At 72.6% G+C, this 55,140-nt stretch carries 52 protein-coding genes, 1 tRNA gene and 1 pseudogene (1 of these 54 running past the window's edge); 22 read left to right on the top strand and 32 right to left on the bottom strand.

The window, feature by feature from the left end:
* Positions 1-273: 273 nt before the first annotated feature.
* Positions 274-2,877: an ATP-dependent chaperone ClpB gene (gene clpB, locus ACH4F6_RS22010; RefSeq protein WP_397961970.1), complete on the bottom strand. Its 2,604-nt coding sequence runs from the start codon at positions 2,875-2,877 to the stop codon at positions 274-276.
* A gap of 119 nt (positions 2,878-2,996) precedes the next feature.
* On the opposite strand from clpB, the gene ACH4F6_RS22015 reads away from it, so the two are divergent.
* Positions 2,997-3,410 carry a pyridoxamine 5'-phosphate oxidase family protein gene (locus ACH4F6_RS22015; protein WP_397961971.1) on the top strand — a complete coding sequence of 138 codons (414 nt, stop codon included), beginning with the start codon at positions 2,997-2,999 and terminating at the stop codon, positions 3,408-3,410.
* A gap of 270 nt (positions 3,411-3,680) precedes the next feature.
* On the opposite strand, the gene ACH4F6_RS22020 is transcribed toward ACH4F6_RS22015, so the two are convergent.
* Positions 3,681-4,019, bottom strand: a complete 339-nt coding sequence (locus tag ACH4F6_RS22020) for a hypothetical protein (RefSeq protein ID WP_397961972.1) — start codon at positions 4,017-4,019, stop codon at positions 3,681-3,683.
* A 5-nt stretch (positions 4,020-4,024) separates the two neighbouring features.
* Positions 4,025-4,228: a hypothetical protein gene (locus tag ACH4F6_RS22025; protein WP_397961973.1), complete on the bottom strand. Its 204-nt coding sequence runs from the start codon at positions 4,226-4,228 to the stop codon at positions 4,025-4,027.
* An 86-nt stretch (positions 4,229-4,314) separates the two neighbouring features.
* Here ACH4F6_RS22025 and ACH4F6_RS22030 point away from each other — a divergent pair, with 86 nt between their 5' ends.
* Complete coding sequence (locus tag ACH4F6_RS22030) at positions 4,315-5,328, top strand: helix-turn-helix transcriptional regulator (RefSeq protein ID WP_397961974.1); 1,014 nt, start codon at positions 4,315-4,317, stop codon at positions 5,326-5,328.
* Between the two features lie 239 nt (positions 5,329-5,567).
* On the top strand, positions 5,568-6,551 hold the full coding sequence (locus ACH4F6_RS22035; protein WP_397961975.1) for a LuxR C-terminal-related transcriptional regulator: 984 nt from the start codon (positions 5,568-5,570) through the stop codon (positions 6,549-6,551).
* Here ACH4F6_RS22035 and ACH4F6_RS22040 read toward each other — a convergent pair.
* On the bottom strand, positions 6,514-7,551 hold the full coding sequence (locus ACH4F6_RS22040) for a LuxR C-terminal-related transcriptional regulator (RefSeq protein ID WP_397961976.1): 1,038 nt from the start codon (positions 7,549-7,551) through the stop codon (positions 6,514-6,516). The genes ACH4F6_RS22035 and ACH4F6_RS22040 overlap by 38 nt on opposite strands.
* Before the next feature lie 229 nt (positions 7,552-7,780).
* Positions 7,781-8,893, bottom strand: coding sequence for a sugar ABC transporter substrate-binding protein (locus tag ACH4F6_RS22045; RefSeq protein WP_397961977.1), 1,113 nt, complete (start codon positions 8,891-8,893; stop codon positions 7,781-7,783).
* Positions 8,894-9,721: 828 nt separating this feature from the next.
* Here ACH4F6_RS22045 and ACH4F6_RS22050 point away from each other — a divergent pair.
* Entirely contained in the window at positions 9,722-10,078 is a 357-nt protein-coding gene (locus ACH4F6_RS22050; RefSeq protein ID WP_397961978.1) for a hypothetical protein, read from the top strand.
* A 175-nt stretch (positions 10,079-10,253) separates the two neighbouring features.
* The gene (locus ACH4F6_RS22055) at positions 10,254-12,668 is read left to right on the top strand and encodes a PA14 domain-containing protein (RefSeq protein ID WP_397961979.1); all 2,415 of its coding nucleotides are present in this window, start codon (positions 10,254-10,256) and stop codon (positions 12,666-12,668) included.
* A gap of 110 nt (positions 12,669-12,778) precedes the next feature.
* On the opposite strand, the gene ACH4F6_RS22060 is transcribed toward ACH4F6_RS22055, so the two are convergent.
* The 5 genes from ACH4F6_RS22060 to ACH4F6_RS22080 all read right to left on the bottom strand — a co-directional run bounded on the left by ACH4F6_RS22060 (position 12,779) and on the right by ACH4F6_RS22080 (position 18,184).
* Positions 12,779-13,246: a heat shock protein transcriptional repressor HspR gene (locus ACH4F6_RS22060; protein WP_397961980.1), complete on the bottom strand. Its 468-nt coding sequence runs from the start codon at positions 13,244-13,246 to the stop codon at positions 12,779-12,781.
* A 5-nt stretch (positions 13,247-13,251) separates the two neighbouring features.
* Positions 13,252-14,427 (bottom strand): molecular chaperone DnaJ, encoded by a 1,176-nt coding sequence (gene dnaJ / locus ACH4F6_RS22065; protein ID WP_397961981.1) that lies wholly within the window; start codon positions 14,425-14,427, stop codon positions 13,252-13,254.
* A gap of 33 nt (positions 14,428-14,460) precedes the next feature.
* Complete coding sequence (grpE, locus tag ACH4F6_RS22070) at positions 14,461-15,120, bottom strand: nucleotide exchange factor GrpE (RefSeq protein ID WP_397961982.1); 660 nt, start codon at positions 15,118-15,120, stop codon at positions 14,461-14,463.
* Positions 15,117-16,964: a molecular chaperone DnaK gene (dnaK, locus tag ACH4F6_RS22075; protein ID WP_397961983.1), complete on the bottom strand. Its 1,848-nt coding sequence runs from the start codon at positions 16,962-16,964 to the stop codon at positions 15,117-15,119. The genes grpE and dnaK overlap by 4 nt, the downstream gene beginning before the upstream one ends.
* Positions 16,965-17,059: 95 nt before the next feature.
* Complete coding sequence (locus ACH4F6_RS22080; protein WP_397961984.1) at positions 17,060-18,184, bottom strand: MraY family glycosyltransferase; 1,125 nt, start codon at positions 18,182-18,184, stop codon at positions 17,060-17,062.
* Between the two features lie 420 nt (positions 18,185-18,604).
* On the opposite strand from ACH4F6_RS22080, the gene ACH4F6_RS22085 reads away from it, so the two are divergent.
* A complete protein-coding gene (locus ACH4F6_RS22085; protein WP_397961985.1) occupies positions 18,605-20,896 on the top strand; it encodes a (Fe-S)-binding protein in 2,292 nt (763 codons plus the stop codon).
* 172 nt (positions 20,897-21,068) lie between these two features.
* Positions 21,069-22,097, top strand: a complete 1,029-nt coding sequence (locus ACH4F6_RS22090; protein WP_397961986.1) for a Yip1 family protein — start codon at positions 21,069-21,071, stop codon at positions 22,095-22,097.
* Between the two features lie 186 nt (positions 22,098-22,283).
* Here the strand turns inward: ACH4F6_RS22090 and ACH4F6_RS22095 are convergent.
* A pseudogene (locus ACH4F6_RS22095) lies at positions 22,284-22,481 on the bottom strand (ketosteroid isomerase); the annotation flags it as partial.
* A gap of 330 nt (positions 22,482-22,811) precedes the next feature.
* Between ACH4F6_RS22095 and ACH4F6_RS22100 the strand changes: the two are divergent.
* Positions 22,812-23,405 (top strand): hypothetical protein, encoded by a 594-nt coding sequence (locus ACH4F6_RS22100; protein ID WP_397961987.1) that lies wholly within the window; start codon positions 22,812-22,814, stop codon positions 23,403-23,405.
* Positions 23,406-23,512: 107 nt separating this feature from the next.
* Here ACH4F6_RS22100 and ACH4F6_RS22105 read toward each other — a convergent pair whose 3' ends face one another.
* Positions 23,513-24,022, bottom strand: coding sequence for a phosphoribosyltransferase (locus ACH4F6_RS22105; RefSeq protein WP_397961988.1), 510 nt, complete (start codon positions 24,020-24,022; stop codon positions 23,513-23,515).
* A 2-nt stretch (positions 24,023-24,024) separates the two neighbouring features.
* Complete coding sequence (dcd, locus tag ACH4F6_RS22110; RefSeq protein ID WP_397961989.1) at positions 24,025-24,600, bottom strand: dCTP deaminase; 576 nt, start codon at positions 24,598-24,600, stop codon at positions 24,025-24,027.
* A gap of 559 nt (positions 24,601-25,159) precedes the next feature.
* Between dcd and ACH4F6_RS22115 the strand changes: the two genes are divergently transcribed.
* Positions 25,160-25,233 (top strand) — tRNA-Gly (locus ACH4F6_RS22115).
* Positions 25,234-25,398: 165 nt separating this feature from the next.
* Here the strand turns inward: ACH4F6_RS22115 and ACH4F6_RS22120 are convergent.
* The 4 genes from ACH4F6_RS22120 to ACH4F6_RS22135 form a co-directional block, all read right to left on the bottom strand.
* Positions 25,399-26,064 (bottom strand): nitroreductase, encoded by a 666-nt coding sequence (locus ACH4F6_RS22120; RefSeq protein WP_397961990.1) that lies wholly within the window; start codon positions 26,062-26,064, stop codon positions 25,399-25,401.
* A gap of 110 nt (positions 26,065-26,174) precedes the next feature.
* Positions 26,175-27,521, bottom strand: coding sequence for a DUF3500 domain-containing protein (locus tag ACH4F6_RS22125; RefSeq protein WP_397961991.1), 1,347 nt, complete (start codon positions 27,519-27,521; stop codon positions 26,175-26,177).
* A 519-nt stretch (positions 27,522-28,040) separates the two neighbouring features.
* The gene (locus ACH4F6_RS22130; RefSeq protein ID WP_397961992.1) at positions 28,041-29,576 is read right to left on the bottom strand and encodes a sensor histidine kinase; all 1,536 of its coding nucleotides are present in this window, start codon (positions 29,574-29,576) and stop codon (positions 28,041-28,043) included.
* Entirely contained in the window at positions 29,573-30,298 is a 726-nt protein-coding gene (locus ACH4F6_RS22135; RefSeq protein WP_397961993.1) for a response regulator transcription factor, read from the bottom strand. The genes ACH4F6_RS22130 and ACH4F6_RS22135 overlap by 4 nt, the downstream gene beginning before the upstream one ends.
* A 393-nt stretch (positions 30,299-30,691) precedes the next feature.
* Between ACH4F6_RS22135 and ACH4F6_RS22140 the strand changes: the two genes are divergently transcribed.
* A complete protein-coding gene (locus ACH4F6_RS22140) occupies positions 30,692-30,895 on the top strand; it encodes a cold-shock protein (protein ID WP_030648194.1) in 204 nt (67 codons plus the stop codon).
* 429 nt (positions 30,896-31,324) lie between these two features.
* On the opposite strand, the gene ACH4F6_RS22145 is transcribed toward ACH4F6_RS22140, so the two are convergent.
* A complete protein-coding gene (locus tag ACH4F6_RS22145; RefSeq protein WP_397961994.1) occupies positions 31,325-31,699 on the bottom strand; it encodes a hypothetical protein in 375 nt (124 codons plus the stop codon).
* A 614-nt stretch (positions 31,700-32,313) separates the two neighbouring features.
* On the opposite strand from ACH4F6_RS22145, the gene ACH4F6_RS22150 reads away from it, so the two are divergent.
* Complete coding sequence (locus tag ACH4F6_RS22150; RefSeq protein WP_397961995.1) at positions 32,314-32,664, top strand: MerR family transcriptional regulator; 351 nt, start codon at positions 32,314-32,316, stop codon at positions 32,662-32,664.
* Between the two features lie 488 nt (positions 32,665-33,152).
* Here ACH4F6_RS22150 and ACH4F6_RS22155 read toward each other — a convergent pair whose 3' ends face one another.
* Positions 33,153-33,326: a CsbD family protein gene (locus ACH4F6_RS22155; RefSeq protein WP_397961996.1), complete on the bottom strand. Its 174-nt coding sequence runs from the start codon at positions 33,324-33,326 to the stop codon at positions 33,153-33,155.
* Positions 33,327-33,464: 138 nt separating this feature from the next.
* On the opposite strand from ACH4F6_RS22155, the gene ACH4F6_RS22160 reads away from it, so the two are divergent.
* The gene (locus ACH4F6_RS22160; protein WP_397961997.1) at positions 33,465-33,635 is read left to right on the top strand and encodes a hydrophobic protein; all 171 of its coding nucleotides are present in this window, start codon (positions 33,465-33,467) and stop codon (positions 33,633-33,635) included.
* Between the two features lie 693 nt (positions 33,636-34,328).
* On the opposite strand, the gene ACH4F6_RS22165 is transcribed toward ACH4F6_RS22160, so the two are convergent.
* Positions 34,329-34,766 (bottom strand): ATP-binding protein, encoded by a 438-nt coding sequence (locus ACH4F6_RS22165; RefSeq protein ID WP_397961998.1) that lies wholly within the window; start codon positions 34,764-34,766, stop codon positions 34,329-34,331.
* A gap of 381 nt (positions 34,767-35,147) precedes the next feature.
* On the opposite strand from ACH4F6_RS22165, the gene ACH4F6_RS22170 reads away from it, so the two are divergent.
* Positions 35,148-35,993, top strand: a complete 846-nt coding sequence (locus tag ACH4F6_RS22170) for an RNA polymerase sigma factor SigF (RefSeq protein ID WP_397961999.1) — start codon at positions 35,148-35,150, stop codon at positions 35,991-35,993.
* A 70-nt stretch (positions 35,994-36,063) separates the two neighbouring features.
* Here ACH4F6_RS22170 and ACH4F6_RS22175 read toward each other — a convergent pair whose 3' ends face one another.
* The 4 genes from ACH4F6_RS22175 to ACH4F6_RS22190 all read right to left on the bottom strand — a co-directional run bounded on the left by ACH4F6_RS22175 (position 36,064) and on the right by ACH4F6_RS22190 (position 39,313).
* A complete protein-coding gene (locus ACH4F6_RS22175; protein WP_397962000.1) occupies positions 36,064-36,507 on the bottom strand; it encodes an ATP-binding protein in 444 nt (147 codons plus the stop codon).
* Between the two features lie 306 nt (positions 36,508-36,813).
* A complete protein-coding gene (locus tag ACH4F6_RS22180) occupies positions 36,814-37,632 on the bottom strand; it encodes an ABC transporter permease (RefSeq protein ID WP_397962001.1) in 819 nt (272 codons plus the stop codon).
* On the bottom strand, positions 37,629-38,609 hold the full coding sequence (locus ACH4F6_RS22185) for an ATP-binding cassette domain-containing protein (RefSeq protein WP_397962002.1): 981 nt from the start codon (positions 38,607-38,609) through the stop codon (positions 37,629-37,631). The genes ACH4F6_RS22180 and ACH4F6_RS22185 overlap by 4 nt, the downstream gene beginning before the upstream one ends.
* Before the next feature lie 32 nt (positions 38,610-38,641).
* Positions 38,642-39,313 (bottom strand): DUF4097 family beta strand repeat-containing protein, encoded by a 672-nt coding sequence (locus ACH4F6_RS22190; protein ID WP_397962003.1) that lies wholly within the window; start codon positions 39,311-39,313, stop codon positions 38,642-38,644.
* Positions 39,314-39,574: 261 nt separating this feature from the next.
* Between ACH4F6_RS22190 and ACH4F6_RS22195 the strand changes: the two genes are divergently transcribed.
* Positions 39,575-40,330, top strand: a complete 756-nt coding sequence (locus tag ACH4F6_RS22195) for a helix-turn-helix domain-containing protein (RefSeq protein WP_397962004.1) — start codon at positions 39,575-39,577, stop codon at positions 40,328-40,330.
* On the opposite strand, the gene ACH4F6_RS22200 is transcribed toward ACH4F6_RS22195, so the two are convergent.
* Positions 40,323-41,657 (bottom strand): phosphatase PAP2 family protein, encoded by a 1,335-nt coding sequence (locus ACH4F6_RS22200; RefSeq protein WP_397962005.1) that lies wholly within the window; start codon positions 41,655-41,657, stop codon positions 40,323-40,325. The genes ACH4F6_RS22195 and ACH4F6_RS22200 overlap by 8 nt on opposite strands.
* 363 nt (positions 41,658-42,020) lie before the next feature.
* Between ACH4F6_RS22200 and ACH4F6_RS22205 the strand changes: the two genes are divergently transcribed.
* Positions 42,021-42,308: a DUF4190 domain-containing protein gene (locus ACH4F6_RS22205; protein WP_397962006.1), complete on the top strand. Its 288-nt coding sequence runs from the start codon at positions 42,021-42,023 to the stop codon at positions 42,306-42,308.
* Positions 42,309-42,611: 303 nt separating this feature from the next.
* Here the strand turns inward: ACH4F6_RS22205 and ACH4F6_RS22210 are convergent, their stop codons facing one another.
* The 4 genes from ACH4F6_RS22210 to ACH4F6_RS22225 form a co-directional block, all read right to left on the bottom strand.
* Positions 42,612-43,820, bottom strand: a complete 1,209-nt coding sequence (locus ACH4F6_RS22210) for an NAD(P)/FAD-dependent oxidoreductase (protein ID WP_397962007.1) — start codon at positions 43,818-43,820, stop codon at positions 42,612-42,614.
* Between the two features lie 93 nt (positions 43,821-43,913).
* Entirely contained in the window at positions 43,914-44,861 is a 948-nt protein-coding gene (sigJ, locus tag ACH4F6_RS22215; RefSeq protein WP_397962008.1) for an RNA polymerase sigma factor SigJ, read from the bottom strand.
* Between the two features lie 63 nt (positions 44,862-44,924).
* Complete coding sequence (locus ACH4F6_RS22220) at positions 44,925-45,776, bottom strand: polysaccharide deacetylase family protein (protein ID WP_397962009.1); 852 nt, start codon at positions 45,774-45,776, stop codon at positions 44,925-44,927.
* Positions 45,777-46,086: 310 nt separating this feature from the next.
* The gene (locus tag ACH4F6_RS22225) at positions 46,087-47,208 is read right to left on the bottom strand and encodes a sulfite oxidase (RefSeq protein ID WP_397962010.1); all 1,122 of its coding nucleotides are present in this window, start codon (positions 47,206-47,208) and stop codon (positions 46,087-46,089) included.
* A gap of 204 nt (positions 47,209-47,412) precedes the next feature.
* Here ACH4F6_RS22225 and ACH4F6_RS22230 point away from each other — a divergent pair, with 204 nt between their 5' ends.
* Positions 47,413-47,733, top strand: a complete 321-nt coding sequence (locus ACH4F6_RS22230; protein WP_397962011.1) for a GYD domain-containing protein — start codon at positions 47,413-47,415, stop codon at positions 47,731-47,733.
* Between the two features lie 152 nt (positions 47,734-47,885).
* Positions 47,886-48,437 carry a tellurite resistance TerB family protein gene (locus ACH4F6_RS22235; protein ID WP_397962012.1) on the top strand — a complete coding sequence of 184 codons (552 nt, stop codon included), beginning with the start codon at positions 47,886-47,888 and terminating at the stop codon, positions 48,435-48,437.
* A 10-nt stretch (positions 48,438-48,447) separates the two neighbouring features.
* Here ACH4F6_RS22235 and ACH4F6_RS22240 read toward each other — a convergent pair whose 3' ends face one another.
* Positions 48,448-49,251: a DUF3566 domain-containing protein gene (locus ACH4F6_RS22240; RefSeq protein ID WP_397962013.1), complete on the bottom strand. Its 804-nt coding sequence runs from the start codon at positions 49,249-49,251 to the stop codon at positions 48,448-48,450.
* Between the two features lie 648 nt (positions 49,252-49,899).
* On the opposite strand from ACH4F6_RS22240, the gene ACH4F6_RS22245 reads away from it, so the two are divergent.
* Both ACH4F6_RS22245 and ACH4F6_RS22250 read left to right on the top strand, forming a co-directional pair.
* Positions 49,900-50,448 (top strand): DUF4396 domain-containing protein, encoded by a 549-nt coding sequence (locus ACH4F6_RS22245; protein ID WP_397962014.1) that lies wholly within the window; start codon positions 49,900-49,902, stop codon positions 50,446-50,448.
* Between the two features lie 90 nt (positions 50,449-50,538).
* Entirely contained in the window at positions 50,539-51,540 is a 1,002-nt protein-coding gene (locus ACH4F6_RS22250) for an NAD-dependent epimerase/dehydratase family protein (RefSeq protein WP_397962015.1), read from the top strand.
* A 30-nt stretch (positions 51,541-51,570) separates the two neighbouring features.
* On the opposite strand, the gene ACH4F6_RS22255 is transcribed toward ACH4F6_RS22250, so the two are convergent.
* Positions 51,571-52,683, bottom strand: coding sequence for a sensor histidine kinase (locus ACH4F6_RS22255; RefSeq protein WP_397962016.1), 1,113 nt, complete (start codon positions 52,681-52,683; stop codon positions 51,571-51,573).
* A 2-nt stretch (positions 52,684-52,685) separates the two neighbouring features.
* Positions 52,686-53,414 (bottom strand): response regulator transcription factor, encoded by a 729-nt coding sequence (locus ACH4F6_RS22260; protein WP_397962017.1) that lies wholly within the window; start codon positions 53,412-53,414, stop codon positions 52,686-52,688.
* Between the two features lie 115 nt (positions 53,415-53,529).
* Between ACH4F6_RS22260 and ACH4F6_RS22265 the strand changes: the two genes are divergently transcribed.
* The 3 genes in view from ACH4F6_RS22265 to ACH4F6_RS22275 are tightly spaced (each overlapping or abutting the next) and all read left to right on the top strand, a layout consistent with a single transcriptional unit that may run on beyond the window.
* Positions 53,530-54,234, top strand: a complete 705-nt coding sequence (locus ACH4F6_RS22265) for a glycosyltransferase family 2 protein (RefSeq protein WP_397962018.1) — start codon at positions 53,530-53,532, stop codon at positions 54,232-54,234.
* Positions 54,231-54,848, top strand: coding sequence for a DUF2064 domain-containing protein (locus ACH4F6_RS22270; RefSeq protein WP_397962019.1), 618 nt, complete (start codon positions 54,231-54,233; stop codon positions 54,846-54,848). Before ACH4F6_RS22265 ends, ACH4F6_RS22270 begins: the two co-directional genes overlap by 4 nt.
* Positions 54,845-55,140 carry the beginning of a methyltransferase domain-containing protein gene (locus ACH4F6_RS22275; RefSeq protein ID WP_397962020.1) on the top strand. It continues 460 nt past the right edge of the window, so 296 of the gene's 756 nt are visible here — the first part of the coding sequence; it begins with the start codon at positions 54,845-54,847; the stop codon falls past the right edge of the window. The genes ACH4F6_RS22270 and ACH4F6_RS22275 overlap by 4 nt, the downstream gene beginning before the upstream one ends.

Consider the following 55,140-nt stretch of genomic DNA (forward strand, 5'->3'; position numbering starts at 1 on the left):
GCACGGAACCGGAGCCCGCACCGCCCCGAAGCCGGGCCCCAGGGCACGGAACCGGAGCCCGCACCGCCCCGAAGCCGGGCCCCAGGACACGGAACCGGAGCCCGCACCGCCCCGAAGCCGGGCCCCAGGACACGGAACCGGAGCCCGCACCGCCCCGAAGCCGGGCCCCAGGGCACGGAACCGGAGCCCGCACCGACCCGGGGCACGGGAAAGGCGGGCGGCGGCGGGGTGTCCGTTCCCGCCGCCGCCCGCCTCCGGATCCGTTCGCGGCCGTCAGAGCGTCTTCCCGGCTCCCGCCGCCGGCCCCACGATCAGCCCGTCCCCGAACACGGCCACCCGGACCGTGTCCCCGTCCTTGACCTCGCCGGCCAGGATCTCCTTGGCGAGCCGGTCGCCGATGGCCGTCTGGACCAGCCGGCGCAGCGGACGCGCGCCGTACGCCGGGTCGTTGCCCTCGTCCGCGAGCCAGAGCAGCGCCTCGTCGGTGACGTCGAGGGTCAGCCGCCGCTCGGCCAGCCGCCTGGCGAGCCGGTCGATCTGGAGCCGGGCGATCCGGCTCAGCTCGTCCTTCGTCAGGGCCGAGAAGACGACCAGGTCGTCGAGGCGGTTGAGGAACTCCGGCTTGAAGGAGGCCCGCACCACCTCCAGCACCTGCTCCCTCTTCTCCTCCTCCGTCGAGAGCGGGTCCACCAGGAACTGGCTGCCCAGGTTCGACGTCAGCACCAGGATCGTGTTGCGGAAGTCGACCGTGCGGCCCTGTCCGTCCGTCAGCCGTCCGTCGTCCAGCACCTGGAGCAGGATGTCGAAGACCTCCGGGTGCGCCTTCTCCACCTCGTCGAGGAGCACGACGCTGTACGGCCGCCGCCGCACCGCCTCCGTCAGCTGGCCGCCCTCCTCGTAGCCGACGTAGCCGGGCGGCGCGCCGACCAGCCGGGCCACGCTGTGCTTCTCGCCGTACTCCGACATGTCGATGCGGACCATCGCCCGCTCGTCGTCGAAGAGGAAGTCGGCGAGCGCCTTGGCCAGTTCGGTCTTGCCGACACCGGTCGGCCCGAGGAACAGGAAGGACCCGGTCGGGCGGTCGGGGTCGGCGATCCCGGCGCGCGAGCGCCGTACGGCGTCGCTCACCGCGCGGACGGCCTCGCCCTGCCCGATGAGCCGCTTGCCCAGCTCCTCCTCCATCCGCAGCAGCTTCTGCGTCTCGCCCTCCATCAGGCGGCCCGCCGGGATCCCGGTCCAGGAGGCGACGACGTCGGCGATGTCGTCGGGTCCGACCTCCTCCTTGACCATGGTGTCCCGGGCCACCTCCTCCTCGGCCTCGGACGCCGCCTCGAGGTCCCGCTCCAGCGCCGGGATCTCGCCGTACAGCAGCTTGCTGGCGGTGTCGAAGTCGCCGTCGCGCTGGGCGCGTTCGGCCTGGCCGCGCAGTTCGTCGAGCTTCTCCTTCAGCTCGCCGACCCGGTTGAGGGACTGCTTCTCCTTCTCCCAGCGGGCGTTGAGGCCGCGCAGCTCCTCCTCCTTGTCGGCGAGGTCGCGGCGCAGCTTCTCCAGCCGCTCCCGGGACGCGGCGTCGGTCTCCTTGTCGAGCGCCAGCTCCTCCATCTTCAGCCGGTCGACGGCGCGCTGGAGCTCGTCGATCTCGACGGGGGACGAGTCGATCTCCATGCGCAGCCGGGAGGCGGACTCGTCGACGAGGTCGATGGCCTTGTCCGGCAGGAAGCGGGAGGTGATGTACCGGTCGGACAGGGTCGCGGCCGCGACGAGCGCGCTGTCCGCGATCTGCACCTTGTGGTGGGCCTCGTACCGGCCCTTGAGGCCGCGCAGGATCGCGATGGTGTCCTCGACGGTCGGCTCGGCGACCAGCACCTGCTGGAAACGCCGCTCCAGGGCCGGGTCCTTCTCGATCCGCTCGCGGTACTCGTCGAGCGTCGTCGCGCCGACCATGCGCAGCTCGCCCCGGGCGAGCATGGGCTTGAGCATGTTGCCGGCGTCCATGGCGGAGTCGCCGCCGGCGCCGGCGCCCACCACCGTGTGCAGCTCGTCGATGAAGGTGATGATCTGGCCGTCGGAGTCCTTGATCTCGGCGAGGACGGTCTTCAGCCGCTCCTCGAACTCGCCCCGGTACTTGGCGCCCGCGACCATCGCGCCCAGGTCCAGCGCGACCAGCCGCTTGTCCCGGAGCGACTCGGGCACGTCGCCCTTCACGATCCGCTGGGCGAGCCCCTCCACGACGGCGGTCTTGCCGACGCCGGGCTCGCCGATGAGCACGGGGTTGTTCTTCGTGCGGCGGCTCAGCACCTGCACGACCCGCCGGATCTCCTGGTCCCGCCCGATGACCGGGTCGAGCTTGCCCTCCCGGGCGGCGGCGGTGAAGTCGGTGCCGAACTTCTCCAGCGCCTTGTACTGCCCCTCGGGGTCGGCGGTGGTCACCCGGCGCCCGCCGCGCGCCTCGTGGAAGGCGTCGGCCAGCTTCTTCGGGGTGGCTCCCTGGCGGGTGAGCACCTCACCGGCCTGACCGCCCTTGGCGGCGATGCCGATGAGCAGGTGCTCCGTCGACAGGTACTCGTCGCCCAGCTCCTTCGCGCGCGCCTGCGCGTCGGCGATCACGGCCAGCAGCTCGCGGTTGGGCTGCGGGGGCGCGACGGTGGACCCGGTCACGCTGGGCAGCGAGCCGAGCACCTTCTCGGCGCCGGCCCGCACGGCGGCCTGGTCGGCGTCGACGGCGGCGAGCAGATCGACGATGTTCTCGTTGTCCTGCCCCTGGAGCAGCGCGAGGAGCAGATGGCCTGGGGTGAGATCGGGGTGTCCCTCGGACACGGCCCGGTTGCCGGCGGCCTGGATCGCTTCCCGGCTCCGGTTGGTCAGCTCGGCGTCCACGTTCGCTGTCTCCTCCTTGCGTCAGCCGTCTCCACTACTGACTCCGTCAGCGTACACAAAGTTGAGTCTATTCCGCTCAAGGTGGCGCACGGAAGCCGCCGAGCGGTTAGGTTCCGACCATGGCCGCATACCCCCAGGACCCGGGCGCTCCCGACGCGCCGTACCTCGCCTTCTGGCGCGAACGGCACCTGTGCACGCTGACCACGCCCCGCCCGGACGGTTCTCCGCACGTGGTGCCCGTCGGCGTCACCTACGACCCGGGGGCCCGGCTGGCCCGGGTGATCGCCGACAAGGCCAGCGCGAAGGTGAGGAACGTGCGGGCGGCGGGCGCCGAGGGCGCCCGGACGGCGGTCTGCCAGGTGGACGGCCGCCGCTGGGCCACCCTGGAGGGCCGCGCCTTCGTGCGCACGGAACCGGACCGCGTCGCGGAGGCGGAGCGCCGCTACGAGGAGCGCTACGGCCGGGCCCCGCGCCCGAACCCCTCGCGCGTGGTGATCGAGATCGAACTGACCCGGGCGATGGGCCGGGGCTGACCCGGACGACGGGCCGATGAACCGGGGCTGACCCGGACGGCGGGCCGATGAACCGGGGCCGACCCGGACGGCGGGCCGGAGCCCCGGGAGGCGACGCGGCCCGGCATATCCCGGGTGACCGGATCCACACCGGCCTCTTCCGGCCACCGGGCGAGCCACCCGTACCCGACATGTCCGCACGAAATGCAGCGGCGTCACCGTGTTCAGGTCACGGTGACGCCGCTGCGGGGGGAAGCACCTGAGGCGATCTGTTACGACGGGGGAATCGCGTCAGGCACTGCGGGGGGTGGCTGAAATGGTCCTGGGGGCCGGCGGGCTCGCCGACTCCGCCAGCTGGTGGTCGCGCTGATCGAGGTTCACGAAGATCATTCCGTACCGGATGGCACACCGTACGGGCTGCGGCGCCCCGCGAGGCCGCCGCAGGCACCGGTAGGCCCTTACGTCGTCGTCCTCGTCCCGCGTCACGACCACCGGCTCCCCGAACACGGTCACCATCAACGAGTCGCCGCTGTGGGGGATGGCGGTGACCAGGTCGATGAAGTGCCAGCCGGAGCGGTAGGCGGTGGCCATCTCGCGGCGGAACGAACGGTCGTCAGGTGGTGTGGTCATCCCGATCAGTCCCACCTGCTGTCAAAGGGGACGGCCTGCGTGTCCTCGACGGCGGCCGCCACGGTCACGGCCCGAGCACCACTCGTCTCGTGCGCGTCGCTCTTCGCTTCGGAGAGGCCGACCAGGGTTCCGACGGCCACAACGGCGGAGAAGGCGGCGACAAGCACCGAGCGAAGCATTCTCTTACGCATAGTCGGCTTCGTCCTCACTTGAAGGTCCCCTCTTCCCCCGTCGAGTAAGACGATGGCTCATTCAGGCACGTCATGGCCACACGATCGGTGCATCATGTTCCTGCATGTTCAGGACCCTGGGGGGTGGAGATTTGGCAACAAATGGGACTAAGGCGGCACATCCCCATGCGGTGACCGAGTTGTGTGAGGAGGGACGCCGCCTCTACGCGAACGCCCTGCGCAACGGCCGCATCCAGCGGGCCGACGTCGAGCCCGCTCCCTGCCTGATGGAGTTCGCCCTGCTCCACCCCGACCCCGACGACGCGACCTGGCTGCGCCCGGTGCCCCCGTCCGTCGCCCTGGCCCAGCGCCTGCACCCCATCGAACGCGAGATCACCGAGAGCCGGCGGCGGTCCATCGCGCTCACCGAGGTCTTCGAACCCTTCATGGCCCTCAGCGCCCAGGAGACCGCCCCCACCCACTCGATCACCGTGCTGGAGGGCCTCGACCGCATCAACGCCGCGCTCGACCTCGCCACCGCCCAGTGCCGGACGGAGATGCTCACCGTCCAGCCCAGCGGCCGCCGCAGCCCCGAGAACCGCCTCCTGGAGGCGCTGGAGCGCGACAAGCCGCTGATCGAGCGCGGGGTGCGCATCCGCACCCTCTACCAGCACACGGCCCGCTACAGCCCCGACCGGCTGGCCTACGTGGACCAGTTCACCGACGGCAAGGTCGAGTACCGCACCATCGACGAGCTCGTCGAGCGCCTGATCATCTGCGACGAGAGCGTGGCGTTCATCCCCATCCGCGACGACCGGCAGGTCGCCCTCGAGCTGCGGCACCCGGGCCTCGTCCGCTACCTGACCAAGGTCTTCGAGTTCATGTGGGGCCGCGCGGTGCCGCTGCGCGCGGGCACCCCCTACGAGACCGACCCCGACGGCATCACCGACATCCAGCACTCCATCGCCAAGCTCCTCGTCGAGGGACACGTCGACGAGGCCATCGCCCGCCGCCTGGGGATGAACGTGCGCACCTGCCGCGCCCACATCGCCAAGCTCGCCACCGCCCTGGGCAGCGGCAGCCGCGCCCAGCTCGGCTACCTCATCGCCCAGTCCGGACTCCTGGACCGCGAGCACTGACCCGCCCGGCCGGCCCGGCGGAACCGCCCCGCACAGGCCGCCGGCGCCACCTGGACGGCCCCGCGGCGCCCGCTCGCCGTCCCGGGGCGCCGGCACCCCCGACGGGCCGTCAGGGCCGCACCCGGCGGGCCGCCGCCGTCCCGTGCCGGAGGCGGCGCGCTCCCCGCCCGCCCCCGCACCGCACCCCCCGCACCGCCCCCCACCGAACCAGGGACCCCCACACCCGAGGAGAACCACGCGTGACTGCGGCAGCGCACGACCATGGACCGGAGGAGCCCTGCGAGGCCGCCCTGGAGCTCTATGCGCGCGCCCTGCGGTCGGGCCACGTCCCGGCGCAGGAGGCGGAGTCCCACCCCTGCCTGGTCGACACCGGGCTGCTGCGGCCGGACCGCGACGACCCCCGCCGGCTGCGCCCCCTGGCCCCGGCCCTCGCCCTGCCCCGGCTGCTGCGCTCCATCGCCGACGACATCGCCCGCCGGCGCCGGCAGGAGACCCGGCTGACGGAGGCGTTCGAACCGCTGCTCGCGCTCGCCGTCCCGGGCGCCGAGCCGGCGGACGGCGGCGAACTCCGCCTGATCAGCGGACTGGGCCGGATCAACCAGGTCATCACCCGGACGATGACCCGGGCCTCCGGCGAGGTCCTCACCGTCCAGCCGCACGCGAGCCACGTGGGCCCGCCCCCGGAGGTGCACGCCGAGGCCCTCGAACGCGACCAGGCCTTCCTCGACCGCGGCGGCCGCATCCGCACCCTCTACCAGCACACCACCCGCCACATCCCCACCGTCCAGGCCCGCTACGAACGGCTGCACGGGGACGTGGAGGCCCGCACCCTGGACGAGATCACCGAGCGCCTCGTCGTCGTCGACCGCGCGGTCGCCTTCATCCCCGCCAGCAAGGACCGCACCCTGGCCCTGGAGGTCCGCCACCCGGCCCTGATCGACTACTTCGCCACCGCCTTCGACCGCCTCTGGCGGCTGGCGACCCCGATGTACCCCGAGTCCGTCCGCACCCCCAGCCTCAACGGCGTCACCCCCCGCCAGCGCGCGATCGCCGCGCTCCTCGTGGAGGGCCACACCGACACCGTCATCGCCGACCGGCTCGGCATGAACGTGCGCACCGCCCGCGTCCACATCGCCAAACTGGCCGCCACCCTCGGCAGCGAGAGCCGCGCCCAACTCGGTTACCTCATCGGGCGGTCCGGGATCCTGGACCGGGAACGATGACGGGAGCGGCCGGCCCCGGCACCGGACCGTCCAGCCCCACCTGGGCGATCCGCACGCCCAACTGCGTACGGCTGGCCGCGCCCAGCGTCTCCGACAGGCGGGCGATGTGGGCCCGGCAGGTGCGGACGCTGATGCCCAGCCGCTCCGCGATCACCGCGTCCTGGTGCCCCTCCGCCAGCAGCGCCGCGATGGACTGCTCCCGGTGCGAGATGCCCTCGATCCGGGTGTCGGGCAGCGGCGCGGTCAGCGGGATCGCCAGCCGCCACAGGCGCTCGAAGACGGTGACCAGGTAGGCGATCAGGGCCGGGTGCCGCAGCTCCAGCGCCATCGTGCGGTCGGCGTTCGCGGGGATGAAGGCGACCGTGCGGTCGAAGAGCATCAGCCGGTCGACGACCTCGTCCAGGGTGCGCGCCTCGACCGTGTCGCCCATCAGCTCCAGGTAGTTGAGCAGGCCCTGACCGTGCCGGGCCACGTGGTTGTACAGGTCCCGCATGCGCACGCCCCGGCCGCGCAGCGCCAGCGCCCGGTGCAGTCCCTCGGACAGTTCGTGCTCGCGCCGGATGCCGCCGGGCTGGACCGTCAGCACCTCGGTCCGGCACGCCTCCGTCGCCTGGTCCAGCGCCGCCTGGATGCGGGACGCGCCGTCCAGGACGCGGATCGCCGCGCCCTCACCGGCCGCCGCGGCCGGCGCCGGCCCGCCCAGGCCCGCGTACCACTCGAAGGCGGCCACCGCCGAGCCCATCCGCCGCTGGCTCGCGCTGACCTCGTCGTACAGTCCGCGCAGCAGCCGGGTCATGACCTCCTGCGGGGAGGTCGGCACCAGCCACTCCATGTCGTCGGGGTCGGGGTGGAGCAGGGCCAGCTCCAGCAGACAGGGCACCGGCTCGGCGTCCCGGCGCGGCACCCGGCCCCGCCGTACGGCCCGGGAATACACGCGATCCCCGGCCTCGCACAGTCGGTCGGCACCGTGAGGATGCTCCTCCGTCCCGTGCCCGGCCATCGCCCATCCCACCCCCGCCGTCCGCCGCTTCGCAGCGCCACTATGCGCGGCCCCCGACCGGCTCCGCAACACGGCTCCCCACTCCGGTGCCGTGGAAAACCGCCCGTACGTACGGCTTTCTCCCGGCCTCCGCCCGCCGCGCTGCAACAAGCTGGGGGTCGGCCGCACGGCGCGGCGGGCACGAAGAAGGGGACACGCGCCGCGTGTCCCCCTCCCGTCGCCGTCGGCGTCAGTTCAGCTTGATGGCCTGGCAGGCGGCCTGGTACTTGGCGGTGCAGATGTCGGACACCTCGTAGATGCCGTCCGCGACCACGGTGCTCTCGATGTTGCTCTTCGTCAGCGCGACCACGGTGATCAGCTGGGCCGGGATGCCCTTGTTCGTGGGGCTGTCGACCGTGTCGCGGGTGAGGGCGTCGAACTGGATGTCGCGGCCCTGGACCTTGGCGACGGCCATCTCCGCCGCGGCCTCGGCCATCTGCGGGTAGGACTTGTACACGCTCATGTACTGCTCGCCGCTGATGATCCGCTGCACCGCCACCAGCTCCGCGTCCTGGCCGGTGATGGGGGGCAGGTCGTCGCCGCTGACGCCCGCGGCCTCCAGGGCCTTGATGACGGCGCCGGCCATGCCGTCGTTGGCGGCGTAGACGGCCGCGATGTTGTTCTTGCCGATCTTCTCGATCGCCTCGGTCATCTCCTCCTGGGCGATCTCGGGCTTCCACCCCGGGGTGTCGTAGGAGGCGGCGATCGTCACCCGGTCGTTGAGCTCCGAGAGCGCGCCGTCCTTGAACTGCTTGGCGTTCGGGTCGGTGGTCGAGCCGTTGATCATGACGATCTTGTCGGAGGTGTCGGCGGAGCCGATCGCCTCCACCAGGGTGCGGCCCTGCACCTCGCCGACCAGCTCGTTGTCGAAGGAGATGTACGCGTCGATCGGGCCCTCGGCGAGGCGGTCGTAGGCGATGACCGGGATGCCCGCGTCCTTGGCCTTCTGCACCGTGTCCGCGATGGCCTTGGCGTCGACGGCGTCCAGCAGGATCAGGTCGACCTTCTCGTCGATCATCCGCTGCATCTGGGTCACCTGGGTGTCCGCGTCGGCGTCCGCGTTGGCGTACTCCGTCTTGCCCTTGTTGGCGGTGAGGGAGGCGACCTTGGCCTTGATGATGGGGTAGTCGAACTCGTCGTACCGGGTGTTCGCCTTCTCCGGCATCAGCACGCCGATGGTCATCTCGTTGCCCTTGGTCGGCGTCGCGTCACCGGCGTCCTCCGTCGCGCCTAGCACCCCGCACCCGGCGAGGGAGACGGACAGCGTGGAGGCGGCCACGGCCATGGCGATACGACGACGCATTCGGGGGCTCACTTCAGGTGCGTTTCGGACATGGGTGCGACTTGGTGACCCAGGTGTCTGAAAAGCCAACGCGTCAGCCGCCGCCGCCGTCAAGCCGAACTACTTAACGAAGTAACAACATCACCCTCCGCTTAGCGCGTGAAGACGCATGGAGACCGGGCGGAAACTCCTCCAAACACTCTTTACGGGCCCTCCACTCCACCGGAGTTCACGAGGAGACGGAGGAACCGCACGGGCGGCGCGGGGGCGACACGCCCCCGTCGCCCCCGCGGCGAGCGGGGCCGCGTCCGTCGCACCACAGCCCCACCGCCGTCGCAATGCGGCCGTGACCTGCGGAATCGCCACTTCCGGCGCTGCGGCGAAGGGGTGACGCAGCGACACTCGATCAGGCACCGGAGCCGGGGCACGACGGGTGCGCCGCGGGCCGCCGAGGGGAACGCGGAACCGGGCGGCATGCGGTGCTCCCTCTCTTCTCACCGTGCCTCCGGGCGCCGGCCCCGCCGTGCCGCACTCCGCGCTCCACGCGCGCCGTCGCCGTTCCTCTTCCGACTCACCCGGCGCGCTGCCGTCACGGTCCCGGTCACCGTCACCGCAGCGCGCCCCGGCGATCCCTGGGCGGAATCCGCCATGTCCGCGTCCGCCCCGTCCCGTCACCGCCCGTCGCTCGCGCACCCTGGCCGCGACCACCGTCGTCGCCGCCGTCGCCGGGACCGCCCTCGTCCCGGCGACCGCCCCGGCCGCCGGCGAGGCGGGCGACGCGCCGCTCACGACGACGCCGGGCGCGCCCGCCCCGAACGCCCCGCTCAAGCGGGCGGGGCGACGGAACCGGTGATCCTCACGGTCGCCAACTCCTCCGACACGGAACGGGAGTTCTCGGCGTGGCCGTCCGGTGAGCCGGACGGCCCGAACCCGCTCCCGGCCGACTCCGTCGTCTTCGACGTGACCGCGGTGAACGCGCCCGCGACGAAGTCCCTCGTCGGCCGGCAGGACGGCTTCTTCCAGGGCCCGTTCTTCCCGGCCACGACCGCCCCGGGCTCCCCCTCGGCCTCCCCGTCGACGCAGCCGTCCGGGTCCCCGTCCGCCTCCGCCCCGGCGGGCCCGTACGCGGGACTCGCCGCCGTCCTCGGGGCCCTCGGCGCCACCGCGACCCGGCTGGGCCTCCGCCGCCGTTCCGCGCGTGGCTGAGCACCCGTCACCGCGCCGGACCGGGCCGCGTCACCGGGCCCGCGCCACCGGATCCGCACCACGGGACCCGGCCGACCCCGTCCGGAGCGGAATCCGTACAACCAATCGGCGTCCTGACCGGTCCTGTCCGGCGACGGCTGATCACCGCCGTCGCCGGACAGGACCGAAGGACCGAATGAACCGAGTCAGACGCACGACCGCCGCGGCGGCGACCGGGGTCGTGCTCGCCACCGCGGGCGGCCTGCTCACCGCGGCCACCGCCCCCGCCTCCGCGGCGGCCACCTGCACCTCGCCCGTCTACACCAGGCAGCTCTTCGCGAACACCTCCTTCTCGGGCACGCCGAAGCGGACCGACTGCGACGCCGCGGTCAGCGAGAACTGGGGCACGGGCGCCCCCGCCTCGGGCCTGCCGTCCAACAACTTCGGCGTCCGCTGGACGGTGACGCGCGACTTCGGCTCGGGCGGACCCTTCGCCCTCACCGCGTCCGCCCAGGACGGCATCCGGGTGTACGTCGACGGCGTCCGCAGGATCGACCTGTGGCGGAACGTCTCCTCCACGGTCACCAAGACGCTCAACCTCACCGTCCCCGCCGGGAAGCACACCCTGCGGGTCGACTACGTGAACTGGACGGGCGCGGCCGGCGTCAAGTTCACCTACGCGCCCCGGACGTCGGCGACCGTCGACAAGGTCAGGCCGCTCACGCCGACGGGCGTCGCCGTGACGTACGACAAGGCGACCGGAAAGGCCCGGCTGACCTGGGCGCGGAACAAGGAGATGGACCTCTCCGGCTACCAGGTCTTCCGCCGTCAACAGGGCACCGCCTTCGGCACCGAGCCGCTCACCACGACCGCCTCCGTCTCCTACACGGACGCGACGGTGCCGCCGACCGGCAGGACCTACTACTACGAGGTCCGCGCCCGCGACAGGGCCGGCAACGTCTCCGCGGGGACCGCCGACAAGCCCGTCGTCACCGTGGACCGGACCCCGCCCGCGGCACCCTTCCTGGAGATGGACGCGTGCCCGCAGGGCATGCCCTACGCGGCGCCGGAAGCCGTCACCACCCCCGCGAACGCCGCCGACATCGCCTGGTACGAGATCCAGCGGTTCCTCCCCGCCACCGGGACGTGGACCACCGTCCACTCCGCCGCCAAGGGCGCGGCCTGCGACACCGGGCGCCCCGCCGACGGCGGCCGGGTCACCTACCGGACCCGGGCCCGCGACGCGGCCGGCAACTGGTCCGCGTACTCCGCCGCCACCACGTTCACCACCTCCGACCTGACGCCCCCGCCGCCCGTGACCGACGCCCGCGTCGCGTACCGGTCGGGCGTGCCCCACCTGGTGTGGTCACCGGTCGCCGGGGCCGCCTCGTACCAGGTGCTCCAGTACGACCCGGCGACCGGCGGCCACCTGGACGCCCTGCCCGGCGGCGGCGCCACCACGGCGACCGACGTCGTGCCGCGGCAGCTGCTCGCGGTCGCCGACGGCTACCGGTACGCGGTGCGCTCGGTGGACGCGAAGGGCAACGCCGCCGCCCCCGTGGAGATCGCGCTGGCCATGGCCGACCGGCCCGAGGCGATCCCGGCGTACCGGACCACGGCGACGCCGTACGGCGACGGGGTGGTGGTGGCGTGGAGCAGCACCGACCCGTGGGCCTTCGACGAGGGGCCGCTCCTCACGTACCGGCTCCTGCGGACGGACCCGGCCACCGGCGAGAGCACCGTCGTGGAGCTGTGCGAGCCGAACTCCGGCCGGGACGAGCCGCTGGAGCCCCCGTCGACGTACTGGACGTGGGCGGGCGACGACGTGCCCGCGTACGGCGGGCGCAAGGTCGTCAACGGCGTCTGCCGCGACGTGTCGGGCGCGTCGGAGACGACGTACGAGTACCGGGTCGTGACCGTCGACCCGTACGGGCACGCATCGCAGCCCGGCCCGGCCGCCACCGCGACCACACCGGACACCGAGCGTCCCTCCCCGGTCGAGGGCCTGACCGCCGAGGTCCTCCCGCTCGGCGTGCGGCTGACCTGGACGCCGCACCCCGACGACGACGTCCTCGGCTACCACGTGTGGCAGGGCACGACCGACCCGGACACCGGGGAGACGGTGTGGCGCGAGAACTGCTGGCGGGGCGACTCCCTCGCCGAGACGGAGATCATCTGCCCGACCGTCCCGGACGGCGCCACCCACGTCTACCGGGTGGCCGCCCAGGAGCGCGTGTACGACGAGGGGCCGGACTTCTTCAACACCGCGGACCTCTCGGTCACCCTGCCCGACACCCGGCCGCCCGGCTGGACCGGGACCGAGGTGCGCGAGGGCCAGTACCCCGACCTGTCCGTCGGCTGCTCCGAGAGCTCCGGCCTCGGGGACTGCGCCCGGCTGGCCCGCTACCGCGTGGAGCGCTGGGACCCGGCCGCGGCCGCCTACACCACCCTCACCGAGGGCGCGCTGGGCGACGCCCACGCGTACATGGACACGTCCGTGCACGAGGACCGGCTCGGTCTGTACTACTACCGCGTCGTCTGGCTGGACGCCTCGGGCGCACCGGCCGCGACCCGGTCGACGGCGTACGGCATCTGGGCCGGCTGGCTCTGACCGGCTCCGGGCCGCCGGCCGGTGCCGCCGGCACGGGGGCCGGCGGCCCGGCCGCACGCACGTGAAGGGGCCCGGAGGATCCTCCGGGCCCCTTCACGATGCCGGCGGCGTCAGTCCGGCGACTGCTGCCGCTTGGGCCGCCACACCACCAGTGCGCTGGTCTGCTGCACCTCCTGGTACGGCACCAGGTCACGGCGGTAGGACGCGTGGACCGCGGCCTCGCGCTGCTGCATGGCCGCCGCCGCGCCGTCCAGGGCCGCCTCCAGCTCCACGACGCGGGACTGGAGCGCGGCGACCTGGTTCTCCAGTTCGATGATCCGCTTGATGCCGGCCAGGTTGATGCCCTCGTCCTGCGACAACTGCTGGACGGTGCGCAGCAGTTCGATGTCACGGGCGGAGTAGCGCCGGCCCCGGCCCGCGGTGCGGTCCGGGGACACCAGACCCAGGCGGTCGTACTGGCGCAGCGTCTGCGGGTGCAGGCCGGAGAGCTGGGCCGCCACCGAGATGACGTAGACCGGGGTCTCCTCGGTCAGTTCGTACGGCCCACGAAAATTGTCACTGCGCCGACGGCCGTCCATCACTCTCAAGCTCCCTTCGCGGCCTCGAACAGCTCCGCCCGCGGGTCCTCGTCACCCGCGGTCGCCTCGCGATACGCCTCCAGTGCGTCACGAGCCTTCCCCGACAGGTCCTTCGGGACACTCACCTCGACGGTGACCAGGAGGTCGCCGCGGGTGCCGTCCTTGCGGACCGCGCCCTTGCCGCGCGCACGCATGGTGCGCCCGTTGGGCGTGCCGGGCGGCAGCTTGAGGGTGAGCGACGGGCCGCCCAGGGTGGGAACCCTGATCTCCCCGCCGAGCGCCGCCTCCGTGAACGTCACCGGCACGGTCACCGTGAGGTTGTCGTCCTTGCGGCCGAAGACCGGGTGCGCGTCGACGTGGACGACGACGTACAGGTCGCCGGCCGGGCCGCCGCGTTCGCCGGGGGCGCCCTTGCCGCGCAGCCGGATGCGCTGCCCGTCGGTGACGCCCGCGGGGATGCGGACCTGCATCGTGCGGGACGACTTGGCCCGGCCGCTGCCCTTGCAGTCCGGGCAGGGGTGCTCGGCGATCAGGCCGCGGCCCTTGCAGTCCGGGCAGGGGTCCGTCAGGGAGAAGCCGCCGCCCGAGCCCCGCGCGACCTGGCCGGTGCCGACGCAGGTCGGGCACACGCGCGGTGTGCCGTTCTTGTCGCCGGTGCCGGAGCAGGCCTTGCAGGGGGACTGGGAGGTCATGCGCAGCGGGACCGTCGCGCCCTCGATCGCCTCGGTGAAGCTGAGGGTGACCTCGGTGTCGATGTCCTGGCCCCGCCGGGGCTGGGTGCGGGCGCCCGTGGTGCCGCCGCGGTTGAACAGGCCCCCGAAGACGTCACCGAGTCCGCCGCCGAAGCCGCCGGCGCTCCCGCCCTGGGCGCCTCCGAAGAGGTCGCCCAGGTCGAAGTTGAAGGAGCCGCCGCCCGCGCCCGGCCCCGGGCGGAAGCCGCCGTTGCCGAAGAGGGCGCGTGCCTCGTCGTACTCCTTGCGCTTCTTGGGGTCGCCGAGCACGTCGTTGGCCTCGGAGATCTCCTTGAAGCGCTCCTCGGCCTTGGCGTTGCCCTTGTTGGCGTCCGGGTGGAACTCGCGGGCGAGCTTCCGGTACGCCTTCTTGATCTCGGCCTCGGTGGCGTCCTTGGGGACGCCGAGGACCTTGTAGTAGTCCTTCTCGATGAAGTCCTTGGTGCTCATCCTCGACGTCCCTCCTCTCTCATCGGTTCAAGCTCAGCCCTCGTCCGGGCCACCGCTCTCCTTGTCGTCGGCCGCCGTGTCGTTCTCCTCGGCCGGCTTGACCGTCTGGGCCCCCGGCTGGGGTTCGGCCACCGCCACCCGCGCGGGGCGGATGGTGCGTTCGCCGATCCGGTACCCGGGCTGGAGAATCGCCACGCACGTCGTCTCGGTGACGTCCGGCGCGTAGCTGTGCATCAGGGCCTCGTGGATCGTCGGGTCGAAGGGCTCGCCCTCCTTGCCGAACTGCTGCAGGCCCATCTTCGCCGCGACGGTCTCCAGCGACTCGGCGACGGACTTGAAGCCGCCGACGAGTTCGCCGTGCTCCCGCGCGCGGCCGATGTCGTCGAGCACGGGCAGGAGCTCGGTCAGGAGGTTCGCGATGGCGATCTCCTTGACCGCGATCCGGTCGCGTTCGACGCGGCGGCGGTAGTTCTGGTACTCGGCCTGGAGCCGCTGGAGGTCCGCGGTGCGCTCACCGAGCGCGGTGCGCACCTGGTCCAGCTGGGCGACCAGTCCGGCCGTCTGGTTCGCGTCCCCGGCCGGGGCCGGCTCCTCCGCCGCGGCGGAGGAGTCGGCCTTCGGCTCGGCGTCGTCGGGGGTGGCGCCGGAGGGGACGTCGGGCTTCTCCTCGAAGCCCGGGGTCTCCTCCGTCACGCGGCACCGTCCTTGCGCTCGTCGTCCACGATCTCGGCGTCCACGACGTCGTCGTCGGCCTTGGCACCACCGGCGGCGGCGCCCTCGGGGCCGCCCGCGGCCTGCGCGGCCTGGGCGTCGGCGTACAGGGCCTGGCCCAGCTTCTGCGAGACGGCGGCGACCTTCTCGGTGGCCGTGCGGATCTCGGCGGTGTCCTCGCCCTTGAGCTTCTCCTTCAGCTCGGCGACGGCGGCCTCGACCTCGGTCTTGATCTCACCGGGGACCTTGTCCTCGTTGTCCTGGAGGAACTTCTCGGTCTGGTAGACGAGCTGCTCGCCCTGGTTGCGGGCCTCGGCGGCCTCGCGGCGGCGGTGGTCCTCCTCCGCGTACTGCTCGGCCTCCTGGCGCATGCGGTCGACCTCGTCCTTCGGCAGCGAGGAGCCGCCGGTGACGGTCATCTTCTGCTCCTTGCCCGTGCCCAGGTCCTTCGCGGTCACGTGCATGATGCCGTTGGCGTCGATGTCGAAGGAGACCTCGATCTGCGGGACGCCGCGGGGCGCCGGCGGCAGACCGGTCAGCTCGAACATGCCGAGCTTCTTGTTGTACGCCGCGATCTCGCGCTCGCCCTGGTAGACCTGGATCTGCACGGACGGCTGGTTGTCCTCGGCCGTCGTGAAGATCTCGGAGCGCTTGGTCGGGATCGTGGTGTTGCGCTCGATGAGCTTGGTCATGATGCCGCCCTTGGTCTCGATGCCGAGGGACAGCGGGGTCACGTCGAGGAGCAGGACGTCCTTGACCTCACCCTTGAGGACACCGGCCTGGAGCGAGGCGCCGATGGCGACGACCTCGTCCGGGTTCACGCCCTTGTTGGCCTCCTTGCCGCCGGTCAGCTCCTTGACGAGCTCGGCGACGGCGGGCATGCGGGTGGAGCCGCCGACGAGGACGACGTGGTCGATCTCGTTGATGGAGACGCCGGCGTCCTTCATGACGTTGAAGAACGGGGTCTTGCAGCGCTCGAGCAGGTCCGCGGTCAGCTGCTGGAACTGGGCGCGGGTGAGCTTCTCGTCCAGGTGCAGCGGGCCCTCGGCGGACGCGGTGATGTAGGGCAGGTTGATCGAGGTCTCGGTGGACGAGGACAGCTCGATCTTGGCCTTCTCGGCGGCCTCGCGGAGGCGCTGGAGGGCCATCTTGTCCTTGGACAGGTCCACGCCGTGGCCGGACTGGAACTGCTTGACCAGGTAGTCGACGACGCGCTGGTCCCAGTCGTCACCACCGAGGTGGTTGTCGCCGTTGGTGGCCTTCACCTCGACGACGCCGTCGCCGATCTCCAGGAGGGACACGTCGAAGGTGCCGCCACCGAGGTCGAAGACGAGGATCGTCTGGTCGTCCTTGTCGAGGCCGTAGGCGAGCGCGGCCGCGGTGGGCTCGTTGACGATGCGCAGGACGTTGAGGCCGGCGATCTCGCCGGCTTCCTTGGTCGCCTGGCGCTCGGAGTCGTTGAAGTAGGCCGGGACGGTGATGACCGCGTCGGTCACCTTCTCGCCCAGGTAGGCCTCGGCGTCCCGCTTCAGCTTCTGCAGGATGAACGCGGAGATCTGCTGCGGGTTGAAGTCCTTCCCGTCCAGCTGGATCTTCCAGTCGGTGCCCATGTGGCGCTTCACGGACCGGATGGTCCGGTCCACGTTGGTGACCGCCTGGCGCTTGGCGACCTCGCCGACCAGCACCTCGCCGTTCTTGGCGAAGGCGACGACGGACGGCGTGGTCCTGGCACCCTCGGCGTTGGTGATGACGGTGGGCTCGCCGCCCTCCAGAACGCTGACGACGGAGTTAGTCGTGCCCAGGTCGATGCCGACCGCACGTGCCATGGTGATCTTCCTCCAGCTGACTTGAGTGGAACGGACTCAAGTGTGCACGAGGCTTCCCGCTGGGTCAACAGACCTGAGCCGCAGTGACTCAACTCTTATCCGTTCCTTACACGCAAGGAGCCGCTGACCTGCGAGGACGGCGCACGGCCCGGTGCCCGCAAGGGTGATTCCACCGGCCGCCGAGGGGGCCTCACCGAGGAGACGGGTTGACGCCGGACGCGACCGCGGGGCCGCCCGGGACCCTCCCCCGGGCGCGCGTGCACCGGCACCCGCCACAGCCCGAGGACGACGGCCAGGGCGCCGCCCGCCACCCACAGCGCGGCCCGCGCGTCCGTCCAGCCCGCGTGCACCAGGGTCCCGACGAGTACCCCGGCGAACGCCGCGACACCGATGACGACCGTCGCGCCCTGAGCGGTGAGCCCGAGCCGCCGCAACCGGTGGGCGAGGTGGTCGGGCCCGCGCCGCAGCAACGGACGCCCGGCCGTCCGCCGGGCCAGCACCACCAGGGCGGCGTCGGCGGCGGCGACCGCGGTGAGCGCGAACAGCACGGCCGCGCCGGCCACCGGGTCCTGCCCCGCGCGCGCGGTCACCGCCGCCGACGCCAGCAGGAACCCGGCGAACAGCGCGCCGCAGCCGCCGAGCGCCACGCGCGCGGGGGGCCAGTTGTGCATCAGGAACCCGGTCAGCGCGGCGGCGAGCACGCTCAGCAGCACCGCGAGCCCGTCCATCACCTCGGCGGCCGCGCACGCCCCCACCCCGAAGGAGGTGACGACCCCCACGGTGCCGGCCACCCCGTCGGCGTGGTCCAGGGCCCGGAAGGCGAGCGCCACGACGGTGACCCAGCCGACGGCCACGGCTCCCGCGACGACCCCGGTGTCGCCGTACGGCACGACGAAGGCCGCCGCGACCGCCGTACCGACCACCGGGAACCGCGCCTTGAGCCGCCACAGGTCCGTGACCAGCCCGAGCGCGGCGACGGCGGCACCGGCGGCGAGCAGCGACCCCACGCCCTCCCCGAGCGGAGCGAGCCCCGTCCAGTCCCCGAAGGCCGCGACCAGGCAGGTGGCCGGCACCACGGCCACTCCGCCCGACAGGGCCACCCGCCGCTGCCGCTGCCGCCGGTCCACCAGCCCGGCGCGCAGCGCGGGCGCGCGCAGCAGCGCGGCGAGGACGGCGGTGAGGAGCAGGGCGGTGGTGGCGGCGGCGATCCCGTAGAGCACGGATATAAATTAGCCAGGAATGTACCCATTCGATATGAATAACACGATCGATCGGCGGTGGATTCCGGCGGCCGCCGGTGACACCCGGCGCCGCACCGCGGCACTCCCGACGCCGCACCGCGGCACCCCCGGCGGCGTCGCGCGGCACCCGTCCGCCGCGCCGTGAGCGACCCGCCCCGGGGCGGCCCCGTCGCCGCTCGGGGCGCCCCTCCGCCCCGCCCCGGGGCGCCGGCCCCCGGGGACCTTCTGAGGCAACCCTCAGCGACGCAGATCACCGCACGCCCGGCTACAGTGCGGCGGAAGATAGGGGTAGTCTCAGACGGACTGCATAAGTTACCGCTTAGTAATTTCGGGGAACCCGTCTCGGAGCCCCGAGGACACCCCCGAAACCGAAACCCCTCGCAGGCCCGAGGAGCCCCCATGCAACTCGCCGCGATCATCGTGTCGCTGGCCCTCACCGTGGTCGGCGTCGCCCTGCTCGCCCGCGCCATCGGCCAGTTCGTCCGGTACTTCAAGCTGGGCCAGCCGGTCCCGGCCGGAGCCCGGACCGACAACCCCTACCAGCGCAGCGTGACACTGGTCCGCGAGTTCCTCGGCCACACGCGCATGAACCGCTGGGGCATCGTCGGCTTCGCCCACTGGTTCGTGGCGATCGGCTTCCTGACGCTGCCGCCGACGATCATCACCGCCTACGGCCAGCTCTTCCAGGCCGACTGGACGCTGCCCGTCATCGGCGGCTTCCTGCCGTACGAGCTGTACATCGAGTTCATCAGCGCGATGACGACCCTCGGCATCCTCGCGCTGATCGTCATCCGCCTGCTGAACCTGCCCTCGCGGCCGGGCCGCAAGTCGCGGTTCGCGGGCTCGAAGATGGGCCAGGCGTACTTCGTCGAGTACGTCATCCTCACCATCGGCCTGGCCATCTACGTGCTGCGCGGCCTCGAGGGCGCCCTGCACCACGTGGACCACTACGAGGCCGCCTACTTCGCCTCGTACCCGCTGGTCCTGGCCTTCAAGGGCCTGAGCGTCGCGACGCTGCAGAACCTGGTCTACTTCTTCGCCATGGTCAAGCTGGGCACGACCATGATCTGGATGATCACCGTCAGCCTGAACACCAACATGGGTGTGGCCTGGCACCGCTTCCTCGCCTTCCCGAACATCTGGTTCAAGCGCGAGGCCACCGGTGGCACGGCGCTGGGCGCCCTGCAGCCGATGACCTCCGGCGGCAAGCCGATCGACTTCACCGACCCCGGTGACGACGACGTCTTCGGCGTCTCCCAGGTCGAGCAGTTCTCCTGGAAGGGCCTGCTGGACTTCTCCACCTGCACCGAGTGCGGCCGCTGCCAGTCGCAGTGCCCCGCCTGGAACACCGGCAAGCCGCTCTCCCCCAAGCTGCTGATCATGTCCCTGCGCGACCACGCCCACGCCAAGGCGCCGTACCTGCTCGCGGGTGGCGGCAAGACCATGGAGGGCGAGGAGAAGGCGTCCGAGGAGCAGCTGAAGGACGTCCCGGCGGCGGCCCTGGCCGAGGCCGAGCGCCCGCTGATCGGCACCGCCGAGGAGAACGGCGTCATCGACCCCGACGTCCTGTGGTCCTGCACCACCTGCGGCGCCTGCGTCGAGCAGTGCCCGGTGGACATCGAGCACGTCGACCACATCGTCGACATGCGCCGCTACCAGGTCATGATCGAGTCCTCGTTCCCGTCCGAGGCGGGCACGATGCTCAAGAACCTGGAGAAGAAGGGCAACCCCTGGGGCCTGGCCAAGAAGCAGCGCCTGGAGTGGACGAAGGAAGTCGACTTCGAGGTGCCGGTCGTCGGCAAGGACGTCGAGGACCTCTCCGAGGTCGAGTACCTGTACTGGGTGGGCTGCGCCGGCGCCCTCGAGGACCGCGCGAAGAAGACCACGAAGGCCTTCGCCGAGCTGCTGCACATCGCGGGCGTGAAGTTCGCGATCATGGGCGGCGACGAGAAGTGCACCGGTGACTCCGCCCGCCGCCTCGGCAACGAGCCCCTCTTCCAGGAGCTCGGCATGGAGAACGTCATGGCGCTGAACATGGCGTTCGGCGAGGAGACGGACGACGAGGGCAAGGTCACGCCCGAGTCGAAGAAGCCCAGGTCGGCCAAGAAGATCGTCGCCACCTGCCCGCACTGCCTCAACACGCTCGGCAACGAGTACCCGCAGCTCGGCGGCGACTACGAGGTCATCCACCACACCCAGCTGCTCCAGCACCTCGTCGACGAGGGCAAGCTGATCCCGGTGACCCCGGTCGAGGGCATCATCACCTACCACGACCCCTGCTACCTGGGCCGCCACAACAAGATCTACACGCCCCCGCGCGAGATCATCGCCAACGTCCCCGGCCTGCGGAACGAGGAGATGCACCGCCACAAGGAGCGCGGCTTCTGCTGCGGCGCCGGCGGCGCGCGGATGTGGATGGAGGAGCGGATCGGCAAGCGCATCAACAACGAGCGCGTCGACGAGGCCCTGTCCCTGAACCCGGACATCGTCTCCACCGCCTGCCCGTTCTGCCTCGTCATGCTGACCGACTCGGTCAACGGCAAGAAGAACGAGGGCAAGGCCAAGGAGTCCGTCCAGGTCGTCGACGTCGCCCAGCTGCTCCTGGAGTCGGTCAAGACCCCGGCCGACGACGAGCCCCCGGCGGGCGCGTCCGAGACGGAGAACGAGCCGGAGCCGGAGCCGGCGAAGTAGATCCGGTGACCGGTGAGACAGATCCGGTGAGGTGACGGCCCCCTCCGAGGCGCCGCCCGTCGCGAAGCCCCCTGGAATCCGCCCCGCGGACCGGGGGGCTTCGCCGTGCCGTCCGGGGACGTACGAGGGCGTACGGGGACGTACGGGGATTCCCCGGGGAACCCCTTAGGGGATGTCACAGCTCGGCCGCAAAGCCGTGCGTGAACGCCTGCTCCCCGCACGTCACTTCCCCGGACCAGGTACGTTCGATGACGTGGCTGGATTCAGGATCGGACGTGGCGGCCGGGACGGCCGCGCCCCGCAAGCGCGACCCCAAAACCCTCCGTACGGGCAGCAGGCGCCCCAGGGGCCGTCGTACGGCTACCCGCCGGCGTCGCCGCCCCACCCGCAGCAGCGGCCTCACCACCGCGGCGGCCACGGCTCCCCCGGCGGGAACGGCGGCCCGTGGCCCCCCGCGCACGGCGGTGGCCACGGCGGACACCACGGCGAGCCGGAGTACTTCGGCGGCGACGACCACTACGCCCCCGGGCCGGGCGCGCACGACCCGTACGCCGCCAACAACCCGGGCCACACCCAGGCGTTCTCGATCGACGACCACCAGCAGTACAGCCAGGGCGAGACCTACCACGCCGGCTCCACGGCCCCGCCGGGACCGACCGGCCCGCGCCTGCACTGGAAGGAACTGCTGAAGGGCGTCGTCCTCTCCCCCGACCAGACCTTCCTGCGGATGCGGGACTACACGATGTGGGGCCCCGCCCTCGTCGTCACCTTCCTCTACGGCCTGCTCGCGGTCTTCGGCTTCGACGGCGCGCGTGCGGACGCGATCAACGCCACGCTCTCCAACGCGATCCCGATCGTGCTGACGACGGCCGTCGCGATGGTGCTGAGCTCCTTCGTCCTCGGCGTGGTCACCCACACCCTGGCCCGCCAGCTCGGCGGCGACGGCGCCTGGCAGCCCACGGTCGGCCTCTCCATGCTGATCATGTCCCTCACGGACGCCCCCCGCCTGGTCGTCGCCATGTTCCTCGGCGGCGACGCGTCCTTCGTCCAGATCCTGGGCTGGGCGACCTGGGTGGCCGCCGGAGCCCTCCTGACCCTGATGGTCAGCCGCTCCCACGACCTCCCCTGGCCCAAGGCCCTCGGCGCCTCCGCCATCCAGCTGATCGCCCTGCTGTCCATCGTGAAGCTGGGCACGTTCTGACGAGCGCGGGCGCGGTCCCGCACCGCGGGCGCACGCACCCGTACGAGAAGGGCTCCCGGCGACCGCCGGGAGCCCTTCTCGGTGCTCCGCTGTGCCCGCCCTCCGCCGCCGGGCGCCCGCGCCCCTGGCGCCATCGGGCCGTGGCCACGAAATGCACGTGCTCACTCACTCCGTATCGAATGCCTGGGCGACGGCATCGGCACGGATGGACCGGTGACGGACCCACGGGGGGGAGGTCCGGCCGTGCTCGGTCTCCGGCCAGTCCAGCTTCCAGTCACCCTGCTCGGCGTACATCTCGGCGCTACGCGCCGGATCGCCCTCACCGATCCGGCACAACAGCTCGTCCACGACCGCGCGAGTGGTCTCAGGTGTGGCTGTGGACATGACTCATCATTCCGATCCGACATCCGGGTCCGCCCGACACAGGGAGATCGGCATTCTTGCCGGCGCCGACAGACCGGCGTCGTCACCCGGCAGGTAACGGTGCAAAGCGCCAGGCACCCGCTGCCGCAGCAGGCGCCGACCCACTCAGCGCCGGCGTCCGAGTTTTCCCGTTCCCATGGCGCGTAGTGCGACCAGTGCGCCCCCTCCCTGCCACAAGGCGCTCCCTTCGCTCGCCGGTTCGGGGGAAGGACACAGGATCAGGAAGGCCGCGCAGGGCGCCTACCTCCACGGGAAGGCACCAGCGGGCCAGCAGAGCGTGGGGGGCCAGTCATGTTCCAAGTCGCAGCCGTGTTCCTGGGAGTCTCGGTAGTTGCCCGCGCCGTGGAGAAAGTCCTGGAGCGCTCGCTGGAGGCGCAGCAGCCGAGCAGCGGGACCGACTCACCCGCGTGGTCCGTGGACGTCGTGCGACCGCAGCGAACGGAGTACGTCTTCGATGCCGTGGAGCGGCACGGTGTCTTCGCCAACAGTTCCCGGGCCACGGTCAAGATCGAACGTATGGTCTCGCGCGAGTGGAGCCGCTCCGTCACATGGAATCTGGGAGGCAGGATCGAAGGCACAGCCGGCGTCGATGTGAAGCGCCTGATCGAAGCCAAACTGCAAGCAGCCCTTGAGCTCCAGCGCACCTCCGAGGTCTCGGAGCGTTGCCTCTCAGCGGAGAAGATCGAGGTCATGGTCGCCCCGAGCTCGCAAGTCGAGATCGCGGTTCACTGGTACCGCGAGGAGAAACACGGGGAAATCGTCGTGAGCGGGCCGAGCTCGTCCGGGGTCCCCGAAAAACTCACGGTGCCCTACCAGGCTGTCGTCGGCATGACGTCGCAGGTCCACACGACAGACGTCCCCCGGAAGCTGTACCTGGCCGAGTGAGGGCCGGCCGCTCTGGAGCCGACACTCGGCGGCCGCCTCTACAGGAACTGCACGAGCACCCGGACGAGGAACACGGGGCCGCTGTGGAGCGCCGACGACCGACCGGTCTACAGCGCCTCCCTGTTCGGCTTGGCCGCTTCACCCGACCGGTGCACCGGAGGCAGGACGCTCCACGGGAAGTTGATCCAGTCGTCGGTCCGCTTCCACACGTACTCGCACTTCACGAGCGAGTGGGACTTCTCGTAGATCACGGCGCTGCGCACCTCGGCGACCGCGCCGAGGCAGAAGTCGCGCACCAGCTTGAGCGTCTTGCCGGTGTCGGCGACGTCGTCGGTGATCAGGACCTTCTTGTCGGAGAAGTCGATGAGGTTGGGGACGGGAGCGAGCATGACGGGCATCTCGAGGGTGGTCCCGACGCCCGTGTAGAACTCGACGTTCACCAGGTGCAGGTTCTTGCAGTCGAGGGCGTAGGCGAGCCCGCCGGCGACGAAGACGCCCCCGCGGGCGATGGAGAGCACCATGTCGGGCTCGTAGCCGTCGTCGGCGATGGTCTGCGCGAGCTCGCGGACGGCGACGCCGAACTGCTCGTAGCTGAGGTTCTCCCGTACGGCGCCCACGCTCACACCTGCGTCCGGTGGAAGTTGAGGTAGGACCGGGAGGCGGTCGGCCCGCGCTGCCCCTGGTACCGGGAGCCGTAGCGCTCGCTGCCGTACGGGTACTCGGCGGGCGAGCTGAGCCGGAACATGCACAGCTGCCCGATCTTCATGCCCGGCCACAGCTTGATGGGCAGGGTGGCGAGGTTGGACAGCTCGAGGGTGACGTGTCCCGAGAAGCCGGGGTCGATGAACCCGGCCGTGGAGTGGGTGACGAGCCCGAGCCGGCCGAGGGAGCTCTTCCCCTCCAGCCGCGAGGCGAGATCGTCGGGAAGCGTGATGACCTCGTACGTCGACGCGAGGACGAACTCCCCGGGATGCAGGATGAACGGCTCGTCGCCCTCGGGCTCGACGAGGCGCGTGAGGTCGGCCTGCTCGATCGACGGGTCGATGTGGGGGTAGCGGTGATTCTCGAACACCCGGAAGTAGCGGTCGAGGCGCACGTCGATGCTCGACGGCTGCACCATGGATTCGTCGTAGGGATCGATCCGCACCCGACCGGCGTCGATCTCGGCCCGGATGTCCTTGTCTGAGAGAAGCACGCCCCGAGGATACGCAAGGCGCGCGGACCCGCCACCATCAGGACGTCTCCGCGCGCCAGCCGCTGCCGCCGACCGCCGCGCCTCCGCCGCGGTCGGCGGCCGCTCACCGCTTCGCTACCGCTTTTCGAGGATCACCGGTACCGCGCTGCGCAGCCGCGCACAGCGAGGACACCGGACGAGCCGCCCGGGACCGAGCCGCCCGGCCTGCTGCATCGGGAACGAAGTGGTGCTGAACACGTGCCCATCGGCACAACGGACGACGGTGCGCTCCATCAAGTCCTAGAGTCCCTTCCCCAAGAGCCGCGTCACGTATGGCTGGGATGCCGTGACGACAAACGCCACATTACGGGACGATCGGGAAGGCCCTCCAGGCGGCACTCCGTCCCGCCGGACCCCTCCCGCACCCTTGTACCCCCGAACCGTACGCCTCAACTTCCGCCGCCGCAGAGGGATCCCACCCCTGAAACGGACTCAGGCCCCACGGCTTCAGCACCGGGGGCCTGGCATGCGGTAGAGTGACGGGGCGATCGGACACCGGATCTTCCACCGGGTGTCTTACGCGGGTGTAGTTTAATGGTAGAACATCAGCTTCCCAAGCTGAGAGCGCGAGTTCGATTCTCGTCACCCGCTCCACGAAGAAGGCCCAGGTCACAGACCCGGGCCTTTTTGCTGTGCAGGTGATCAGCGGCCGCCCGCGTCTTCCGTACGGTGGCGTCGAGGCCGGTGGCGACCTCTTCGAAGTCGACCTGGGTGAGCGGTGGTTCGGGGGGTGTCCTGCGGAGCGTGACCGCTCGGCGGTCACGCTCCGATGAAGCTCACCGTCTCCGCCAGGTCCGCCCGCCCGGTACGCAGCCGCGGCACGCCCTCCCTCTCGAATCCCACCGAGACGCCGCAGAAGAGCACGAGCCCGTCATCGGCCCCGACCGTCCGGCTGACGGTCTCGCGGTACGTGGTCCACATCACCTGGGGGCAGCTGTGCAGTCCTTCCGCCCTCAGCAGCAGCATGACCGTCTGCAGGTACATCCCCGCGTCCCCCCACTGGCCGGGCCCCATCGTCCGGTCGAGGTAGCAGAAGAGGACGACCGGCGCCCCGAACGCCTCCGCGTTCAAGGCGGCGATCTTCCTGGGCCTGTCGGGGTCGTCGCGCTCGATCCCCAGCGCTTCGTACCGCTGGGCGGCCGCGGCGGAGAAGCGGTCCAGGTACGGCGGGGTCAGTCCCGCCGGGTACATCGGGTACTCCCGCTCGTCGCCCGGGTCCCCCGCCCGTGCCCTGGCCGTCGCGCGCCTCTTCAGTGCGGCCAAGGGCTCGCCGGTCACGACATACACGCGCCACGGCTGGAGGTTCCCGCTCGACGGGGCCCGTGCCGCCGCGGTCAGCACTCGTTCGAGCGTCTCCTTCGGCACGGGCTCGTCGCTGAACGCCCGCACGGCCCGGCGGCTGTCCACGGCCTCGTACACGTCCATGCCTTCGCGTCCTCCCGCTCGACCGGGCCCCGCCCACCGTATTCAGCAGCCGGCGGGGGCCGCACCCGTCCGGGTGCGGCCCCCGCCGTGACGGAAAGCACCTGTGCGCCTCACCGGTGGTGGGGTGAGGTCAGATAGTGCTGCCTGATGAGCTCCTTTCCGTAGTCGTTGCCGTTGGGGGTGCGGATGACGGAGTGGACGTGCTTCTGGGTCGGTCCGTCGCCCTGGGAGGCTCCGTAGGCGCCGGCGAGGGGGCCGGGGCCCTGGCAGTCGACCTCGATCCACACGACGGGGCTGTGCACACGGACGTAGAAGGCCGAGTCGTCCTCGATGCCTCCGGCCCAGGTGACGTAGGTGTCGGCGAGGTGCTTGCCGACTTCGGCCATCTTCACCTCGGCGGCGTCGGCCTTGGCGCGGCCCACGAAGGCCTCGACGATGCCGAGGAGCTTCTTCTTCTGCGCGGCGGTGAGGGTGTCGCCGCGCAGGCCCTCGTACGCCTGGACCGTGTTGTCGGAGAACGCGCCCGCCTTCATGGACTCGTTCGACTTGGTCGAGGAGGCGATGGCGACCTTCTGCTGGGCCTGGGTGAGGGAGTTGACGAAGGCCAGGCTCGCCGCGACCTCCTCGTGGCAGACCGTGACCGTCTCGCCGTCGATGTCCATGGAGGTCGGCTCCGAACCCCAGAAGCAGGGGCTCATCACCACCTGGTCGCCCAGGACGAAGTAGTTGATGACCAGGTGGTGGCCGTCGAACTGGAAACCCCAGGGCTCGGTGTCGGACGGGGTGCCCATCACCGTCCAGTAATAGGCCTCCTCGTTGAAGGAGTTCGTGTTGCCGATCGCCTCGCCGGCCGCCTGGTTGATCTTGCGGATCTTCTCCGTCGTCTCCAGGCCGTCGGCGCTGAGCGCCGCCTTCAGCAGGGCGGTTCCGAGAGCCTTCTGGTCGTCGCTCAGGTCGGCGAGGGAGACGCCCTGACGGTCGTAGGAGTCGACGTTGCTCCACAGGCGCCACTCGGTGGAGTGGACGGTGAACTGCGTCGAGCTCTTCTGGTCGTCGCTGAGACCGGCCAGGAACGCGTTCGCCGCCGCGATGACGGGGGCGGTGGCGACCTTGGTGGAGTGGACCGTGAACAGGTCGTCGACGCGCTTGCCGTCGGTGGTCAGGCCGAAGAAGTCCTCGGTGATCGACTGGTTGCCCGGGCCTCCGGCACCGCCGGGGCCGCCGGGGCCTCCGCTGGGGGCGCCGCTCGGGGTGGCGGAGGCGGAGGCGTCGGCCGTGCCGGTGGTGTCGTCGGCCAGCGCGGCCCAGGCACCGGCACCGCCCATCGTGGCGACGGCGGTGGCGCCGGAAGCGAAGAAGACCTTGCGCATGAAGGTGCGGCGGCTCGCGTGGGCGCGGCGGCCGGTCTCCTGCTCGGGCTCCCGCGCCGCGGTCCCGCCGGTGTCGGGCTCGGTCATCGTCGCTGACTCCCTTCGTCAAGGCCCACCACCCGTGGTCGGCCACCTGACGGCAACCCTGGGCGACCGAACTGAGGCTGAGCTGAACCGGCTTCCGTACGACGGCCGAGGACGGCGCGCACATCGCCGTGCGCGGCATGGCCGACCTGCGTGTCTTTGAATGTGCTGAGGATTCGTGGACCAGGACGCCGGGGCGCCGGCGCCCGGCAGCCGTACGGGGGGCGGCGGGCGCACGCGGAAGCGGGAGGTGACCGCGGAAGCGGGAGGTGACCGCGGGTCCCCGGGCGCGGCGGTGGTGGCGGAGCGACGGGACGCACGGGGCGACGGGACGCACGGGGCGACGGCCCGGCGGGGTGCGTGCCAGGTCAGGGTGCGGTGCGAGCCGGATCAGGGTCCGGTGCGAGCCGGATCAGGGTCCGGTGCGGGCCGGATCAGGGTCCGGTGCGAGCCGGATCAGGGTCCGGTGCGAGCCGGATCAGGGTCCGGTACGGGCCGGATCAGGGTCCGGTGCGGGCCGGATCAGGGTCCGGTGCGGGCCGGGTCGGGGCGCGGTGCGGCCCGGCCGCCGGCGGCGGTGCGCGGCAGCGTGACCGTGACCTCCGTGCGTCCGGGCTCGCTCTCGACGCCGATGTGTCCGCCGTGCGCCTGGGTGATCGCCGCGGCGATGGCCAGGCCCAGGCCCGAGCCGCCGCCCTTGCCGGGGGTGCGGGAGCGGGAGGTGTCGGCGCGGGTGAAGCGTTCGAAGACGGACGGGAGGAGGTCGGGCGGGATGCCCGGACCGTCGTCCTGTACGCGGATCACGCAGCACGCGCGCGTGACCTCCACGGCGACGGTGATCCGCGTGCCGGACGGCGTGTGGACGCGGGCGTTGGCCAGCAGGTTGGCCAGGACCTGGGTCAGCCGGTCCGGGTCACCGGTCACCGTGGCCGGTTCGTCGAGGCGCAGCGCGAGCTGCCAGCCGTGGCCGTCGCTCGCCGCCTGCGCGTCCCACACCGCCTCCGCCACCAGGGTCGCGAGGTCGATCTCCACCTCTTGCAGCGGCCGTCCCTCGTCGAGGTGGGCGAGCAGCAGCAGGTCCTCGACGATCCCGGTCATGCGGGCCGACTGCACGGAGACCCGGCGCCACGCCAGCCGGGGCTCGACCTCCGCCGCGCCCCGGCCCATCAGCTCGGCGTACCCGGCGATGGACGCGAGCGGGGTGCGCAGTTCGTGGCCGGCGTCGGCGAGGAAGCGGCGCACGCGGTCCTCGCTGCGCTGGCGCCCGGTCAGCGCGGCCTCCACGCGGTCGATCAGGTGGTTGAGCGCGGCGCCCACCTGGCCGGTCTCGGTGGCGGGGTCGGTGTCCCGGGCGGGGACGCGGGTGAGGCCGGTGACCTCCCCGCGGTCCAGCGGCGCACGCGCGACCTCGGCGGCGGTGGCGGCCACCCGGCCGAGCGGGCGCAGCTGGCGGCGGATGAGCACCGCGCACGCACAGCCCGCGACCGCGAGGCCGGCGGCGGCGATCACCGCCTCGGTCACGACCAGCTCGTGGATCGTGTCCTGTACGTCGTCCGTGGGAAGCCCGGCCAGTACGGGGGCGCCGTCACCGCTGACCGCGGCGACGCGGTAGGTGCCGAGGCCGGGAATCGTACGGGTGTGCGGCGTGCCGTCCGCGGCGATCCCGGTCAGAGCCGCGCGCTGGGCGGCGGTGAGGGGCGTGCGGTGGCCGTCCGCGGCCACCACCTCGGCGGCGGTGACCCGTCCGTCGGCGAGGCGGGCCGCGACCGTGCCGGCGGGATGTCCCCGCTCGCTGAGGAAGCTCAGGTCCGTGGCGCCCCCCGTGCGGTGGCGGACCCCGCCCTGACTCCGCTCGACGGCGTCGCGGACGCGCTGGTCCAGGTCGTCCAGCAGGTGGGCCCGCTGGACCAGGACCGTGGCGAGCGCCATCGCCGCGCACACCGCGCACAGGAGCGCGGAGGTGAGCAGCACCAGCCGGACCCGTAGCGAACGGCTCCGCAGAGGGCCCGGTCTCCTTCTCCGGCGGGACGTCACGTCCCGTCCCCGGCCGGACGTCATGTCCCGTCGGCCGCGGCCCTGATGACGTAGCCGACGCCGCGCACCGTGTGGATCATCGGCGTCCGCCCCTTGTCGATCTTCGCGCGCAGACCGTAGATGTAGACCTCGACCAGGTTGCCCTCGCTGTCGAACGCGCTGTTCCAGACCTCGCCGAGGATCTGCGCCTTGCTGAGCACCTGGCGCGGATGCCTCATCAGGAAGCTGAGCAGGTCGAACTCCTTCGCCGTGAGTGCGATCGGCGTCCCGTCGCGCTGCACCTGGCGGGTCCTCTCGGCCAGCACCAGATCGCCCAGCACGCGCACGGGCTCGTCCGCCGCCTCCTGTCCGGTGCCGGCGCGGCGCAGCAGTCCGCGCAGCCGCAGCATGACCTCCTCCGGCGAGAAGGGCTTGGTCACGTAGTCGTCCGCGCCCGCCGACAGCCCGTCGATGCGGTGTTCCAGCTCGGCGCGGGCGGTGAGCATGAGCACGGGCAGGTGCGCGTTCTCGTACCGCAGGTGCCGCAGTACCTGCACGCCGTCCAGGTCGGGCAGCATCCCGTCCAGGACGACGGCGTGCGGGGCACAGCTGCGCGCGAGCGTCAGGGCACTTCGTCCGTCGCCCGCCAGGAAGGGCTGCCAGCCCGTCTCGGTGACGGCCCACGACAGCAGCTCGGTGAGCTCGGGCTCGTCGTCGACGATCAGCACACGCACCGCGCCCCGGCGGGTCTCACGAACGGCAGGCATGCCACGGACTCTGTCCCGCGACCCTGGGAACGGTCTGTGGGGGATCTGTCACCCGGCCGTGGGTTCGGGCAGCCGGCCGCACGAGCGAAGCGACCGGCACGCTCGCAGCCGCCGGCCGGGGGCGGCAGGCGCCGGGAGGAAGGGGGCACCCTTTCCGCCCCCGGAAGTCAATATCTGTGGTCGCGGCGTAAGAATTCGATGCGGCGCCCGATAAACATTCCTGAGGCGGCCGGCGATGCGGAATTACTCACCACACCGGACCGACATCGACGTGCTACTGTCGTCATCAGTTGCAGGTGTGGTTGCCAGAAGGTTTTTCCGACGGCTGATCATCACGGCGACACGGAATGCGCACAGGGCGCCTTCCCGACACCGTCCCGAAGGAGAAACGAAATGGCTACCGGCACTGTGAAGTGGTTCAACGCGGAAAAGGGCTTCGGCTTCATCGAGCAGGACGGCGGCGGTCCCGACGTCTTCGCCCACTACTCGAACATCGCCACCCAGGGCTTCCGTGAGCTGCTGGAAGGCCAGAAGGTGTCGTTCGACATCGCGCAGGGCCAGAAGGGTCCGACGGCCGAGAACATCGTTCCCGCGTGACGCAGCGGCACTGACGCACATTTTTCGGCCGGGGCCCGCACCTTGAGGTGCGGGCCCCGGCTCGCTTCATTTCCGGGGCGATTCACCCTGTCATGTTCGACCCGTCCTCGCGATTCGCTGCACCGCTTGTTCCGCTGCGTTCTGCTGCGTTCTGCTGCGTTCTGCTGCGGAAATTTCTTGACGCGTGCCCGCGTCGAGGAAGGTTCCGCATGAACCGCCCACGCACCCTTCGCGCACGCCCCGATGACCCGTGCGACCGCTTCGGACTCGCCTTCGGCCCGGCGGCACCGGACCCGTGGAAGGACGAGGACGGGCGGGAGACCTCCCGCAGGATCCGGTGGGCTCCGCCGACGCGCGTCGGCGGAGCCCAGCGCCGTGTCGCCGTCCCCTCGGAGACCGCCGACCGGGCCGGGGGACCGGGAGAGCGTCTCACCGGTCGACGTAGCTGAGATCACCCACGGTCCATGCGCTGACGTCCTTGATCGCGACTCGGTACATGCCGCCCGTCTCCGGGATGCCCAGGCTTCCCTGCAGGATCCGGGCGAGATGGAAGTGCAGATGCGTGGGCGCCTCGCCGCGACCGGGCCGGTTCCCTCGCGGGCCCCGGGTGAAGACGTCCGAGAACGGACCGAGACTGTCCGAGTCCTTCAGGACCTCCGCCACCCGCTCCCGCCACACGGCCTCGGGAGCCAGCCGACCGGTGACGACGGCGCCGCCGACGACCACCGTCAGCGACATCTGATTGCTTCGCTCGGACTCCACCGCGGCGGAGAGGGCGACGAGCAGCTCATCGGTGTTCGACATGGCCACAGAGCTTATGCGGCCACCCCCACCCGGGCCGCCCGCAGGGCCGAAACGACCGTGCGCGGCAGGAGGGCCTCCGCGTCCGGCGAGGACCGGTCACGCAGGATTCCTCATCCGCCGGAAGAGTGAAACCTGCTCTCGTCGCAGTAGATTTTCACGTGCTCCACAGGTATGCTTCTTGACGCAAAGACGGTCGATGGAGACCCGCCAGACACGAACTGGCGGGTAGCTGAACACGAAGTACGCAGGTCGGTGCGGCTCTTGAGCCTCGAAGCCACAGTGTTCCCAGCAAGGTGACGGGACGGGGAGCCGCACCGGGCGGCTCGCACGTCGAGGAGCTGCCACCCGCTTCAGTGGTCGGTCCCGAGAGAAACGGAGGAGCAGACGCCATCAGGATCGCCCGGCCGAGAGACTCGGCCGGGTACCGCAAGACCCCGGAAGGGATGGTGGTCCCCGGTCACTCAGCTGCGATCCTCCGCTCCGCCCTGCCGGGCCGGGTAGCGGAAACAGAAGGTCGGCACAGCAGCAAGGCCGACAGATGGTGTTGAATTTCCTTCGGGGCCCTGGTGCCGTACGGCACCAGGGCCCCTCGACGCGTTGCACAGCGAGGTGACATGACATCGGACAATTTCCTGAACGATCGTCTGGAGGACGACGACTATCCCGCGTACACGATGGGCCGGGCGGCCGAAATGCTCGGCACCACCCCGGCCTTCCTCCGGGCCATCGGTGAGGCTCGCCTGATCACTCCTCTCCGCTCGGAGGGCGGACATCGCCGGTACTCCCGCTACCAGCTGCGGATCGCCGCGCGCGCCCGCGAACTCGTCGACAAGGGAACCCCGATCGAGGCCGCGTGCCGCATCGTCATCCTCGAGGACCAGCTCGAGGAAGCGCAGCGCATCAACGCCGAGTACCGCCGTGCCGCCGGTGGACCGGCGGGCGGTTCCGGCTCCGGCGTCGGCTGAACACGCGGACAGGGGCCGTACGGCGTTCACCGGCCGGCGGAGAGTACGGCCCGCGAAGTCGCCGGGACCCCCGTCGACGCGGCGGCCCGGCCTTGGGCCAGCGTTCGCCCACCCCGGCCTCCGTGGGCTTGCGGGCATGCGCTTCCGCGGTCAGCCCGTTCATGACCGCCTGCTTCTCCTGCACCGACCGCACTGACGGTCCGGCAGCCTCGCGCCGCTCGCGCGTCTCGCGCCCGTGCTCCCCCAGCCGACCGTCCCCCTGCGTACTCCCCGGTTCCCGGAGGGGTCGGATGTGTCCGGTGGCTCCGGGTCCACCGCCTCCCGGCGAGTGCCTGATCAGCGGTCTGCGGTCCGCGGCCTGCGGTCCGGCGCAGCCGAACGGTGCTGTCGGTGGCGAGCGGAAGTGGCCCGGGGCCGCGCGGGCGCACGGGAAAGAGGCCGTCCCGGTCACCCGGGACGGCCTCTTTCCCGCAGCCGGAGCGGCGACGTCAGTGCTTGAAGGCGTCCTTGGCCTTCTCCTTGGCCTCACGGGCGTCTCCCGTGCTCTTCTTCGCCTGCCCCTCGGCGGCCATGCGGTCGTTCCCCACGGCGCGGCCCAGAGCTTCCTTGGCCTTGCCCTCGGCCTGCTCGGTCTTCGCCTTGGCCTTCTCACCGGCAGTCATGGAACACGCCTCCTCGTAGCTTGTGTGCCGCTGTCACGGTGAAGGACGCGTGCCCCCACATTCCCTTCACAAACAAGGCGGCATCGGGGAATGAGGTGGAAAACCAGGGGCAGTCGGCGGTTCAGGAGGTCGATAACTATGGGTCCCTTGCTGCTCGTTCTGCTTCTCGCGCTGATCCTCTTCGGCGCCGGCTTCGCCCTGAAGATCCTGTGGTGGGTCGCCGTGGTGGTGCTGGTGCTGTGGCTGCTCGGCTTCGTCATGCGCTCCACGTCGGCCGGCGGTGGCCGCAGCCGCTGGTATCGATGGTGACGCGTCCCTGACGCGACCCACGGACTCACCGGAGCCCGGCCACCTCGGTGGCCGGGCTCCGTGCGCAGGTCGTCGATTGCGGGGGGGGGGGCTCGGCCGCTGAGCGGGGCCGGCGGGCCGGCGCAACCCGTGGGGCCGGTCGCCCCGACGGCCTACGGGACCGACGGGCGGACGAACCGACGGGCGGACGAACCGGTGAACGGGCGGGCCGATGCGGTCGGGCGGCCCGCTGAACCGGCGGGGCCGACGGGCCTACGGGACCGCCGGACGGACCGACGCCACGGACGGGCGGACGGGCGGGCCGACGCGGCGGACCGCCCATAGGGCCGACGGACCGACCAACCCACGCGACCGACGAGCCGACCGGCCGACGGGCCTACGGGGCCGACGGGCCTACGGGGCCGACGGGCCACGGGACCGACGGGCCACGGGACCGACAGACGGACCGGCGCAACCGGTCGTCCGGGGACCGACAGACCGACCGGCCTACAGGACCGACCGGCGGGCCGACGCGACCGACCGTCCAGGGGACCGATGAACCGGCCCGTCCACTGAACCGACAGGACCGACCGGCCCACAGGACCGGCAGGGCCGGCGGGCCGGCCAGGGCCGGCGGATCGGCCAGGGCCGGCGGATCGGCCAGGGCCGGCGGGCCGGCCAGGGCCGGCGAGAACTGCTACCGGCGGCGTCCGGCTACGCGGTGGCCGGGGGCAGCGGTGGCTTGAAGCAGGCGACGACGTCCTTGCCGTGCGGGCAGGGGTGCGCCTGCCAGTCGTCGGCGAGGGCGTCGACCAGCAGCAGCCCGCGGCCCCCCGTGGCGCCGTCCTCCGGATGGCGCTGTTCGGGCAGCTGCCGGGAGGCGTCGTGCACGGTCACGTGCAGGCACGACTCGTCCCAGGTGAGGATCAGCTGCGCCGTGCTGTGGGCGTGCTTGTGGGCGTTGGTGACCAGCTCGGACACGGTCAGCAGCACCGAGTCGACCAGATCCGGTGCCGTCCGCGTCCAGGCGAGCCTCTCCAGGTGCTCGCGGGTCCAGTCCCTGGCCTCCTTCACCCCACGGTTCACCGGCAGCGAGCGCGCCCAGCCCACCGCCCTCAGCGACGAACTCCCTGTCACTGTCTCCTCCTCCACCGGCCCGCTCCTTCACCGACCTGCCGAGTGCTCGTCCCGGGTGCCCCGGATCGCCGGGTCCAAGGCCCGTGGCCGGCGCCCGGCGGGTTCTCCGCCCGAACGGGTGACGCGGCCTCCCCTCGGGGAGGCCGGCCGGTGAGGGGGAACTCCGCGAGCGCCCCGGCGCCGCCGCCCCTCCGGGACCGCCGGACCGCCCCGGAGGGGCGGCGGCCGCGGGACGGCCCCGCGTGAACGCCGGCCACCGGCCGCGGACGCGACGAACGACTCCCGATCCCATTCGTGTGATCGTGTGTGTAGGTGCACGATGAGGGGGTAGACGGGCGTCGGCGTCACCTGTCCTCCGTGGACAGGGGCGGGAGACCTACTCGGGAGGGGAACAGCATGGCACTCGTGAGCACGACGGCATGTGGTACGCAGACCAACGAGCTGCCCGAGGTCGCCGACCCCTCGCAGGTGGCCCCGAAGGACGCCCGCGAGCTGTCGAAGCTGTTCTTCGAGCAGCTCGCGGTGCTGGAGGAGGGCACGGCCGAGTACCAGTACGCCCGCAACACGCTGATCGAGATGAACATGACCCTGGTCCGCTACGCGGCCGGGCGGTTCCGCAGCCGCGGACCGGAGGAGATGGAGGACATCGTCCAGGTCGGCATGATCGGCCTGATCAAGGCGATCGACCGGTTCGAGCTGTCCCGGGAGGCGGAGTTCACCTCCTTCGCCATCCCCTACATCGTCGGTGAGATCAAGCGTTTCTTCCGTGACACCACCTGGGCCGTGCACGTGCCGCGCCGCCTGCAGGAGGCCCGCGTGCAGCTCGCCCGCGCCACGGAGGAACTGCGCAGCCGGCTCGGCCGCACCCCGACGGTGAAGGAGCTGTCGGAGCTGATGAGCCTGCCCGAGGACGAGGTCCGCGAGGCGCGCCTGGCCGCCAACGGCTACAACTCCTCCTCGCTGGACGCCACGATCAACGGCAGCGAGGACGGCGAAGCCGCGCTGCAGGACTTCATCGGCACCGAGGACACCGCGCTGGAACTGGTGGAGGACTTCCACGCCCTCGCCCCCATGATCGCCGAGCTGGACGAGCGGGACCGGCAGATCATCCACATGCGGTTCGTGGAGGAGCTCACGCAGGCCCAGATCGGCGAGCGCCTGGGCGTGTCCCAGATGCACGTCTCCCGGCTGCTCTCCCGCTGCCTGGCCCGGCTCCGCGAGGGCATGCTCACCAGCAGCTGAGACCCGCGCCGCCCGCCGCCGGGGTGCCGCTCGGACGGCGGGGGCGGGGCGACGCGCGCCGGTGGCCGAGCTACTCGGCCGCGCGCAGACTCAGGTGGGCCACGACCTGCTTGCCGGTCCGCAGGCGGACGGTGCGCAGCTGTTCGCAGAGCAGGGTGACGAGGTGCAGACCGTGGCCGCCGACGCGGCGCGGGTCCCGCGCCCGCAGGACGGGCGGGTGCGGGGAGCTGTCGCGGACGACGATCTTGAGGTGGTCGGTCCCGGGCGAGAGCTCCAGCAGGAGCGCGCCCGGGCCGGGTGCGTGGCGGACCGCGTTGGTGATCAGCTCGCTCACCACCAGCTGGGCGTCCTGGGCCGACCGGTGACCGACGCCGTGGCCGACGCGGGCCAGCAGGGCGCGTACGGCGTCGCGGGCGTCGGTGACGGGGATGCCGGCCAGGTCCCATGCGGCGCTGTAACGCAGCGGCGCCGAACGGGGCTCGTCCGTCGTCTGTTGCCTGAGTGGGGTGACCATGGAAGCGTCTCCGGAAGTACGTGATGTTCCCTTTGCTGATGGTTTGTCCTCTTCTGTGACTTCCGTCTACCCGCTGTCTCCGCCTCCATGGGTCTTTTGACGGTCGGGGCGTCCCCGCCCCTCTCCCGGAGAGGGAGGAAGAGGGCGAGGAGCAGGCCGGACGATGACCGCCGCCGGTGACGCCCCCGCCCCGCGGGCCGTCCTCCGCTCCGGGAACGGAACGGGGCGGCGCACTCCGACGGGGTGTCGGTGTGCGCCGCCCTCGGGTGGGACGGGTGCGGGGCGTGGCCCGCGTCGTCATGCCGATTACTTCGAGTCGTCGTTGAACCTGGCGGCCGACCAGAAGTAGCCGAGCACCGCGAGGCCCAGGCACCAGACGACGGCGAGCCATCCGTTGTCGCCGATCCCGGTGCCGAGCAGCAGGCCGCGCAGGGTCTCGATGGCGGGCGTGAACGGCTGGTACTCGGCGACCGGCCGGAACCAGCCCGGCATCGCGTCGAGGGGGACGAAGGCGCTGGACAGGAGCGGCAGCAGGATCAGGGGCATGGCGGTGTTGCTGGCGGCCTCGGCGTTCGGGCTGATCAGGCCCATGCCGACCGCGATCCAGGTGAGCGCCGTGGCGAAGAGCACGAGCAGTCCGAACGCCGCGAGCCACTCCAGCACGGTGGCGTCGGTGGAGCGGAAGCCGATGGCCACGCCGACGGCGCCGACGAGGACCACGCTGACGATCGACTGGAGCACGCTGCCGACGACGTGTCCGACGAGGACGGAGCCGCGGTGGATCGCCATGGTGCGGAAGCGGGCGATGATGCCCTCGGTCATGTCGTTGGCGACGGAGACCGCGGTGCCGACGGTGGTGCTGCCGATGGTCATCAGCAGCAGGCCCGGGACGAGGTAGGCGATGTACTCGGAGCGGTCCGGACGGCCGCCGCCGATGCCCGCGCTCATGGTGTCGCCGAATATGTAGACGAAGAGCAGCAGCAGCATGATCGGCGTGAGCAGCAGGTTGAGGGTGAGGGACGGGTAGCGCCGGGCGTGCAGGAGGTTGCGGCGCAGCATCGTGGCGGAGTCGCGCACGGCGAGGGAGAACCGGGTGGGGCGGGCGGGGGCCAGGGGGGAGCTCATCGGGCAGCCTCCTCGGGCTGGTTCGGCCGGGTCGGCCGGCCGGGTGTGCCGGTGCCGCCGGTCAGGGCGAAGAAGACGTCGTCGAGGTCGGGGGTGTGCACGGTCAGCTCGTCGGCCTCGATGCCGGCGGAGTCCAGCCGGTCGAGGACGGAGCGCAGCTCGCGCTGGCTGCCGCCGCTGGGCAGCTGCAGGGTGAGCGCCTCGTCGTCCTGGCCAGCCTCGCGCAGGGCGGAGGCGGCGGCGCGGTACGCGGCCGGGTCGGTGAAGCGGAGCCGGACGTGTCCGCCGGGGACGATCCGCTTCAGTTCCCCGGCGGTGCCCTCGGCGACGATCCCGCCGTCGTTCAGCACGGCGATGCGGTCGGCGAGCTCGTCGGCCTCCTCCAGGTACTGGGTGGTGAGGAAGACGGTCACCCCGCCCGTGACGAGTTCGCGGATGACCTGCCACATGGTGTGGCGGGAGCGCGGGTCGAGGCCGGTGGTCGGCTCGTCGAGGAAGATGATGCGCGGGCCGCCGACCAGGGTCATGGCGATGTCGAGCCGGCGCTTCATGCCGCCGGAGTAGGTGGAGGCGGGCTTCCGCGCGGCGTCGGTGAGGTCGAAGCGCTCCAGCAGTTCCGCGGCGACCCGCCGTCCCTCGCGCCGGGACAGGTGGTGCAGGTCCGCCATGAGGAGCATGTTCTCCTCGCCGGTGATCAGGCCGTCGACGGCGGAGAACTGCCCGGTGACGCCGATCGCGGCGCGTACGGCCTGCGGGTCGGCGGCGAGGTCGTGGCCGCCGACGCGGATGCCGCCGGAGGCGGGGCCGGGCGACACGAGCGTGGAGAGGATCTTGACGATGGTGGTCTTGCCGGCGCCGTTCGGGCCGAGCAGGGAGAAGATCGTGCCTTCCGGTACGGCCAGGTCGACGCCGTCGAGGACGGTCTTGTCGCCGTAGGACTTGCGCAGCCCGTTCACCGCGATGGCCAGGTCGGTCATGAGTGGTGCCCCCTTTTTTTCCGGCTGAGGATCTACAGGCTGTGGGCGGTGATGTCGCCGTAGGCGGTGGTCGCGTGGATGGCCAGGCCGGCGGCGGAGCCGTCGGTGCGGGTGAGCGCGTCGCGGACCCGGCCGTAGGAGGTGCCGGCGTCCAGGGAGGCGGAGACGCCTCGGGCGGCGGCGACCGCGATGTCGCCCCGCTCGGTGCGCAGGGTCACCGTGCCGTGCGCGGCCTCGGTGATCCGGATGTCGCCCCTCTGGGTCCTGATCTCGGCGGGGCCGGCCAGCCGGCCGACCGAGACGTCGCCGTCGTGGGCGGTGAGGCGGGCGCTCGCGGCCTCGTCGATCTTCACCGAGCGGTGGCCGCCCTCGAAGGTGACGTCGCCGAGCCGTCCGACGCCGCGGAGTTCGGCGGCGCCGGCCTTCGCCCGGACGTGCGAGCCGGCGGGGAGCTGGACGGTCACCTCGACGGATCCGGAGTGCCCGAGGATCCGGTTCTTCGGCTCCGGGGCCTCGATCCGCAGGACACCGTCGCCGTAGGCGACCACGATCTCCTCGGCCGCCTTCACGTCGCGGCTCCGGGACGCGTCGGCGGGCAGGACCTCGATCCTGGTGTCGGCGCGGTCGGCGGCGATGAACTGAATGCGTCCGGCGGGGATGTCCAGGACGGCGGTCACCGGCGCGGGGGTGTCGAACGTCTGCATCGTGCGCTCCTTCGTCTGCCTCGCGGACCCCTTCGGCCCGTCGTTTCTGACGATGGAAAAGCTACGTTGCCTTTCCTGATCCGGCAACGACTCTGTTGCATGGAATCATCATCAGTGCAGGTAAGAGCTCTTCAATCGTTGCAATCGATAGGAAGTCAACGCAACATTGCCTCGCTCGTTTGTTGCAATGGACTGGAGCGAAGGCTACGCTGGGGGCATCGGGACCGTGAAGCACGACGAACGACCGCGAAGGAGGCCGCGATGCCGGGAGGCAGACTCACCCAGCAGGAGCGCCAGCAGATCGCGCTGGGACTGGCCGACGGCCTCGCCTACGCGGAGATCGCCAGGCGCCTCGACCGCCCGACCTCGACCGTCACCCGCGAGGTCATGCGCAACGGCGGCCCCACCGCCTACCGTGCCGACCTCGCCCACCGCGCCACCGAACAGCGCGCCCACCGCCGCAGGCAGGCCGCGCCCCGGGACCCGAAGGCGCCCCCGCAGGCCCACGGACGCGACGCCGAGGCGGTGCGCGCGTACGAGGAGACGCTCACGACCGTCTTCATGCAGTCGGGCGCGCCCAAGATGATGTCCCGGGTGCTGGGCTGCCTCTTCACCACCGACGAGGGCAGCCTCACCGCGCCCGAACTGGCCCGGCGCCTCCAGGTCAGTCCGGCGTCCGTCTCCAAGGCGATCGCGTTCCTCGAGAACCAGGGCCTCGTCCGCCGGGAACGCGACGAACGCCGCCGCGAACGCTACGTCGTCGACGACGACGTCATGTACGAGTCCATGATGGCCAGCGCCCGCGGCACCGCCCACCTCGCCGAGACCGCGCGGCAGGGCGTCGGCGTCCTCGGCCCCGGCACCCCGGCCGCCGTCCGCCTGGAGAACATCGCCCGCTTCGTCGACTTCGTCACCGAGAGCATCATCCGCGCCGCGGAGCAGGCCCGCGACATCCTCCACACGAAGGCGGAGACGGCCCCGGGCGGCACCGCCGGGCCGGGGCCGGACCTCAGATGAGCTCGACCTGGGGCGTGGTCCGCTGCGCCGGCACGGCCTTCGGCTCCCACCGCGCGGTGGTCCGTACGTAGCCGTAGACCACCGAGGCCGTCACCAGGACGAGGAGCGGGCCGGCCACCCACCGGTGCTCGGCCATCTCCAGCGGCAGCCAGCGGTAGGACACCAGGAGCGCGGTGAAGACCGTCGCGCCGTACGCGACCAGCTTGATCCCCGACGGGTCCCCGTTGCGGTCGAACGTGCGCAGGGCCGCCTCGATCGTGAGCGTGAAGACCACGCCGGCGAGGAGGTCCGCGCCGTAGTGGTAGCCGAATCCCAGCGTCGCGGCGAGCGTGGCGATCAGCCAGAACGTGCCCGCGAAGCGCAGCACGCGCGGCCCCCGGCGGGTGTGGACGAAGATCGCGGTGGCCCACGCCGTGTGCAGGCTGGGCATGCAGTTGCGCGGGGTGATCCCGTCGAACGGCATCGGGTGCGGGGCACCGAGCGGCGGCGGCGTCCGCGGCCACAGGTCGGCCACCGCCCACGCCTCGGTCGGCGGCGCCTCCGGCGCCCACAGGCTGATCGCCGCCCAGTGCTCGGTGCCGGTGCCGTAGGCGAAGAGCGGGCCGACCACCGGGTAGATCATGTAGAAGGCCGGGCCGAGGAGGCCGATCACCAGGAAGGTGCGCACCAGGTGGTGGCGCGGGAAGCGGCGCTCGACCGCCACGTTGCGCAGCTGGTACAGCGCGGCGACGACCGCGGCCACCGCGAGCTGGCCGTAGACGGTGTCGAGGAAGTTGAAGCCGACCGGGCCGGTGGCCGTCACCAGCCGGCCCACCAGCCACGACGGGTCGCCCAGCGCGTGGTCGGCGGTCGCCACGTACTGGTCGAGCACCTCCGGGCGGGTCTTCGAGGTGATGAGCAGCCAGGTGTCGCCGGTCTTGCGGCCGGCCATCAGCAGCAGCCCCAGCCCGACGCCCTTCAGCAGCAGGACGCGTTCCGGGCCGGTGCGGCGCGTGACGGCGACGACCGCACAGCCCACGATCACCCACAACGCGCCGTTGCCGAAGGGGTGACCGTCGGTCACCTCGACGTCGAACGCCCACCGGACCACCAGGAAGGCGACGTCGATGCCGATCGCGGCGCCGATCGCGACGAACCGCTGCCGCCAGGTGAGGACCACCATCGTCAACGCCATGGCGGCGTACAGCAGCCCGCCCGACTTGGGGGCGAAGACCAGCTCCCGCGTCTGGTTGGTGATCGGCCCCGGTACGCCGAAGCGTCGCGCGGCGATCTCCAGCGCGACGAGGAACCCGAGGGTCACCGCACCCGCCGCGCCCCAGAGGATCACCCGGGGCCGGCACCACGCGGAGAACGCGGATCTGTCCTTTATTCGCGAAATCACCCGCGACGCTACCGATATCAATTGTTTGCCCGTTTTGTGAGATTCCGACTAAATGCGTTACCCATCGCGCTCGATGGCATGATTTCCCGGCGTAGACGAGCGATAGGGGCGTTCGTCGCGAGTTCGAACATGCTAACGGAGCGGTGCGGATCGGTTCCGTCGAAATGCACATACGGGAAGTCCCGGAAACGCTTTATCACCGACACCCTTGACATGGCAACGCCTCGAAGGGGCATTCGGAGAAGCGAGTCACCAGTGCAGGAGCGTGCGGCCCGCTCGGTCCGTGCAACCGACAACCGGGAGTATCCAATGACGAGTTACGGCAGCCCCTCTGCCGCGTCCTCCGGCTCGCGCACCAACGGCATGGCGATCGCGAGCCTCTGCTGCGGCATCGTCGGACTGTTCATCCTGAACATCGTCCTGGGCCCCTTGGCCATCGTCTTCGGCGCCGTCGCCCGCCGGCAGACGGCGGCCGGGAACGGCGCCGGAATGGCGAAGGCCGGCATCATCCTCGGCGTCATCGACGTCGTCCTCTGGCTCGTGCTCCTGGCCGTCGCCGCCAGCAACGGCGGATTCAGCTGGTACGTGGGCGGCTGACAGCCGACGGCACGGACGTACGACACGCGGGTGGGCACCGGTCCGAGGGCCGGTGCCCACCCGTGTCACGGGCAGGACACCGCCCGCCGGCCGCACGGGGGGGGGGGACCCGCCCCGCCCCGAGGGCCGATCGTGAGCGGCATGGACGATCACCGCGACGCACCCGCCGGTCCCGCTCACGCCCACGTCCCCTCGTCCGGCGCCGGATCGCCCGCGCCGAGCGCGGCCGCGGCCGGGGCGGGGACCGCCGCGCCGTCGCGCGGGCGGGCGCCCCGGGTCGGGGCGCCCGTCGTGCCGGGCGGTTCAGGCCGCCGCGTCGGCCGCCGCGGGCGCGGGGACCGGCTGCCGGAGCACGGGGCGGCGGCGGGCCGGCAGGAGCACGGGGTTGGCCACCCCCCAGGCGGCGCCCTTGCAGATCACTTCCTTGTAGAGGGCGGCGAGGCGTCCGGTCAGGGCCGCGCGGACGGCGCGGTCGTCGGCGGTGACGTACTGGATGAGGCCTTCCCTGCGGCCCAGCGAGATGCACTGGTTGAAGTAGCGCAGCGGCACGTTCGGGAGCTTTCCGCCGGTCAGGCGGGCCGCGATGGCGTCGGCGGCCTGCCAGGCCATGGGGGTGCCCGTCGCGCACGACATGCGCAGCGGCTTGTCCCCGGGGCCCATCGCCAGGGCCGCGTCGCCGACGGCGTAGACGTCCGGGTGGGAGACCGAGCGCATGGTGCGGTCGACCACGATCTGCCCCCGGTCGGTGACCTCCAGGGTGGTGGCCCGCGCGATCGGATGGACGGCGAAGCCGGTGGTCCACACGGTGACCGCGGCGGGGATCCTCGTGCCGTCGGCGGTGGTCACGTGGTCGGCCCCGACGGCGGTGACGGCGGCGTGCTCGTGCACGGTGACGCCGAGCTTGCCGAAGACCCCGCGCAGGTGCCGGCGGCCCTTGGCGGAGAGCCAGTCGCCCAGGCCGCCGCGGGCGGTGAGGGCGACGTCGAGGTCCGGGCGGGCCTCGGCGATCTCGGCCGCCGCCTCCAGGCCGGTGAGGCCGCCGCCGACCACGACCACGGACCGGCCGGCCTCCAGGCGGGCCAGACGCTCCCGCAGCCGCAGCGCTCCCGGGCGGCCGGCGATCTCGTGGGCGTGCTCGGCGGTGCCGGGGACCCCCTGGTCGTCCCAGCCGCTGCCGAGGGCGTAGACGAGGGTGTCGTACGCCAGCTCCTCGGTCCGCGGCTCCCCGTCGCCGCCCGCTTCGGTGACGGTGACCGTCCTGCGGTCGACGTCCACGCCGGTGACCTTCGCGACCCTCAGGGTGACGCCCGTGCCCGCGAACATCTCGCGGAAGGGCCGGGGCTCGAGGTCCTGGCCGACCGCGAGCTGGTGCATCCGGACGCGCTCGACGAAGTCGGGCTCCGCGTTGACGAGGGTGATGGCGACGTCGTCGCGGCGCAGCCGCCTGGCGAGGCGTCCGGCGGCGACGGCCCCGGTGTATCCGGCTCCGAGGACGATGATGCGGTGCTGCATTTCCTGCCTCCTGTCGTCAGCGGGTTCGCCCCTTGAACCGGGCAGCCCGCCGATCGCTGACAGCAACAGGGCGTGAGGCGCGTCACACGCGGGTCAGAAGGCGGCGTCGAGCAGGGGTGCGCCGTGGTCGGCGGCCGCCCACCGCCGGGTCGCGCGGTCGAGCTTGTCGGGGTTGACCTGGTTGCGGAACGCGGCGATGCCCTCGGGCGTGATCTCCAGGCACATGACGCCGATGACCCGGCCGTCGAGGACCGCCACGACGGCCGGCTCGCCGTTGGCGGTCGTGGCGTACACCTCGGGCGAGCCGCCGACCAGGTCGCGCTTGGCCTTGCTCGGCTTGAACAGGCCGCGCAGGAACGTCGCGACCGCGAGGGCGCCCTCGAACGCCCTGGCGCGGGCCGGGACCTTCCCGCCGCCGTCGCCGATCGCGACGGCGTCCTGGGTGAGCAGCCGCACGAGCGGCTCCGTCCTGCCGCTGGTCGCGGCCGCGAGGAACTCGTCGATGATCCTCCGGGCGGCGGCCTCGTCGATCTCGGTGCGGGCCCTGCCCTCCGCGACGTGCTTCTTGGCGCGGTGGAGGATCTGCTGGCTGGCGGCCTCGGTCAGGCCGAGGATCGCGGCGATCTCCCGGTGCGGGTAGTCGAAGGCCTCCCGCAGCACGTACACGGCCCGCTCGTTGGGCGACAGCCGCTCCAGGAGGGCGAGGACCGCGTACGAGACCGACTCGCGCTGTTCGGCGGTGTCGGCGGGGCCGAGCATCGGGTCGCCGGCGAGCAGCGGCTCGGGGAGCCACTGGCCCACGTAGGTCTCGCGCCGCGCGCGGGCCGAGGTGAGCTGGTTGAGGCACAGGTTGGTGAGGACCTTCGTCAGCCAGGCCTCGGGGACCTCGACGCGGTCGACGTCGGCGGCCTGCCAGCGCAGGAACGTCTCCTGCACGGCGTCCTCCGCCTCGCTCGCGGAGCCGAGGAGACGGTAGGCGATGGCCTCCAGACGGGATCTGGACGCCTCGAACCGGTCGACGTCGTGCACGGTCAGTGCCATGGCCCGGATCCTAGCCCGCGCGTCCTCCGGCGGCCGCCGGGGGACGGGCGTCCCTCCGCGCGGTCACAGGTAGTCCTCCAGGCGCGCGACCGTGAAGCCCTGCTCCTGGATGCGGCGCAGCAGGTTCGCCGTCATCTCGGTCATCGTCGCGCCCTTGAGCTCGGAGGGCCCGCGGAAGTGGGCGAGGACGATGTCGCCCGGCCGGAGCTTCTTGCCGGGCGACTGGTACTGCATGTTCTTGATCTGCATGGACTCGCGCCACAGGACGATCGCCTCGACGCCGCAGGACGCCGCGGCGGCTCGGGTGTCCTCGTTCCAGTTGCCGTAGGGCGGGCGGAACAGCCGCGGGGTGGTGCCGTACCGGTCCTTCAGCGTGCTCTGCTGGCCGCAGATCTCCTCCTTCTGGGCGGACGCGCCCAGGGTGCGGAGGTTCGGATGGGTCAGCGTGTGGTTCTGGACGCCGTTGCCGAGGGCCTGGAGCCGCTCGAAGTAGCCGTAGTCGGACTTCACGGCGGAGTCCGTCAGGAACATCGTGAACGGGATCCTCAGCTCGCGCATCATCGTCACGAACTCCGGGTCCTTCTCCGCCCCGTCGTCGAACGTGAGGAAGACGATCTTCTCCTCGGTGGGTATCTCGCTGATCACCGGGACCCGGCCCCCGTCCGCCCGCAGGTCCACCGGCTTGACGGCCGGCGGGGCCGGCGGGGCGGCCAGCGGTTCGAGGCCCCACTTGCGGTAGGCGGCCTCGACAGCCGCCCGCGGGTCCGCCTCGGCGCCGGAGGACGGTGTGGGCGACGCGGAACGGGACGGAGCGGCGGCACGGGAGTCCGGCGCGGGCTCGGCCGTGCAGCCCGTCGCCCACCCCGTCGCGAGAAGGGCGCAGGCCAGCGCCGCTCCCCTGATCCGCCTGTCCATCGTGTGGCCCCCATGTCGCCCGAACGCCCGTGCCCTTCCCCTTCCTTGATGTAGAACAGGCGTCCGGGGTTCCCGCGGCCGCCGCCCGGCGCGGCCGGCGGCGGGCGGTCAGGCGATCGGAGGGGGCTCGGCGCCGGACCTGGACGGGGCCGCGCCCGGCCGGCGCTCCGCGGCGAACTCGCGCGACGGCGTGGGGAGTTCGTCACCTCACGGGCGGGGACGCGTCCGGGCGGTCACGCCGTCCCGGCGCGGCACGCGGCACACCGTCCCGGCGCGGAAGGCGGTCACGCCGTCCCGGTGCGGAAAGCCGTCATGCCGTCCCGGAGCAGAACACCGGGACCCGCTGCACGAGGTTGTTGGCGAATCCGCCCAGGTTCCAGGGCTGTTCGGAGGGCTGGGTGTGTCCCGCCGCGTCGTGGGCGCGGGCGCTCAGGACGTGGTGGCCGGGGACCGCCGACCACACGCCGGACCACCGGCGCCAGGCCCACCGGTGTCCGTGGTCGGGTTCCAGCTCGGCCGGCCGCCACGTCGCGCCGGCGTCCGTGCTGACCTCCACCGCCGTCACCGGGGCGCTCCCCGACCAGGCCCGCCCCTCCAGGGCGACCGTGCCGGGCGCGACCACCCGGGTCCGGGACATGAAGTCCGGGAAGCCGGGCGGGATCAGGAGCGCCCGGGGGGCGATGCGGGTGACCGGTTCCCCCGTGTCCCCGGGCGCCTTCCTGATCCGGTAGGCCACGGACTGCTGGAAGCCGGTGAACGGCCCGTCGAGGACGGTGACGGCGCGCAGCCACTTCACCTGGGCCATCCCGTACCAGCCGGGCACCACCAGGCGCAACGGGCTGCCGTGCTGGGGCGGCAGGGGCGCGCCGTTCATCGCGTAGGCCACCAGCACCTCGGGGTCGTCGCCGGTGGCGGTGGAGAGCGGAAGGCTCCGCTGGTAGTCCTGCTCGACACCGCGCTCCACGCCGTGGTCCGCCCCGGTGAACACGACGTCGACCGCGCCGGCCCGCACCCCCGCCTCGTCGAGGAGCACGCGCAGCGGCACCCCCGTCCAGTCCGCGGTGCCGACGGCTCCGACCAGCCAGGGCTGGCTCACCGGCCTGGGCGTCAGCAGGGCCCTGCCGTTGCCCGCGCACTCCAGGGTCACGCGCGTGGTGACCGCGGGGTAGGCGCGCAGCCGCGCCGGCGACAGGCCGAGCGGGCGCCGCACGTGCCCGCCCACCGTCAGCCGCCAGGCGGCCGCGTCCGGCACGTAGGGGATGTCGTAGTGCGTCAGGACGTAGTGCAGGCCGGGCGGGGTGACGTCGTGGCGCATGGCCTCCAGCGGCAGGGCGTGGTTCCGGGCGGCCAGGGCCAGCTCGTCCTGCCCCAGTCCCTCGCCCGGTCCGGCCAGCCGGGCGGGGGCGCTCACGTCGGCGATGCGACGGCCCATGCCCCGATTATCGTCCGCGCGTGCCGGTCGCGCCCGGGCGGAGCGCAGGGGCGCGCGTGCGGGCGGAGCGGAGGGGCGCGCCTCCGGGCCGGGGGCCGGGCCGCCGTGCGAACAGGTGAATCCGGCCGCGCGGTGGATGGCGGCCGGCGGGACAGCGGGAAGGCCCTCTGCGTACCGGACGTGCGAGGCTCAGGAAGGGTCCCGATGCCGAAGTTCCTCATCCAGGCGAGCTACACGCCCGAGGGCACCAAGGGCCTGCTCAGGGAGGGCGCGAGTGGCCGCCGCGCCGCCGTCGAACAGGTCGTCGGCGACCTCGGCGGCACGGTCGAGGCCATGTACTTCGCCTTCGGGGAGGACGACATCGTCCTCCTCCTGGACTTCCCCGACCCGGTCTCCATGGCCGCGGTCAGCCTCACCGTCAAGGCCAGCGGCGCCCTCCGGACCCGGGCCACCCCCCTCCTCACCCCCGACGAGATCGACGAGGCCGCCCGCCGGCAGGTCGCCTTCCGCGCGCCGGGCAGCTAGGGCCTGTCGTCCGGAGCGGGGTGCGGCCGTGTCCCCTGCCGTCAGGGGCGCGGGCGGGTGCCGGAACTTCACGGGAGTCCGCGGGCGTTGACAGGGGGACGTGCGCGACGCGTGCGGACGACCGGAACGACGCTGAAGCCGAGGTGGCACGGATGGCGATGTGGGATCGGATCAAGGACCAGGCCAAGGGTCTGCAGCAGCAGGCGCAGGGAGCCCGGGGCGCCGGCGGGCACGGGCGGCCGGGTTCGCGGTCCTCGGGGGTGTCCCGCGCCCAGCTGGTGAGCACCCTCAAGTCCCAGCTCACCTCCCTCAAGACGGAGCTGAAGAGCGGCGCCTACCGGGACGCCAGCATGGCGATGTGCGCCCTGGTCGCCGCCGCCGACGGACACGTCGACCCCGCCGAGCGGCAGCACGTGGAGTCCCTGATCCTGCACAACGACGTCCTGCAGAACTTCCCGCCCGAGCAGCTGCGGCAGCGCTTCAACAAGCACGTCGACCAGCTCGCGTTCGACTTCCAGCAGGGCAAGGCCGAGGCTCTCCAGGAGATCGCCAAGACCGCGAAGAAGCCGACGGAGGCCCGGGCGGTCGTGCAGACCGGCTTCGTCGTGGCGGGCGCGGACGGATTCGTCGCGCCGGCCGAGGAGCAGGTCCTGCGCGAGGCGTGCTCGGTGCTCGGACTGTCCGCCCAGGAGTTCGGCCTCTGACCCCGGGCGGTCACCGGGGGACGTCCGCCCGCACCGGATCGAGCGGGACGTGGCGTGCGCCGACGTGGTCGGAGGCCGCCGGGCCGAGGCGGGTGCCGCGCCGCGCGGGGAGACGGGGGCGCAGGCGTCCGCTGTCCAGGAAGGCCTTGATCCGCAGCCGGCCCGGGGTGGTGACCGGGTGGTCCAGCGTCAGCTGGATCCCTCCGGTGTGCTGGGCCGCCAGGTTGTAGAAGAAGGCGGTGAGGGTCACCAGCGCCGTGCCCAGCACCACCTCCACCATCACCGTGACGCTGATGAGGATCATCGCCCAGAGGGGTGAGGGGCCCGCCTCGGGCGTCGAACTCATCAGGTCGTCCACGACCCACATGGTGGTCAGGGCCACGACCACGCACAGGCCCAGCCCGAGCGACACCAGGGCGCTGGTCGTCGCCACGGACCACAGGTCGATCCGCGCCAGCCGCGCCCGCCTCCCGTTCGCGGGGGGCCGCGCGCCGGGGGTCGGTGTCGTCCAGCCGGGCGCACCGGGCTCGGCGACCGGTATGCCCGCGGCCCGGGCGGACCGGACCGGGTGGTCGGGCGGCTGCGGCCCGTGCCGGGAGGGCGGTGGATCGACCGGGCCGGCCGGTTCGGGGGCCGGGGTCTGCGTCGCGTCGACGGTGCGGAAGGCGGGCGCGTCGAGTCCGGCGTCGTCCGCCCCCGGGTACGGTCCGCCGTCACGGGGCCCGGTCTTCTCGCCTCGCTGAAGGCGCGACCCTCCCGAACCTCGCAGCTGCCTGCCGGTGTTCACACCGCGAGCGCTTTCAGAGCGGCCCATGCCGGTCTCCTCACCTGCCGATGGAGCGGGCTTGACGTGGCGGCCCGTGGGGCGCGGCATGTGCCGGCCGCGTGGACGGGCCGAAAGGCGGCGGGCCCGGCGGCACCCCGAAGCGGCACACGGGGCCGGGGCGAGCGCTGGACGGCGGCCTGGCAGGCCGGCGTCGCACCCGACCGGCCTCCCGTACCGGGACGGACACGCTCAGACGACACCCACGCACCGTTACCTCACCGGTACGCACCGTCGACGGTAGGCGCGCGCACCTGGTCACGCATCCCGGACTCGACCGAAGCGGCGTCGGCGCCGACCGCCGTCCGGCAGCGGCCGGCTCCGCCCGCGCAACTACACCGGATACCCCCGGCGGGTACCCCGCCCGGTGGACCCCATCGACCTCCGCCCAGCGCGCCGCCTCGACCGGACCGGCCGGGCCGACAGCCGCCGGCCGGCCGCCGGGCGACCGTCGGACGAGCGCGTCGGCGCAGGTGCGCCCCGCTCCGCCGGCCCCGAGGACGCGCGCTCCGCCCCTGCGGGGACCCCGAGGTCCGCGCCTCCCGCACGACCACTTCCCTCATACCCCCCGGGGGTATATTGTGCAGTGCGTGAGGACCCCACCACGGGTCACACTGGACGGGAATGGGGATGCGAGCCATGGACCACAGCGCTCATCACACCGGCACCACGCACGACCACGCCGGACACGCCGGCCACCCCGGCCATGAGGGCCACCCCGGCCACGACGCCCACGGCCACGCCTCCGCCACGGGAGCGTCCTGGCCGATGGCGGCCAAGGCGACGCTCCACTGCCTCACCGGCTGCGCCCTCGGCGAGATCCTCGGCATGGTCGTGGGCACCGCCCTGGCGTGGGGCAACGCGCCCACCATGATCCTGGCGATCGCGCTGGCGTTCCTCTTCGGCTACTCGTTCACCCTGTTCGCGGTGCGCCGGGCCGGCCTGAGCCTCAGGTCCGCGGTCAAGGTGGCGCTGGCCGCCGACACCGTCTCGATCGCGGTGATGGAGCTCGTCGACAACGCGATCATCGCCGTGACCCCGGGTGCGATGGACGCCACCCTCTCCGACGGGCTGTTCTGGTCGGCCCTGCTCGGCGGGTTCGCCGTCGCCTTCCTGATCACCACGCCGGTCAACAAGTGGATGATCGGCCGCGGCAAGGGCCACGCCGTCGTGCACGCCCACCACTGACCGCGCCCGGCGCGCTTCCCTGCTTACGGACCGGTGACGTGCCGGGCGGGTCGCCGGGCACGGCGCGCTCACGGCCCTAGCGTGGCCCGCATGCGGGTACTGGTCACCGGCGGTGCCGGGTTCATCGGGTCCCATGTCGTGGAGGCGCTGCGGGCGCGCGGGCACGAGGCGCTCGTGTACGACGTCGGCGTGGACCCGGGCGCCGACGTGCGCGACCCGGTGGCGGTCGGCCGCGCGCTGGCCGGCGTCGACGCCGTCTGCCACCAGGCGGCGATGGTCGGCCTCGGCGACGGGGTCGCCGACGCGGCGGAGTACGTGTCGCGCAACGACCTGGGCACGGCCGTCCTGCTCGCCGCCATGGCCGAGCGGGGCGTGCGGCACCTGGTGCTCGCCGGGTCGATGGTCGTCTACGGGGAGGGGCGGTACGAGTGCCCGCGGCACGGGGTCGTACGGCCCGGCCCGCGCACGCCCGCCGACCTGGACGCCGGCCGGTTCGAGCCCGCGTGCCCGGTGTGCGGGGAGGACCTCGTCCCGGGGCTGGTCGCCGAGGACGCCCCGGTGGACCCGCGCAACGTGTACGCCACGACCAAGCTGGCCCAGGAGCACCTGGCCGCCGCCTGGGCCCGGTCGACGGGCGGCTCGGCGGTGTCGCTGCGCTACCACAACGTGTACGGGCCCCGGATGCCCCGCGACACCCCGTACGCCGGCGTCGCCTCCTTCTTCCGCTCCGCCCTCGCCCGCGGCGAGGCCCCCCGGGTCTTCGAGGACGGGCGGCAGCGGCGGGACTTCGTCCACGTGCGGGACGTGGCCGCCGCGAACGCGTCCGCGCTGGAGGCCGGCGCGCCCCCGGGACTGCTCACGGCCTACAACACCGGCAGCGGCGAGCCGCACACCGTCGGGGAGATGGCCCGCGCCCTGGCCGCCGCGTACGGCGGCCCGGAGCCCGTCGTCACGGGCGGGTACCGGCTGGGGGACGTACGGCACATCACGGCGGACTCGTCCCGGCTGCGGACCGCGCTGGGCTGGCGGCCGCGGGTCGGGTTCGAGGAGGGCATGGCGGAGTTCGCGCGGGCCGGCATGCGCGGCGCGTAGGACCCTGTGGACCGGTGGCGCTGCCCGCGTTCATGAAGCCGCGGCGGGCAGCACCACCTCGAAACGGCAGCCGCCGGGGATGTTGCGCACGGAGGCCCGCCCCTGGTGGGCCTCCACGATCCCGCGCACGATGGCGAGGCCCAGGCCCGCGCCCGCCGGGGGCGTCCGGGCGTGGCTGCCGCGCCAGCCCGTGTCGAAGACGCGGGGCAGGTCCTCCTCGGGGATGCCGCCGCAGCCGTCCGTCACGGAGACCACGACCCCTTCGGGCGAGCGCGTGGCGGCGACCGCCACCGTGCCGTCGGCCGGGGTGCGGCGGATCGCGTTGACCAGCAGATTGCCCAGGACCCGGCTCATCTCCCTGCCGTCGACCTCCACCGGGACCGCCTCCACCCGGCCGCCGACCAGCCGGACGCCGTGCGCGCGGGCGAGCGGGTCCGCGCCCGCGAGGGCGTCACCGATCAGGTCGTACAGGGAGATCCGGGTGGGAGCGAGGGGGAGCGTGCCGGCATGGATGCGGGAGAGTTCGAAGAGGTCGCCGACCATGTCGTTGAGGCGTTCGACCTCGGTGCGGATCTGCCGCAGATAGCGCTCGGGGTCGGCGGCGACCCCGTCCTCCAGCGCCTCGGACATGGCGCGCAAGCCGGCCAGGGGCGTGCGCAGGTCGTGCGAGATCCACGCGACGAGTTCGCGCCGGGAGGTCTCCAGGGCGCGTTCCCGCTCGCGGGAGGCGGCGAGCCGGGCGCTGGTGGCGGCCAGTTCCCGGCTGAGCGCGGCCAGTTCGGCCGTCGCGGGACCGTCGGGCACGGCGAAGTCGCCGCCGTCGCCGAACGAGCGGGCCGCGACGGCGAGTTCCCGGCTGCGGGCGACGACCCGGCGGCCGAGCAGCAGCGCGGCGGCCAGGGAGACGACCGCCGCCATGGCGACGACGGTCGTGACGACGGTCAGGTCGTGCGGTGACAGGAACATGGCCCACGCGACGGCGAGCGTGCCCGCCAGCATCGCGACCACCCCGACCGCCGCGACCACGGCGAGCGACGCGGTGAGCGAGCGGCGCCGGACCAGGCGCAGCGCGCCCGCGCCCGCGAGACCGGTGGCGCCGGCGCCGGCGCCGGCGTACAGGGCGATGAGCAAGGTGTCCCGCACGGTCAGTCCGCCTCCTGTCCCCGGGGATCGAAGCGGTAGCCCACGCCCCACACCGTCCGGATCAGACGGGGCCGGGCCGGGTCGTCCTCGACCTTGCCGCGCAGCCGGCGGACGTGGACGGTGACGGTGGACAGGTCGCCGAAGTCCCAGCCCCACACCTCGCGCATCAGGTCCTCGCGACCGTACGCCCGCCCCGGGTGCCGCAGGAAGAAGGCGAGGAGGTCGAACTCGCGGAGGGTGAGGGAGAGTTCGGTCCCGTTCTTGGTGGCCCGGCGGGCGGCGGGGTCGACGGTCAGGCCGGCCGCGCCCAGCGGGTGCGCCGTGGCGGCGGGCCGGGTGCGGCGCAGCACCGACTCCACGCGCAGGACGAGTTCACGGGGGCTGAACGGCTTGGTGACGTAGTCGTCGGCGCCCACCTCCAGGCCGAGGATGCGGTCGTCCTCGTCGCCCCGGGCGGTCAGCATGATGACCGGCACGGGACCGTGGCCGCGCATCCGGCGGCACACCTCCAGACCGTCCATGCCCGGCAGCATCAGGTCCAGCACGACCAGGTCCGGGCGGTGCTCGGCGGCCCGGGTGAGGGCCGAGGGGCCGTCGTCGGCCCGGTCGACGACGTACCCGGCCCGGTCCAGGTATCCGGCGACGACCTCGGCGACGGTGGGGTCGTCGTCGACGACCAGGACCCGGGCCGGCCCCGTGCGCGCGGGCCGGGTGTCGTACGGCTGCTGCATGCGTCCAGCCTCGCACCGCTCCCTGGGCCCGCGCCGCCGGCGAGCGCCACGGGCGTCCGGACGTCCGCGTTTCGTAAGGAGCGGAAGACCGGTATGTCCGGTTCGCGTTCGTAGGGTGAGAGCCGTGACCACCACACCGCGGGACGTCGACGTCGTCCTCCCCTGCCTGAACGAGGCCGAGGCACTCCCCTGGGTCCTGGACCGGATCCCGCCCGGCTGGCGTGCGCTCGTCGTGGACAACGGCTCCACCGACGGTTCGGCGGGGATCGCCCGTGCGCTGGGCGCGACCGTCGTCCGCGAGCCGCGCCGGGGGTTCGGCGCCGCCTGTCACGCCGGGCTGGGCGCGGCCACCGCCGACGTCGTCTGCTTCTGCGACTGCGACGCCTCCCTGGACCCCGCGCTGCTCGTGCCGTTCGTGCGCGAGGTCCGCGCCGGAACCGCCGATCTGGTGCTCGGCCGCAGACGGCCGATCGGCCGGCACGCCTGGCCCGCGCACGCCCGGGCCGGGAACCTCGCGCTCGCCCGGCTGCTGCGCCGCCGCACCGGGCTGCGCCTGCACGACCTCGGCCCGCTGCGCGCCGCCCGCCGTGAGCCGCTGCTCGCCCTCGGCCTGACCGACCGGCGCAGCGGCTACCCCCTGCAGATGGTCGTGCGCGCCGCCGACGCGGGCTGGCGGATCACCGAGCACGACGTGCCGTACCTGCCCCGCACCGGCGCCTCGAAGGTGACGGGCACCTGGCGCGGCACGTGGCAGGCGGTGCGGGACATGAGCCGCGTCCTGAACGAGGCCGCCGCGCAGGAAGGGGGAACCGCCCGGTGACCACGCTCCTCGTCATCGCCAAGGAGCCGCTGCCCGGCCGGGTCAAGACCCGGCTCACCCCGCCGTTCACCCCGCGGGAGGCGGCGGCCCTCGCCGAGGCCGCCCTCACGGACACCCTGCTCGCCGTGTCCGCGGCCCCGGCCGGCCGCCGGGTGCTGGTGCTCGACGGGGCGCCGGGCCCCTGGCTGCCGCCCGGCTTCGACGTCGTGCCGCAGTGCGCGGGCGGGCTCGACGCACGGCTCGCGGACGCCTTCGCCCACTGCGCCGGGCCCGCCCTGCTCATCGGCATGGACACCCCGCAGGTGACGCCGGAGCTGCTCACGGTGGACTTCGCCGGCTGCGACGCGTACTTCGGGCCGGCCGAGGACGGCGGCTTCTGGGCCCTGGGGCTGGCCGAGCCCGACCCCGGTCTGCTGCGGGGCGTGCCCATGTCGACACCGGCGACGGGCGCCGTCCAGCGGGGCCGGCTCGTCGCGGCCGGGCTGCGGGTGCGGGACCTGCCGCGCCTGCGCGACGTCGACACCGCCCCGGACGCGGCGGCCGTCGCCGCGCTGGCCCCGCACGGCCGGTTCGCCGCGCGGCTGGCCCGGTTCACCGCGGCGGCGGGCCGGTGAGCACGGCGGTCCCGTCCCCCTGGGCGCTCTGCGACCCCTACGCCGCCGCCCTGCGGGCCGGCCGCGGTCCGCTGTTCCTGCGCCGCAGCGACGGCTGGCTGCTGCCGCTGGACGTGGAGCGCTGGTGCGCGCGGGCCGACGCGACCGACCGGGCGGTGCTGGACCGGTGCGAGGGCGCCGTGCTGGACGTGGGCTGCGGGCCCGGCCGGCTGGTCGCGGAACTCGCCGCCCGGGGCCGTACCGTCCTCGGCATCGACGTCAGCGAGGCCGCCGTCGCCCGTGCCGTGCGGGT

The sequence above is a fragment of the Streptomyces sp. NPDC017936 genome (assembly GCF_044328485.1).
Lineage (GTDB): Bacteria > Actinomycetota > Actinomycetes > Streptomycetales > Streptomycetaceae > Streptomyces.

Bases quoted from the DNA above. Each gene is read 5' to 3' on its own strand.
- ACH4F6_RS22015 (WP_397961971.1), top strand. From the start codon at position 2,997: ATGGCCGCATACCCCCAGGACCCGGGCGCTCCCGACGCGCCGTACCTC.
- ACH4F6_RS22020 (WP_397961972.1), bottom strand. From the start codon at position 4,019: ATGACCACACCACCTGACGACCGTTCGTTCCGCCGCGAGATGGCCACC.
- ACH4F6_RS22030 (WP_397961974.1), top strand. From the start codon at position 4,315: ATGTTCAGGACCCTGGGGGGTGGAGATTTGGCAACAAATGGGACTAAG.
- ACH4F6_RS22040 (WP_397961976.1), bottom strand. From the start codon at position 7,551: ATGGCCGGGCACGGGACGGAGGAGCATCCTCACGGTGCCGACCGACTG.
- ACH4F6_RS22045 (WP_397961977.1), bottom strand. From the start codon at position 8,893: ATGCGTCGTCGTATCGCCATGGCCGTGGCCGCCTCCACGCTGTCCGTC.
- ACH4F6_RS22055 (WP_397961979.1), top strand. From the start codon at position 10,254: ATGAACCGAGTCAGACGCACGACCGCCGCGGCGGCGACCGGGGTCGTG.
- ACH4F6_RS22060 (WP_397961980.1), bottom strand. From the start codon at position 13,246: ATGGACGGCCGTCGGCGCAGTGACAATTTTCGTGGGCCGTACGAACTG.
- dnaJ (WP_397961981.1), bottom strand. From the start codon at position 14,427: ATGAGCACCAAGGACTTCATCGAGAAGGACTACTACAAGGTCCTCGGC.
- dnaK (WP_397961983.1), bottom strand. From the start codon at position 16,964: ATGGCACGTGCGGTCGGCATCGACCTGGGCACGACTAACTCCGTCGTC.
- ACH4F6_RS22085 (WP_397961985.1), top strand. From the start codon at position 18,605: ATGCAACTCGCCGCGATCATCGTGTCGCTGGCCCTCACCGTGGTCGGC.
- ACH4F6_RS22090 (WP_397961986.1), top strand. From the start codon at position 21,069: ATGTCACAGCTCGGCCGCAAAGCCGTGCGTGAACGCCTGCTCCCCGCA.
- ACH4F6_RS22100 (WP_397961987.1), top strand. From the start codon at position 22,812: ATGTTCCAAGTCGCAGCCGTGTTCCTGGGAGTCTCGGTAGTTGCCCGC.
- ACH4F6_RS22120 (WP_397961990.1), bottom strand. From the start codon at position 26,064: ATGGACGTGTACGAGGCCGTGGACAGCCGCCGGGCCGTGCGGGCGTTC.
- ACH4F6_RS22125 (WP_397961991.1), bottom strand. From the start codon at position 27,521: ATGACCGAGCCCGACACCGGCGGGACCGCGGCGCGGGAGCCCGAGCAG.
- ACH4F6_RS22130 (WP_397961992.1), bottom strand. From the start codon at position 29,576: ATGACGTCCGGCCGGGGACGGGACGTGACGTCCCGCCGGAGAAGGAGA.
- ACH4F6_RS22135 (WP_397961993.1), bottom strand. From the start codon at position 30,298: ATGCCTGCCGTTCGTGAGACCCGCCGGGGCGCGGTGCGTGTGCTGATC.
- ACH4F6_RS22140 (WP_030648194.1), top strand. From the start codon at position 30,692: ATGGCTACCGGCACTGTGAAGTGGTTCAACGCGGAAAAGGGCTTCGGC.
- ACH4F6_RS22145 (WP_397961994.1), bottom strand. From the start codon at position 31,699: ATGTCGAACACCGATGAGCTGCTCGTCGCCCTCTCCGCCGCGGTGGAG.
- ACH4F6_RS22150 (WP_397961995.1), top strand. From the start codon at position 32,314: ATGACATCGGACAATTTCCTGAACGATCGTCTGGAGGACGACGACTAT.
- ACH4F6_RS22155 (WP_397961996.1), bottom strand. From the start codon at position 33,326: ATGACTGCCGGTGAGAAGGCCAAGGCGAAGACCGAGCAGGCCGAGGGC.
- ACH4F6_RS22160 (WP_397961997.1), top strand. From the start codon at position 33,465: ATGGGTCCCTTGCTGCTCGTTCTGCTTCTCGCGCTGATCCTCTTCGGC.
- ACH4F6_RS22170 (WP_397961999.1), top strand. From the start codon at position 35,148: ATGGCACTCGTGAGCACGACGGCATGTGGTACGCAGACCAACGAGCTG.
- ACH4F6_RS22175 (WP_397962000.1), bottom strand. From the start codon at position 36,507: ATGGTCACCCCACTCAGGCAACAGACGACGGACGAGCCCCGTTCGGCG.
- ACH4F6_RS22180 (WP_397962001.1), bottom strand. From the start codon at position 37,632: ATGAGCTCCCCCCTGGCCCCCGCCCGCCCCACCCGGTTCTCCCTCGCC.
- ACH4F6_RS22185 (WP_397962002.1), bottom strand. From the start codon at position 38,609: ATGACCGACCTGGCCATCGCGGTGAACGGGCTGCGCAAGTCCTACGGC.
- ACH4F6_RS22190 (WP_397962003.1), bottom strand. From the start codon at position 39,313: ATGCAGACGTTCGACACCCCCGCGCCGGTGACCGCCGTCCTGGACATC.
- ACH4F6_RS22195 (WP_397962004.1), top strand. From the start codon at position 39,575: ATGCCGGGAGGCAGACTCACCCAGCAGGAGCGCCAGCAGATCGCGCTG.
- ACH4F6_RS22205 (WP_397962006.1), top strand. From the start codon at position 42,021: ATGACGAGTTACGGCAGCCCCTCTGCCGCGTCCTCCGGCTCGCGCACC.
- ACH4F6_RS22210 (WP_397962007.1), bottom strand. From the start codon at position 43,820: ATGCAGCACCGCATCATCGTCCTCGGAGCCGGATACACCGGGGCCGTC.
- sigJ (WP_397962008.1), bottom strand. From the start codon at position 44,861: ATGGCACTGACCGTGCACGACGTCGACCGGTTCGAGGCGTCCAGATCC.
- ACH4F6_RS22220 (WP_397962009.1), bottom strand. From the start codon at position 45,776: ATGGACAGGCGGATCAGGGGAGCGGCGCTGGCCTGCGCCCTTCTCGCG.
- ACH4F6_RS22225 (WP_397962010.1), bottom strand. From the start codon at position 47,208: ATGGGCCGTCGCATCGCCGACGTGAGCGCCCCCGCCCGGCTGGCCGGA.
- ACH4F6_RS22230 (WP_397962011.1), top strand. From the start codon at position 47,413: ATGCCGAAGTTCCTCATCCAGGCGAGCTACACGCCCGAGGGCACCAAG.
- ACH4F6_RS22235 (WP_397962012.1), top strand. From the start codon at position 47,886: ATGGCGATGTGGGATCGGATCAAGGACCAGGCCAAGGGTCTGCAGCAG.
- ACH4F6_RS22240 (WP_397962013.1), bottom strand. From the start codon at position 49,251: ATGGGCCGCTCTGAAAGCGCTCGCGGTGTGAACACCGGCAGGCAGCTG.
- ACH4F6_RS22245 (WP_397962014.1), top strand. From the start codon at position 49,900: ATGGACCACAGCGCTCATCACACCGGCACCACGCACGACCACGCCGGA.
- ACH4F6_RS22250 (WP_397962015.1), top strand. From the start codon at position 50,539: ATGCGGGTACTGGTCACCGGCGGTGCCGGGTTCATCGGGTCCCATGTC.
- ACH4F6_RS22260 (WP_397962017.1), bottom strand. From the start codon at position 53,414: ATGCAGCAGCCGTACGACACCCGGCCCGCGCGCACGGGGCCGGCCCGG.